This is a genomic window from Arthrobacter sp. LjRoot78, from assembly GCF_964254335.1.
Taxonomy (GTDB): Bacteria; Actinomycetota; Actinomycetes; order Actinomycetales; family Micrococcaceae; genus Arthrobacter.
Genome location: NZ_CAXUTG020000001.1, coordinates 111351 through 165838 on the forward strand (window position 1 = coordinate 111351; position 54488 = coordinate 165838).

Genomic DNA, 54488 nt, shown 5'->3' on the forward strand with positions numbered 1-54488 from the left:
CCAGGACCCGGAGGTCAGGTGTGAGGGGGCGAAGACGTCAAAGGCGAAAAGGCTGAGAGGTTCGTTTTTCATGGCAGCGGTACTTCCTTGGACTCGTGCCGAATACGGCGACAAATTTCAGTTTGACGTTCATTAAATGAACACTGCGTTCAATTTAGAATGTAACTCAGCTCACTGTCAAGGGTTCATTTTTCGTTCTTCACGTTGCGGATCGCCTATTGACATGGAATGTGGCGCATGCCATATTTTTGACCATGGCGTTCGAAAAGTGAACGAACCAGGACATGGCTCCCAACGCCCTCCACACCGCCGCGCTGATATCGCCGGCGCTCTTATCCGTTCGAATTGGCACGATCTACAAGGAAGTCCATCGTGAATACACCTGTTACACCTGCCGCGAGGCCGCTCGTGCAGTCATCGGCTCCCCAGGATCCGCAAAAGAAGAAGTTCCTCATGAAGCTCAGCGGCGTGATCGCCGGCGGCATGTTCATCGACGGCTTCATCCTGGGCGGCATCGGACTGGTCATGCCGGCCCTGACGGCAGACCTGGGCCTGTCCGCTACCTGGCAGGGCCTGATTGGCGCCTCGGCACTCATTGGCATCTTCTTCGGCGGCCCGATCGGCGGCTACCTGGCGGACAAGATCGGCCGCAAGCCGATGTTCATCGTGGACCTCGCCATCTTCCTTCTTGGCTCGGCCGCACAGTTCTTCGTGGCGGACGCGTGGCAGCTGTTCATCATCCGATTGGTCATGGGCATGGCGATTGGTGCCGACTACGCCATCGGCTGGCCGTTGCTGGTGGAGTTCTCACCCGCCAGGCTGCGGGGCAAGCTGATGGCCTTCCAGGAGGTCGCCTGGTACGTCGGCTACCTGCTGTCCTACGCCGTCGGTTACTACATGTCCACCTCGATCGACGCGGACTGGCGGATCATCCTGGGCATGAGCACCGTTCCGTCGCTGATCGTGTTCCTGCTCCGGCTGGGGTCGCCCGAATCGCCGCGCTGGCTCATCAGTAAGGGACGGCGTGAGGAGGCATTTGCCATCGCCCACCAGTGCATGGAGGACGCCGACATCAAGGACCTGGAGCACGAGAAATCTGAGAAGCCCAACTTCGCCAAGCTGTTCTCGCCGCAGTACCGCAATTCCACGATCTTTGTCTGCATGTACTGGGTCTGCAACGTCACCCCGTACTTCGCCATCGCCACCTTCGCACCCATCGTCCTGGAAAGCCTCGGCGTCGAAGACGGCCTGGCCGGAGCACTGTTGCTCAACGGCGTGGTGGTCGCAGGCTCACTGGCGTCCATGTACCTGATCGAACGCGTGGGCCGACGCAAGCTGTCCATCCCGCCCATGTGGATCGCCGCCGTCGCGCTTGTGGTCATCGGCTTGTTCTCGCACCTGTCTCCGATGGTCATCCTGATCAGCTTCATGGTGTTCTCCTTCTTCAATGCCGTCTCCACCGCCCTGACCGGCGTCTATCCCGGCGAGGTGTTCCCCACCGAAATCCGCGGCGCCGGGGTCGGCTTCGCCACCGCGTTCTCGCGGATTGGTGCGGCTGCGGGAACCTTCATCCTGCCCATGTCTGTGAACGGCCTCGGAGTCGGGACCACCATGCTGATCGCCGCCGGCATCTGTGTGCTCGGTGCCGTGATCTCCCAGTACCTGGCACCTGAGACCAAGGGCCTGAGCCTGAGCGACACGTCCGCGCCGCTGGGCAAAGCAGTGCTCCAGCGATAATTCCACTTTCATACGGCGGGACGCCTGGCCGGGCTGACTCCGGCCAGGCGTCCCTTTGTAACGCCAAGAATCATCGACTGTAACGCCAAGAATCATCGACACGCCTCCGGAAGGAACATCATGAAGATCCACGGTGAAAGCGCCCACTCCACCGGACTCCCCACTCCCCGCCTGACCCTTGACGACGGCGGCATCCACCCCGGTGCGTGGGTGAGCTTCCGGGATCCGGCGGTGGTGGACACCCTAGCGGCCGAAGGATTCGACTGGATCTGCATCGACGGACAGCACGGCGCACCCGAAATGTCAGAGCTGCAGCCCCTGATCGAAGCCGCCCACTTATTCGGTGTCCCTTCGATCGTCCGCGTTCCCGGCCACGAAGCGGGCACCCTCGCCAGGGTGCTCGACGCGGGTGCGGGCGGAATCATCTTTCCCACCGTGGAGGACGCTGCGACCGCAGCCACCCTGGTTGCGGCCACCCGCTTTGCTCCCCGCGGCAGGCGCAGCTACGGGCCAACCCGCCGCAGCCCCCGGTACCCCAAGCCGGTCCCCGGGAACCTGCAGGACGACGCACTGTGCATCCTCATGATCGAAACGGCCGCAGGCCTGGCCAGCCTTGACGCCATCCTTGCCACCGGGCCGGACGCCATTTTCGTCGGCCCCTACGACCTATCCCTCAGCCTAGGGGTGACGCTGGAGGAACTCACCGGCGAAGGCCCGGACGGGATCCTCGCGGACATCGCCCGCCGCTGCACGGCAGCCGGCGTGATCCCCGGCATCTACACCGGCGAACCGGTCCTGTCCGAAAAGATGACCGCCCGCGGCTTTCGCTTCATGCCAGTGGCATCGGACACCGGCCTGTTGGCCGTCGCGGCACGAGCCGCCGTTGCGGCATCCACTGGCCTGACCGCCTGCGTAGCCGTGCACTAACCCTGCGGTCTTTCGGAGGAAATTCAATGCCCTATGCCATGCACATTCCGAGGGCGGGCGGCCCGGACGTCTTCGAGCGGGTCACCGTCACCAAGCCCGAGCCCGGGCCGGGCCAGCTGCTCATGCGCGTCGCCGCCGTCGGGGTGAACTTCATCGAGACCTACCAGCGCGCGGGCATCTACGCCGTCGACTATCCCTTCGTTCCCGGCGTCGAGGCCGCCGGAATCATCGAGGAAATCGGCGACGGCGTCACGGACTTTGTGGCGGGCGGTCGTATCACCACCACGGAGGGCGCCGGCAGCTACGCCGAGTACATGGTGGTTGACGCCGACAAGGCGCTTCCGGTCCCGGACGGCATTTCGGATGAAGTGGCCGCAGCGTTGCCCGCCCAGGGAATCACTGCACATTACCTGGTCAATTCCAGCTACAACGTCCAGCCCGGCGACACCGTCCTGACCTACGCCGGAGCCGGGGGAGTCGGGCTGCTGCTGACCCAAATGCTCAAGCACCGCGGCGCCACCGTCATTACCACCACCTCAACGTCCGAAAAAGCGGAACTGGCCCGGAAAGCCGGAGCCGACCACGTCCTCACGTACCCGGAGGTTCCCGAGCGGGTGCGCGAACTGACTGGCGGAAGGGGCGTCGACGTCGTCTATGACGGCGTAGGCAAGGACGCCTTTGACGGATCCGTGGCCTCCCTGCGCATCCGCGGCACGCTGGTGCTCTTCGGCGGGGCGTCCGGCCAGGTGCCGCCGCTCGACCTGCAGCGGCTCAATGCCCACGGATCCTTGACGGTCACCCGGCCCAAGATCGACGACTTCCTGCTCGACGCCGAGGAGCGCCGCTGGCGCGCCCGGGAGTTGTTTGACCTGGTGGTCCGGGGCAGCGTCAAGGTCGACATTGGTGCGCGTTTCCACCTGGAGCAGGCCGGAGAGGCCCACGCTGCGCTGGAGTCGCGGGCAACGACGGGCAAAGTCATCCTGGTGCCGTAGCAGGCGGGAGGGAGCGCTGCGGCGTTGAACCACTCTTGAACGCCCCGTTCGCTCCTTGGCGAGGCATAGGATGGGAAGACATCCAATCGGGGCACCGTGCCCCGGGCAGACGTGAATGGAACCGGGGTTTGAAGTGGCAGCGGAAACAGGCGTGGACGTAGAGGCGGCAACAGACGGTGAGGAAACGGCGCCGGCCGAGGCTGTAGACCTCACCAACAAATCCGTCATCAAGGCCACGGTCCTGCTCAGTGAGCTGGGCCGGCACAGGGGCGGCATCACTGTCACCGAGCTTGCCCAGGCTGTCGGCATGACGCGTCCGACGGCCTTCCGACTGCTGTTGAGCCTGGAACAAACGGGATTCGTGGACCGGGTAGACAACCGGTACACACTTGGCTGGGAAATGGCCCGGCTGGGCCGGCTCGCTGACCCGTACACCGGTGCAGTGGCCAGGGTCCAGCCCATTCTGGAGGAATACGCTGCCAGGCTCAACGAGACCGTGAGCCTGGCCATGGTGCGGGACGCCTTGAACTACGACGTGATCGCGGAAGCTTCGGGTTCCAGGTACCTGAATGTCACGATGTACGTTGGCGAAACCTATCCCGTGCACGCCAGCGCCACCGGAAAGCTCATGCTTGCGGAAATGAGCGACGACGACGTGGCTCAGGCATTGCCAAAGAAGCTGGAAAGGTTCACGCCGGCCACCATCACCAAGCGCGAGGCGCTCATCCAGGAACTGCACAAGATCCGGGACCAAGGCTATTCGGTGATGGACAACGAACTCGAAGAAGGCCTCTTTGTAGTGGCACTACCGGTGCGGGATGTGGCAGGTGCGCTGGTTGGCATCGTCTCCGTCAACGGGCCCGAGCAGCGGCTGAAATCGGAAGGCCTGCCGGACACCATCGACCAGCTGCGCGCGGCAAGCAGGGACATCGCGAAGGCGCTCCTCGGCATCGAACCCGTTTAGGCTTCAGCCATCGCGAGGAGATGCTCCACGGAGGGATATTTCCAGCGCACGTACTGAACAGGCACTCCCATGCGCTCGGCCACCAGGGTGTGCGTTACTTCCTGTGGCACCCCGCTGCTGCTCAACTCCCTGACGCACTGCGTGAGTGCAGCGGTCCTGCGCGCATCGCGGGCCTTGAGCAGCTCGGCGGGTTCCCTGCGGCGCTTCTGCTTCTGCTTGTGGTTCCAGTGAGGCATGGTCATCCTGCAAAATCCGGGAAGAGCGCCTGCTCGTAGTGCGGCGGCAGGACGTAGAGTGCAAGCGGCCGGGCGGTCGCTGGCACGCACGGCAGGGGCGGCAGGTGTCGGAGGCGTGTGTTGGCGGGCTTCTCACGTCTTTTCATGGCCATCATCTCCATTGATGGAGGTCCGAGGACGGACTCACCGGTTAATAGTTTGAACGTTATATTTTGAACGTGGCGTTCACTGGATGAACACTTTCCATTGTGGCCCTCCTCACGTTCTTTGGCAAGGAGGCGCCGCAATTCATTTGCCACCCGAGTCGAACGGACTACCAGGATGTACGCCAACCCCAGAATTTCGACGCGCCGCACGCGCTCCCCGCAACCTGCGGCCGCCGTCCCGGACTGGTCAAAGTTGTCCCGCGGGGGCACGGTGCGGGTCTTCCGCGGGGACGGCAGCACTGCGGCCGGCCTCATTGACATGCTTGCGCTGGATCGCACCGTCCTGTGGGCCATCCAGGATGGAGGGCGGGGCCGGGTCATAATCTGCAGGGCCGACCGGCCCCGGGTGGTTGTGGTGACGCCGGCCGAAAAGTCCCGCTAGGGAAACCCATTGCGTCCCCCGGTGAGGTGTGCCACACTATTTTTACGTTCATTATTCGAACGTTGCGTTCAAGTTTAGCCACCAAATATGATCTGGCTCCGGGACACCGTGGTTCCGGGCCACCAGCAGGAAGGAAAGCGATCATGTCCATCTCAATCGGCCACCGCGCCATTTTCACCGCTTTCGGCCACAGCAGCTCCGCACTGCACGCCCATGCACCGTCCAAGCAGGCGCCGTCGCCGGCCCCGACCGCCGAAGCTCCTGTCCCTTTTGAGGGCGGAGAGCTGAAGTGCTCGCCGTGGGAGGGCCTGTACCTTGAGCAAGCACAGCCGACGGCGACGGGGAACGAATCAGCCATGGGCCGCCAGCTGGACGCATTCCTTGCCAGCCTGATGTACGGCGAGTAAGCCATGTCCGGAACGATTTACGCGCAGGCGGCGGGTGACGCCCCGGCAGCATCGGCCGTGGCTTCTGCGGCGGCCGAGGAATGCGACACGAACAGCTGTTTCTTCTGCACCGGGCCGGAAACGGACTGATTCGACTAGTCAGTGGCCGGCGTCGTAGCGGCCGGCGTCAGGCAGGGTCTGGCGGTCGCGCCGGCGGGCAGCAACGGCACCGACGCCCTGCCCCGCCAAGGCGACGGCCAGAGCCAGCAGCACTGTTGGAAGTGCTCCGCCGTCCGGTCCCAGGGTCGCCGCCAGGATCTGCCGGCTCATCAACAGCATCTCCGCCAGGTCGCCGGCCAGCACGCGAGTCCCCAGCACGTAATTAACCGAGATGAACACGGCGGGAACCAGCCATAGCAGGGCAATGTTCACGAGCCACACCACCGCCCGGCCCGCGGAACGGAGGCCGCACCACGCCAGGGCGCAGCCGACCACGATGGCGGGAATCCAGCGAGCCGCTGACGGCACCGCAACCGGCACGCCGGTATGCCCCATGAAACCGACCATCCACTCCACCGCCCACGAAGGGAACGGCACCGCCACAAGCCCCACCCCCAATGCGGCCAGCGCCCGCGACCTGGAGAATAACAAGGAAAGCGCGACGGCGGCCGCGGCGAGGGAGGCGATCGCACCTGCCAGCAACCCGGCGAAGTAGAGGCCGGCCATGGTCCCGCCCGCCAGGCCGCCGTCGAGCACCGTGAACGACTGAACGGTCGCCGTGAACTGGACTGCCAGCAGTCCTGCCGCGGCGCACCACGCCGCCAGCCGCCGTCGGGCGGGGGACCAAAGGCGCAGCGCGAGTCCTGCCGCGGCACCGCCCACGGTGAGGAGGGAAACGATGGTGGTGAGTTCGTACTGACTTAACGGCAGCAACGAGACCGGCATCTGATCCGGGGGCACCTCTGAGCCCCAGAGGTTCTGCAAAGGCAGCCTCGCGCCGCTTACGAGCCACGGGCCAAGGCCGAGCAATCCTGCCAGGATTCCGATCAGCAACCCCCGGGCCGCATCCCTTCCGGGGCTCCGGCTCGGCTGGTCAGGGACTGCCTGGTTCGTTGCCTGGTCCGGAAGGCTCACTAGGACTCCTGTCGTTGAGCAGTCGGGAGGGCAGAGCCAGCGCCGGCGTCAGCCTGGTTGGCGCCTCTCCAGTGCAGTGCGGCGGTACCAGTCGCTGGCCAGCTTTGTATGCTTGCTGCTGTTGGCACAGTTCCGGTTGCTGCAGTGCGACGGGGTTTCGTCCTGTGAGCCTCTTGGGCCCTGCTGAGGGTGCCGGACCAGCACCACGGCTGATCCGCAGGCGGCGCATACGAGGAAGGATCGCATGCTAGGCACCGAATCCTGGCCCGGCCGGTGCTGCGTTTCGGCTCAAGATGACACTGCCGCCGGCTTTGAGCTTGCCTTGATGGCCTCTGACTTTCATTCATCCCCCTGAACTAGTCTGCGTTTCAGGGTACCGCGCTTGAGCCGGATTGAGCTGCCCCGGCCCTACTCCCCGTGGACTTCGGCCTGCTTCTCCTCGGAGCGGTCCAGGTATGCCAGCAGCAGGTCGGCGGCTTTCTCGAGCTCGCCGGCCTCCAGCGCCTCGCAGATCTCCTCGTTGTCCTTGAGGTAGCCGCTGTAGAAGTTCGCGTCCATCGTGGCCTTGTGGAAGAACAGCCGCATCTCCGCCAGGACCTGGGACATGATCGTGTTCAGCCTGCGGCTTCCGGCCAGGGCCACGATCGCGCCGTGAAAGTGCTGGTTTGCGGTGCCCAGTCCCTCGTCGTCGTTCGCGGCGGCCGCGAGCTTGCCTTCCTCCACCGCCGCCCGGACGGCCGCCACCGCTTCCGGGCTGCCCCCGCCGCGGATCGCGCTGACTTCGATGGTGCGGCGGACGGTGTAGACGTCGTGGATATCGCCGGCTTCCAGGCTGGCTACAAAAACTCCGCGGTTGGGGTGCCGGACCACCAGCCGTTCGCTTGCAAGCTCGGCGAAAGCTTCGCGCACCGTGTTGCGGGAGACGCCGAGGTCCTCGGCAATCGTGGACTCGGTCAGCCGCGCCCCCGGGAGCAGGACGCCTTCCGCCAACTGCAGGCGCAGTTCATCCGCCACCCGGTCGGCCACGGAGGGCACAGCGACGCGCAGCCGGGCTGCCGCGGTTGCCGATGCTGCGGAGGTTGCGCCTGTGCCGGATACGCCCCGGGTTGCTGCTTCTGAAGTGGCCATACTCCAGAATTTACACGATCGTCACATCGTTGAATCGAAGGATTGTTGAACAATCGATAAATTTGGTGCATCCTAGTAAGAGCAAATCAATGAGACGAGGATCACAATGGTTTATATGGACCTGAACAGTGACGTAGGCGAGTCCTTCGGCCGCTGGACGCTGGGTGACGACACTGCGATGTTTCAGTCCGTGTCCAGCGCCAACGTGGCGTGCGGTTTCCACGCCGGCGATCCCACGGTCATCCGCCGCACCTGCCGCGAAGCCGTGCAGGCCGGCGTCATGATCGGCGCCCACGTGGGCTACCGTGACCTCTCCGGATTCGGCCGCCGCTTCGTGGACATTGATCCCAGTGAACTGGCTGACGATATCGTCTACCAGATCGGCGCACTCCAGGCGCTGGCCGCCACCGAAGGCGGACGCGTCCGCTACGTCAAGCCGCACGGCGGCCTGTACAACGCGATCGTCTCCCACACCGCCCAGGCGCGCGCCGTCGTCGACGCCGTCCGGTCCATCGATCCCGGACTTCCGATCCTCGGCCTTCCCGGCTCGGAGGTGCTGCGGCTTGCAGAGGCCGCCGGACTCCGTGCTGTTTCCGAAGCCTTCGCCGACCGCGCCTACAATCCCGACGGCACGCTCGTCTCCCGCTCGCTCCCCGGAGCCGTCCTGCATGACCCGGCCCAGGTGGCCGAACACGTCCTGCGGATGGCCGCCGACTCCGCCATCCGCACCGTGGACGGCTCCATCCTGAAAATCAATGCAGACAGCATTTGCGTCCATGGCGATTCCCCCGGGGCAGTAGCCATGGCTATTGCAGTGAAAGCTGCGCTTTCCGACGCCGGCATCACCATCAAGGCTTTCGCCTAAACCGCTTTCGCCCTAACGGCGTCCGCCTCACCCTGCCAGACCCCCGGCAGCACCCCCAACCAGCATGCAGGCAGCTCCCGCCGCACACCTGAAGGAAAATCATGACCACACATCACACGGCCGCCCGCACCGGCCGAAAGATCCCGCCCGGCGCGCTGAAGGCCTACGTCGCCAGCCTGACCGGCACCTCGCTGGAGTACTACGACTTCGCCATCTACTCGGTGGCCTCCGCCCTGGTCTTCCCCAAGATCTTCTTCCCGGGCAATGACGAGTTCGTGGGCCTCCTGCTCTCCTTCTCCGCCTTTGCGGTGGGCTACCTGGCACGGCCCATCGGCGGCGTGATCTTCGGCCGCCTGGGCGACAAGATCGGCCGCAAGCAAGTCCTTGTGGTCACCCTCATGCTCATCGGCGTCGCCACCGTGCTTATCGGCCTGCTTCCCGATTACTCCGTGATCGGCGTGGCAGCCCCCACCATCCTGGTGCTCCTGCGCCTGGCCCAGGGCATCGGCGTCGGCGGCGAATGGGGCGGTGCCGTCCTGCTCTCCAGCGAATTCGGTGACGCCAACAAGCGCGGCTTCTGGTCCTCCGCAGCCCAGATCGGCCCGCCCGCCGGCAACCTGATGGCCAACGGCGTCCTGGCGCTCCTTGCCGCAACGCTCAGCACAGAAGCCTTCCTCTCCTGGGGCTGGCGCGTGGCCTTCCTTGCCTCCGCACTGCTGGTGGTCTTCGGCCTGATTATCCGCCTCAAGCTTGAAGAAACCCCCGTGTTCAAGGCCATTGCGGCCCACGGTGAACAGCCCAAGGCCCCCATCACTGAGGTGTTCCGCAAGGAACCCCGGGCCCTCGTGGCCGCTGCCCTCTCCCGCGTCTGCCCCGACGTCCTCTACGCGCTCTTCACGGTTTTCGTGGCCGTCTACGCCACCAAGGAACTCGGCATGACCACGGGCAATGTCCTCACGGCAATCCTGGTCGGCTCGGCCTTCCAGCTGTTCCTCATCCCGCTGGCCGGCGCCCTCACCGACCGGTTCAACCGCCGGATGGTCTACGGGATCGCCGCCGTTGGAACGGCACTGTACATTCCGCTCTTCTTCCTCATGATCGACGGTAAGTCCGTGCTCATGCTGACCGTCGGCGTGGTGATCGGCCTGGCGTTCCACGCCTTCATGTACGGCCCCCAGGCCGCGTACATCACCGAGCAGTTCCCGGCCCGCCTGCGCTATGCCGGCAGCTCGTTGGCCTACACCCTGGCCGGCGTCATCGGCGGCGCCGTGGCACCGCTGATCTTCACCGCCCTCTACGCGGCGTCCGGTGACTGGTACCTGATCGCGGCCTACCTGCTGGTGGCCGCCGCAGTCACGGTTGTGGGCCTGGCCCTCGGCCGGAACCCGCAGACCGCTGAAGAAGAGCGCCTCCTGGCGGACGCAGCTTCCCTCGCCTGAGCGGCACGGAAACTCCAGCACAGAAACCTGTTCAGTACAGAACTTTTAAGGCATTGGAAACGATGGAAGCGGTAGCAATGGAAACCCTGAGCGTGCACAAGGTCCTCTCGGTGCGGCCCGTGGGAACGCGGGCGGTGCTCGCGGAGCTCTCCGGAACGCAGGACGTCCTGGCCCTGCAGACCCTGCTCCTGGAATCCCCGCTGCCGGGCCAGGTGGACGTGCTGGCGGCCGCGCAGACCGTGATGGTCCGCGCGGATTCGCCGGCCGCCGCCCGCCGCATGGGCTCGTTCCTGCTGGACCTGGACCTGACGGCTCCGGTCAAACAGGACGGCGGCCTGGTGTTCATCGATACCGTGTACGACGGCGAGGATCTCGCCGAAGTGGGGCGGCTCACCGGCCTCGGAACGGACGGCGTCATCGAAGCCCATTCCGGCCAGGTGTGGACGGTGGCCTTTGCCGGGTTCGCGCCGGGCTTCGGCTACATGGTGGGGGAGAACCAGGTGCTGGAAGTTCCGCGCCGCAGCTCGCCGCGCACCGCGGTGCCCGCCGGTTCGGTGGCTTTGGCGGGCAACTATTCGGCGGTGTATCCGCGCAGGTCCCCGGGCGGCTGGCAGCTGATCGGCCGCACCGGGGCCCGCATGTGGGACCTCAGCCGGTCCGAGCCCGCACTGGCCAGCCCGGGACACCGCGTCCAGTTCCGCGCCGTCCGCGATGTGGTGACCATGGCACCGGAACATGCGGCCTCCGAGGCGGTAACCGCCACGGAGGTATCGGCCCGGGAGGCTGCTTCCGGCCTGCGGATCGTGTCACCCGGGCTGCAAAGCCTCATCCAGGACCTCGGCCGGCACGGCCACTCCGCGCTGGGAGTCTCCGCCGCCGGAGCCCTGGACCGGGCCTCGCTGCGCCGGGCCAACCGGCTGGTGGGCAACAACTCCTCGGCCGCAGCCATCGAGAGCGTAGCCGGCGGACTCAAAGTCCAGGCCGTCGGCGACCAGGTCCTGGCCGTCGCCGGGGCGCCGTCGGAACTGACCATCGCGTCGCCGTCGGACGCTGAATCCGGCTCCGACGCTGACAGCGACGGGACCGGGCGCCAGCGCACGGTTCCCATGGCCACACCGTTTGCGCTGCTCGACGGCGAAACCCTGACCCTCGGCGCGCCGGAGGCCGGCTTCCGCAGCTACCTGGCAGTCCGCGGCGGGGTGGACGCCGCGCCCGTTCTGGGCAGCCGTTCCACCGACACCATGTCCGGCATAGGACCGGCCCCGCTTGCCGCCGGACAGTTGCTGGCATCCGGCGACGTCACCGAATCCGGCGTCGTGGGTGATCCCGAACTCCAGCCGGACTTCCCCGGCGAGGGCGTCACGGTGCTGGACATCGTCCTGGGCCCGCGGGCCGACTGGTTCGATGAATCCGCCCTGGATTCCCTGTGCGGGCAGGACTGGGTGGTCAAGCCGCAGTCCAACCGCGTGGGAATGCGGCTGGACGGCACGCCGCTGGAGCGCGGCCGGCAGGGCGAACTGCCCAGCGAAGGCACCGTAGCGGGCGCCATCCAGGTGCCGCCCGAAGGCCTCCCCGTGCTCTTCCTGGCCGACCATCCCATCACGGGCGGCTACCCCGTGATCGGCGTGGTGGTGGACCACCAGCTGGACCTGGCCGCGCAGGTGCCCATAGGCGGCAGCATCCGCTTCCGCCGTGTTCCCGAGCAGACTCCTTCGCCGGAACAGAAAACTTCTGAACAGACTTCGACCGAACAGACGTCCCAAGAAAAAGTGAGTAACTGATGCGCAAGGTCCTGATCGCCAACCGTGGTGAAATCGCCGTCCGGATTGCCCGTGCCTGCGACGACGCCCAGCTGGAATCCGTCGCCGTCTACGCGGACATCGACGCCGATGCCATGCACGTCGGCGCCGCAAGCGAAGCGTTCAGCCTGGACGGAAACTCCCCGGCGGACACCTACCTGAACATCCCCAAGCTGCTCGAGGTGGCTGCCAGATCAGGCGCTGACGCAGTCCACCCCGGCTACGGCTTCCTGTCCGAGAACGCGGATTTTGCCCAGGCCGTCCTGGATGCCGGACTGGCGTGGATCGGCCCCACACCGGAGGCCATCCGGCAGCTTGGCAACAAGATCACCGCCCGCGAGATCGCTGTCCGTGCCGGTGCGCCGCTGGTGGCCGGCAGTGACGGACCCGTGGACACCGCCGCGGAGGCCCGGGCCTTCGCCGAACAGCACGGCCTGCCCATCGCCATCAAGGCGGCCTTCGGCGGCGGCGGCCGCGGGCTGAAAGTGGTCCGCAACATGGACGAGATCGAGGAATCCTTCGACTCCGCTGTCCGCGAAGCCGTGGCAGCCTTCGGCCGCGGCGAATGCTTCGTGGAGCGCTACCTGGACCGTCCGCGCCACGTCGAAGCGCAGGTCCTGGCTGACACGCACGGCAACGTGGTGGTCGTCGGAACCCGCGACTGCTCACTGCAGCGCCGGCACCAGAAGCTGGTGGAGGAAGCACCAGCCCCGTTCCTCAGCGACGAGCAGACCCAACAGATTTACGACGCCGCCAAGGCAGTCTGCCGGGAAGCCGGCTATTCCGGCGCCGGCACCGTGGAATTCCTGGTCGCTGCCGACGGCACCGTCGCGTTCCTGGAAGTGAACACGCGGCTGCAGGTGGAGCACCCCATCACCGAGGAAACCACCGGAATCGACCTGGTCCAGGAACAGTTCCGGATTGCCGCCGGGGAAGCCCTGCGCATCGCCGCCGATCCTGAACCCCGCGGCCACTCCTTCGAGTTCCGGCTCAACGCCGAGGACGTGGGGCGCGGCTTCCTGCCCTCACCCGGGACCATCGCCGAATTCCACGGCCCCACCGGCCCCGGCATCCGGCTGGACACCGGCGTCCGCTCCGGGTCCTTCGTGGCGCCGCAATTCGACTCACTGCTCGCCAAGCTGATCGTCACCGGCGCGGACCGCCAGCAGGCACTGCGGCGCGCCCGCCGCGCACTCGCCGAGATTGAAATCACCGGCGTGGCCACCGTTCTGCCGTTCCACCGCGCTGTACTGGAATCGCCGGACTTCACCTCCGAGACCGGCCTGGGCATCCACACCCGTTGGATCGAAACCGACTTCGCGGACCGGATCCCTGCCGATCCCGGCTACAGCACCACCGCGCCCGACGGCGCACGCCGTACTGTCACCGTCGTGGTGGACGGCCGACGCCTGGCGGTCGGACTGCCGGCGGACCTGCTGGACGGCTGGGCACGTTCCGGCGGAGCTCTGCCCGCCGGCGTGTCGGTTGATTCAGCGTCCGACGGCGGTGCTGCCGCCTCCGGAACGGCCGATCCGGGGGAGCTGCGTGCCGACATGGCCGGAACTGTCGTCAAGTGGCTCGTGGAGCCGGGCGCTGAAGTGTCGGCGGGGGACGCCGTCGTCGTTCTTGAAGCGATGAAGATGGAAACGCAGGTGACGGCGCACCGCGACGGAACGGTGACGGGCATCCGCGCCGAAGCCGGCGGCGTGGTGACTGCCGGGGCGGTGCTGGCGTTGATCGGTTAGGCGCCGCGGAGGGGCCCAGAACGGTGGTGCGGCCGGGGTTTCCGGAGGACAATGCAAGGCATTAGTTAGCCCTAGGATCCTCCAGAAAACGGAGCCACGCTGTGGATGAAACCGGCACCAATGAGAAAGTAGTCAACCGGCTGATCGACTGTATCAACGACCGCCGGATCGAGGTCATGGACGAGCTGTTCCACGACGATGCTGTGATGCACTGGCCGCAATCCGGAGAAATTGTGCGCGGTGCAGAGAACCGCCGGGGAATCTACAACGCCTTCCCGCAACTGCCCACCATCACGCTGCGCCGGCTGCTCAGCGGCGGGAACCTGGTAACTGCCGAAGCCCTGCTGGACTACGACGGACCGCAGTACGAAACGGTGTTCATCTTCGAATTCCGCGACGGCCGCATTGCCAAGGAAACGGCCTACTGGAGCGAATCGTTCGAACCACCCGATTGGCGTGCCCAGTGGGTTGAAAAGGCCTAGCTGGGCTGGCGACGTAGGCACCTGTTGTCAGAAGCGCTGGACGTGGACGCCAGCCGCCGCCAGGGCCGCAAGGAACCGTTCCTGGCGGTCCGCTGACCCAAGGCTCAGCAGATATCCCCGTCCGACGTCGAGCTGGACTCCCGGCCCTGTGTCCTGGATGATTCCCAGCCCGAAGGGCCCGAACCGCAGCCCGAATCCGTAGCGCAGGCCATGGATTGCTGCCGGAGCGGCCCGTTGGATTGCCGCAACCGGAATCCTGCGGCGGTAGAACGGGAACCACTGCAACCGCACTTCGTTTTCGAGGACTTGGATCCTGGAGAAGCCGAACGCCAGGAAGGTGACGAGCATCAGGGCGCATGCAATGGCGGTCCATGCCACCGGTTCCGACTGCAGCGCGCCGGTGAGGAAGATTGCCAGCAGGATTCCTACCAACAGTAGGACGCTGCCGCCGATGATGGCACGGGGCAGGCGGCCGTAGAACATCCGGCCGGAATCGAATAACATACCGGCGTCCTTGGGGGTGGGAGTCACGTTTCCCGGGGACTGTCGTCGACCGGGGCGCGGTAACTGGCGAACAAAGTCGCTAGCGGGCTGAGGATTCCCTCGCAGGCTCGTCCAACGTCATGAGCTTCAGGCGGGTCGATTGCAGGACCGTGCCCAGTAGTGACCGGGCCGAAAGGAGGAGGCCGCTTACCTCAGGGCAGGAGAGTTCGTAGAACAGCCGGCCGTCCTGGCGCGAGGGCTTGATCAGTTGCTGGCGGCGGAGCACACCCAGGTGCTGGGAGAGGTTCGATGGCTCAAGGCCTATGTCGTCGCGCAGCCGGCTGACCGCCACGGGGCCTTCTGCAAGCATTTCCAGGACCTGGATCCGCGCAGGGTGGCCCATGGACTTGAAAAGTTCGGCCTTCACATCGCTCAGGACCAGACCTACGGGCAGATCATCCTTCATCGGGGCCTCCCTTCCTACATCCACAATTCGGCGCCAACCATAACGCTTGTTCAACGAATACAGCCTATGACAGACAGAAAGGTCTGTCTCACACCCACGCAATATTGGCGTGGTCTGCATGTATATCGTAGCCCCGGCCGCAAAGGGATGATCGGTGGATTTAGTACGCGGACAGCCCTTGCGCGGACGGCTTGAGTAGTTCAGACTTTCATGAATTCATCAATTCGTCCGGCCGTCACCGCGGTCGGTTATACATGGATGGATTCAGGCTGCTTCCGCTGACAACGGCGTCTTCGGGAGTGGTCCGATCCCGAGTTTCCAGGAGGGCTCAATGGCAGGCATGTTTGAATTATTTTCCGATGCGGATGCTTCCTTTAGATTTCGGCTGACAGCTCCTGATGGAACAGTCATGGCGCTCTCGAAGCCCTTCCCGGACAAGCGGGCCGCCGTGGCCGGAATCGCAGCTGTTCGCGAGTACGCAGGAATGGGCTTTGTCACCGAAGTCCCGGCCCCGAAACCCCAGCATTCCCGCGGACCGTCCGCAGCTCTTGCCTTTAGGAGCCGGGCAGCGAGCCGGAGACGGCAGATTCTGGCCCGGTGGCAGCAATCCCTCAAGCCGGAGGCCGTCGTCGCAGATTTTCCTGCGTGGTAAGTGCCATGGCCGCACGGAAAGTCCCGCAGGTGCACTCCGACGCCTTGGCGGCGGCGGATTGCATCGCCGGGACGTTCAGGTATGACGCGGCAACCGGCAGGCTCGACTGGTCCGAGGAGCTATACCTCATCCACGGCTACGGCCGCGGTGAGATTGTGCCCACTCTGGAACTTTTCCACTCGCACAAGCACCCGGACGACCGGAACCGCAGCCGGGAGATCTTCACGCAGGCCCGCAACGCGGGCGGCAAATTCTTCAGTTTCGACCGGCTGATCGACGCCCGCCTGCGGGAGCACAGGATCCTGACAACAGGGGAGGGCGTCCTCGACCAGGACGCCAGGCTGAGCCACATTGCCGGGTTCGTCGTCGACCTCACCCTGACGCTGCGGCGTGAGACGGAACAGTTCGCCCGGGCCGCCGTCTCGGCGGCCAATGCGAGCCGCAGCACCATCGAGCAGGCCAAGGGGATCCTGATGGGTGCCCTGCACCTCAGCGCGGAGGATGCCTTCAACCTGCTCGTCAGCCACAGCCAGCACAGCAATATCAAGCTCGCCAGGACTGCAGCTGACCTTGTGGACCTGGCCAACAACGCCAAGGACCCCGCACTCCTGGACAGTTTCATCCAGGCCCTTCACCGCGGACCTTTCCGCCGCCGGCCGGAAACGCTTGGCATCCGCGGACATCATGGGAGGCGCCAGCAGCGCTCCATGTAAAATTCCTTCTAAGATGACTGCCGAAGATGCCAACCGTTCCTCGTTGTTGCCCGCCCGGGCACTGGCGGGCCGCGATGACCCAGTGGACCGCATTCTTGCCACCGCTTATGAGCTGTTCTCCCGCCGCGGGATCCGCGATGTGGGGACCAATGAGCTCATCAGCCGTTCCGGCGTTGCCAAGGCCACGTTCTACCGGCATTTCCCGTCAAAAGACGCCCTGGTCCTGGCGTTCCTGGCGCTCCGTGACCAGGTGTGGACCGTGGACCTCATCGTCTCCGAAGCCCGGCGCCGCGGCAGCACCCCCGAGGAGCGGCTGCTCGCTGTTTTCGATGTCTTCGGCGACTGGTTCCACCGCGACGACTTCGAGGCGTGCACGTTCATCAACGTCCTGCTGGAGATGGGACCCGAGCATCCGCTGGGAAAAGCGAGCATCGGCTACCTCAGCCGGATCCGCGGCCACATCGAGGCCCTGGCCGAGGAAGCCGGGCTGAGCCGGACCGAGGAATTTGCGCGGTCCTGGCACATCCTGATGAAGGGCTCCATCATTTCAGCGACCGAGGGGGACTTCCTGGCGTCGAAGCGGGCCCAGCAGATGGCCGGCTGGCTGATCGAACACCACCGCAATTGACGCTTAGGCGTCCTGGGCGGCCGTGGCGGGGAGTGCTGCCGGCGGAACGGCAGTATCGTCGCGCAGCGGCCGGCGGGCCAGCCAGGCGGCCACGATCGCGCCCGAGATGTTGTGCCAGAGCGAGAACACCGCGGACGGCAGCGCGGCCAGCGGGCTGAAGTGTGCCGTTGCCAGCGTGGCGGCCAGTCCGGAGTTCTGCATCCCCACTTCAAAAGCCAGCGCGCGGCGGGCCTTGTCGTCCAAGCGGCCCAGCTTGCCGGCGAGGTATCCGAGTCCCAGGCCGAAACCGTTGTGCAGCACAACGGCAAGGAACACGATGCCGCCTGCGGCAACGATCTTGCTGGCGCTGCCGGCCACCACAATCGCCACAATCAGTGAAATCACGACGGCGGACGCCCACGGGAGTGCCGGCAGCACCTTCGCGACGAGCTTCTTGAGGAACAGCCGGGCCAGGAGTCCGGCAATGACGGGCAGGAGGACGGTCTTGACGATGTCCAGGACCATGGCGCCGGCGTCGATCTGCAGGAAGGACCCCGCCAGGAACAGGACCAGCAGGGGAGTGACGATCGGAGCGATCAGTGTGGAGACGGACGCGACGGCTACGGAGAGTGCCACATCGCCCTTGGCCAGGAAGGCCATCACGTTGGAGGCCGTTCCGGACGGTGCGCAGCCCACCAGGATGAGGCCCACGGCCAGTTCGGGCGGCAGGTTGAGTGCCACGGCAATCAGCCAGCCGGCACCCGGCATGATCACGTAGTGGGCTACGATGCCCAGCACTACGGCCCAGGGGCGCTTGACCACCGAGGCAAAGTCGGGCGGGGTGAGCGTCAGGCCCATGCAGAACATAATGATGCCCAGCAGGTACGGGACGCTGGGGCCCATGGGCTTGAAGGCGCCGGGCGCCAGGAATCCGGCAATGCCTGCGGCGACTACCAGCAGCGGGAAGACCGTGACGGCGATACGGGCGATTTTCGCCTCGGCGGCCAGCGCCGGATTCAGCGGGGCGGCGTCGGCTTCGCTGCCGGCGGTGGTGTTTTCGTGGGTTTTTGTTGCCTCAAGCATCCAATAATGCTCACATCCGAACGCCTATTCCAGCCACTTCATGAACAGACGTCTGACATTTGTGTCGGATTCTGGGCTCGTTCGGGCTGACCGGCCACGCGCCGGGCGGCCTGTTGCGGCTGCTACTGCGACGGCGGGGTGCTGTAATCGGCGATATGCGCCGTGGCTGCGTGCTCGCGGATCTCAGTGACACCGGAAGCGGCCGCCGCGCTGTCCCGGTAGATTCCCGAGACCGCCAGAATGTTGCCTGCCCCGTTGACGAGCCGGATGCGGACGCCGCCCTGTTCCGCGGCGACGAGTTCGAATTTTCCTGCCATGCTGGACCTCCCCCAAGGTGGTGCGCCTGCACGGTAGCCGCAGGCTGCTCCCCTCCAACTGTAGATGACAATTCTTGTCATATGAATTAGACAACGATATGTGTCGGCGGGACGGAGGGTCGGCCGCGTTGGGCGGCATGCCCGCCGAAACGCGGCTAGTCCGCGGCGTTCAGCTTCCCCGTGAGCCGTTCGCGCATCTGGGTGCTGGCGGAGTTGAGGCCGATCAGCTCCACTTCCCTGCCGTGCCGGCGGTACTTCTCGGTGACGGCGTCCAGCACCGCGATGGTGGAGGCATCCCACAGGTGGGAGGCATGGAAATCGATGATGACGCGGTCCACCGTGGGTGCGGCATCGCGGGCATATTCGAACTGCGTGTAGAGATCGTTGGAGGAGGCGAAGAAGAGCTCCCCGTCCACCGTGTACGTGGCAACGGTGTCACCGTTGAGCTCGATCTCCGTCCGCTCCACCGTGGCGAAGTGGGCCACGCGCCTGGCGAACATGGCCATGGCCGCCAGTACACCGACTCCCACCCCGATGGCCAGGTTGTGAGTGGCCACGACGGTGCCCACGGTGATGAGCATGACTGCTGTTTCTGACTTGGGCATCCGCTTGAGCGTCTTCGGGGCAATGGAGTGCCAGTCGAACGTGATGGCGGAGACGAAGATCATCACGGCCACCAGAGCGGCCATGGGGATCAGGCCCACGATGCCACCCAGCGTCACCACCAGGACCAGCAGGAACACGCCGGCCAGGAACGTAGACACCCGGCTCCGGGCGCCGGAGCCCTTGACGTTGATCATGGTCTGGCCGATCACGGCGCAGCCGCCCATGCCGCCCAGGAAACCGGTGACGATGTTTGCCACGCCCTGGCCCCAGGACTCGCGGGTCTTGTTGGAACGGGTGTCAGTGATGTCGTCAACAAGCTTGGCCGTCATCAGCGATTCCAGCAGGCCCACCAGTGCCATGGACAGCGCGAAGGGCGCAAGGATCTGGAAGGTTTCCAGCGTCAGCGGCACATTGGGAATGAAGAGGGCCGGCAGGCTTTCGGGAAGCTGGCCCTTGTCCCGGACGGCCGGGACGTCGATGTTGGCCAGCACGGCAAACAGCGTGAGGGCCACGATGGCCACGAGCGGGGAGGGCACGGCCGTGGTCAGCCGCGGGAGCGCCACAACAATCACCAGTCCGACGGCCACCAGCGGATAGACCAGCCACGGAACGTTGATCAGCTCGGGCAGCTGTGCCATGAACACAAGGATGGCCAGTGCGTTCACGAACCCCACCATCACGGAACGCGGAATGAAGCGCATGAGCTTGGTGACTCCCAGGAGCGCCAGGAGAATCTGGAAGACGCCCGCCAGGATCACCCCTGCGATCAGGTAGTCCAGGCCGTGGCTCCGCATCAGCGGGGCGATCACCAGCGCAACCGCGCCGGTGGCGGCGGAGATCATGGCGGGCCTGCCGCCCACGAAAGCAATGGTGACAGCCATGGTGAAGGACGCGAACAGCCCGATCCGGGGATCCACCCCGGCGATGACGGAGAAGGCAATGGCCTCGGGGATGAGGGCCAGAGCCACCACCAGTCCGGCGAGGGCTTCGGTCTTGAGGCGGCGCGGGGATCGGAGCGTGGCCCGGACGGACTGGAGTTGTTCGGGCTTCATGTGTTCCTAGGGCTTGGTCTGGCGATAGCGCTCGATCTGCTTCAGCCTCCGCAGGAGGCTGTCGCGCCGGGGGTGCGGAACGACGTCGGGCGCCTCCGCGGTGAGGTCAATGTGTTTGGTGCCGTACTGCCACAGCAGCAGGTCATCCAGCAGCCGGTCCGGGCCGGGGGAGTATCTGTGGTCCAAGGCCTTGCGGACCTCGGTGATCCGGTTCGCGCTGAGCAGCTCTGCCAGCTGCATGGTCTGGTTGAGGCCGTGCGCCGCCATGAGTTCGGCTGCCCAGCCCCAGTCATCATCCACTTTACGGTCAACGTGCGGAAGCAGCGTCCGCCAGACGTCGCGGATCCGGTTCGGAGTGAGCTGGGCGGCACCTTCACCGTCCGTGTCCCAGTAGCTGCGGACTTCTTCGTACCGTTCGTGCAGGTCCGCGAAGGCGCCTTCCACTGTTTCCAGCATGGCCGCGGTGGCGGTGAACTGGCGGTCGAAATGCGGAGTCCAGGCCCGGGGATCCTCGGCCTTGAAGCGGATGTCATGCTCGATCTCGCTCCAGGCGTGCGCAAAAACAGTGCGGATCTGGCATTCAAAGAAGTAGCTGCCGTTGGGCTGGATATCCGGGTTGAATACCTGCTGGTACTCCTTCACCGCCTCGTTCTGGATGGTCCGCAGGATCAGGTGGCGGCTGGAGTAGCCGTAGGTGCCGGATTCGATGGAGCCGATGTCCTTTTCGCGGTCGCCGCGGCAGTCAAAGAGCTGGCGCTGGCGCTTGATCAGGTTGGCCACCACCGCATTCTCTGCAGGCAGCTTGGTGATGACGCGGACGCCCACCATGTCATTGAGCGTGCGGAACGGATCAGGGAACTTCAGCAGTGGTGCACCGCCGGGTTCCAGCGGCTCCTCCGTGCGGGAAATCTTCTCCTTGAAGGACTCCACTGTCTTGGTGCGGCCGGTGACAAACAGCGGCGTTACCTCGGTGTCCTTGAGCATGCTCCGGAGCGTCAGCAGGACTTCCCGCGTGACCAGCTTCAGGGCAGGGCGCACCCGTGCATAGAGCTCCACGTTTTCCTGCACGGACTCGCGCAGGCCTGCGTCCAGGCGGTCCCAGTTGGTAGCCATGTTTCCAGCTTACGGGCGGCCTGCGACACCCAAGGGGGTGACACCCCCGGGCAGTGCGGTCCGTGGGCCCGCGGTGCACGCAGCGAACGGTCCAAGGCGCCGCCGTCGAACGCGCTGGCGCAAGCTGTCTGCCTCCCAAGGTAGGCTCGGCACATGGCTGATGTGCGGCGTCGGACCCTGCTTTCCCGCGGGCTTCTTGGCGCCGCCGCAGCAGTGGCACTGGGGGCATTGTCCGCTTCCTGTTCGTCGGGCCCGAAGGAGGACGCAGTGAAGCGGCACAAGTACCAGTACGGCGATGACCCGAGTCAGTGGGGTGAGCTGTTCCTGCCGGACGCGGCTGTAACACGCGGCGTGGTGGTGGTTATCCACGGCGGGTACTGGCGCTCGCAGTACGGCGCCGAGCTCGGCGAGCCGCTGGCCCGGGACCTTGCCATGCACGGAATGCCCGCCTGGAACCTGGAGTACCGGCGTGCCGGCAACGGCGGCGGCTGGCCGAACACCTTCGAAGATGTTCTGGCGGGAATCGACAAACTCAGGGACGTCGCGGCGATCCACGGGCTTGGCCTGGAAAAGGTCGTGGCCCTGGGCCACTCGGCCGGCGGGCACCTGGCGGTCTGGGCTGCCGGCCGGACCCGGCTCGGGCATCTGGGCGCGCCGGACGCCGACCGCCAGCTGAAGCGGAGGAACGACGACGACGGCGCCGTGCAGCTCACCGGCGTGGTCAGCCAGGCCGGCCTCCTGAACCTGGCCGATGCCGAAAAGCTGAACCTCAGCAACGGCGCAGTCAGCAACCTGCTGGGCGGTTCGTCAGCGAAGTATCCGAAGCGCCACAAGTACGTGGACCCCATGAGCGCTATTCCGTTGCGGGTCCCTGTTTACGCCGTCCACGGCAGCGACGACGACGACGTTCCCGCCAGCCAGTCCGTGTCCTACGCCGGCGCGGCGAAGGCTGCCGGCGGACCCGTCCAGCTGCTCAACGTCCCCGGAGACCATTTCGCATTGATTGACCCCAAGGCCCCGGCCTACCGGAAGTGCCGGGACCTGGTGCAGGAACTCCTGGGCTGAACATCTGCCCCGCTTCTGTCCGCCCGGCGGCAGGGTCCGTCCCCTAGACTGGAAGAAGGTGCGCCGGGAAGTCTGGTCGGCATAGTTTTGTCGACTCAACGTTTAGGACGCTTCATGAGCCAAACACCTACGCCCGCACCTGACGCCAAACCGCGCTTCACCATCCTTGGCTACGGCAGCTACGCGGAATCGCTGCGCATCGGCGAGATCCTGCGCAAGGAAACAGTGGGCGGTGCACTCCTTGTGGCCGCTGCGGTCATCGCGCTGATATGGGCAAATTCACCAATCTCTGACAGCTACTTCGCATTGCGGGATTTCCGGATCGGGTACGAGCCCTGGCACCTCGAGCTGAGCCTGGGCTCCTGGGCAGCCGACGGTCTGCTGGCCATCTTCTTCTTCCTGGTGGGCCTGGAACTCAAGCGGGAGTTCGTGGCCGGGGACCTGCGCCAGCTCAGCAAATCGATCGTGCCCGTGGCTGCCGCGGCCGGCGGCGTGATTGTCCCGGCCCTGATATATGCCGCCGTGAACATATACAGCCCGGAAACCCTGCGCGGCTGGGCCATCCCCACCGCAACGGACATCGCGTTCGCCGTGGCAGTGCTGGCGATCATCGGATCCCACCTGCCCAGTGCCCTGCGCATCTTCCTGCTCACCCTGGCGGTGGTGGACGACCTCATTGCCATCAGCATCATCGCGTTCTTCTATTCAAGAGACATCCAGGCCGCCCCGCTGCTGCTCGCGCTCATCCCGCTGGCGCTGTACGCCTTCCTTGCCCAGAAGTACCGCCGCTTCTTCGGCGTCCACTTCATGGCAGCCTGGGGCATCCTCCTGCCGCTCGGCGTTGCCACCTGGGCCCTGGTGCACGCCTCCGGCATCCACGCCACGGTGGCGGGTGTGCTGCTGGGGTTCGCCGTGCCGGTGCTCCGGTCCAAGGCCAGCGGGGGTCCGGACGCCGGCCCGGGCCTCGCGGAAATCTTCGAACACCGCTTCCGTCCCATCTCGGCCGGAGTGGCCGTTCCGGTCTTCGCCTTCTTCTCTGCCGGCGTGGCCGTCGGTGGCTGGGAAGGCCTGGGTTCGGCGCTGGCCGACCCCGTGGCCATCGGCATCATCATGGCCCTCGTCCTGGGCAAACCCCTCGGCATCATGGGCACCACGTGGATCCTTACCAAGGCCACCCGGGCGCGGCTGGACGGGTCCTTCAAATGGATCGACGTGTTTGGAGTTTCCCTCCTGGCCGGTATCGGCTTCACCGTGTCCCTGCTGGTCGCGGAACTCAGCTTCGGCCACGGCAGCCTGCACGACGATCACGCGAAGGTTGGCATCCTGGCGGCGTCGCTCCTCGCCGCAATACTGGCAGCCGTGGTGCTGCGGACCAGGAACCGCCAGTACCGTGAGGCGGAAGAACGCGAGAAGGTGGACTCGGATCGGGACGGCATCCCGGACGTCTACGAACACGGAAACCAGGCCTGACGGACCTCGTTGGCCTCTTGCTGCTTCATACCCCTAGGGGTATGGTTTGAGTACGGCCGGAAGCCACGCCAGAGGCAAATGCGGCCGTCGAGGAGGATGCCATGGATGTCATTATCATCGATACGCCGCCGCTGGGAGACCGGAGCTACCTGGTGCACGACGGCACGGTGGGCCTGGTGATCGATCCGCAACGGGACACGGACCGCGTGGAAGCCGCCGCGCGTGAAGCGGGCGTGACCATCACCCACGTCGCTGAAACCCACCTCCACAACGACTACGTCACCGGTGGACTGGAGCTCGCCAGAACCCATGGCGCGACGTACCTGGTCAACGCCGCGGACCCGGTCCAGTTCGAGCGCGAAGCCATCACCGACGGCCAGGCCGTCCGCGTGGGATCCCTGACAGTCAGGGCCGTCGCCACCCCGGGACACACCCATACCCACTTGTCCTTCATCGTGGACGACGGCGACAAGCAGGCGGTGTTCTCCGGCGGCAGCCTGCTGTACGGCTCCGTCGGCCGGACAGACCTGGTCGCGGCGTCCGACACCGTGGGCCTGGCGCACGACCAGTACGCTTCGGTTCGCCGGCTCGTGGCCGAGGCGCGGCCCGATGCCGCACTGTTCCCCACCCACGGCTTCGGATCCTTCTGTTCGTCCGGTCCGGCGAGCAAGGCGGGCTCCTCCACTCTTGGTGAGCAGCTCGCTGCCAACCACGCCCTCATCGATCCGGACGAGGACCACTTCGTCCAGGAACTCATCGCCAACCTCTCCGCGTATCCCTCGTACTACGCGCACATGGGCGCCCTGAACGCCAAGGGACCCGGCCCGGCGGACCTCGCCGTCCCGGAGTCAGTGGACCCCGCAGAGCTCACCCGCCGCCTGGACGGCGGCGAATGGGTGGTTGACCTTCGCCGCCGCGTGGCGTTCGCCAGCAACCATCTCAAGGGCAGCGTCAGCTTTGAATACGGCAGCGGCTCCAACTTCACCACCTACCTGGGCTGGGTCCTGCCCTGGGACGAGAAGCTCACCCTCGTGGGTTCCCGCGAGGACGTGGAAAAGGCCATCCGCGACCTCTCCCGCATCGGCATCGATTCGCCGGATGCCGCCGTCGGAACCGAACCGCAGGCGCTGGCGCCGGATGCCGCCGTCGCCTCCTACCCGCGGCTCGGCTGGGACGGCCTGCTGGCAGGCCGCGCGGATGGGGACACGGTCCTTGACGTGCGGCGGACGGACGAGTTTGCAGCGTCCCATGTGGCCGGTGCTGTCAACGTTCCCGTCCACCAGCTCCTGACCCGCCTGGACGAAGTGCCGGCGGGACGGTTGTGGGTCCACTGCGGAACCGGCTACCGGGCCGGAGTGGCCGCCAGCCTGCTGCAGCGCGCGGGCAGGGACGTGATCTACCTGGATGCCAGGTTCGGCGACGCAGAGGCAGCCGGGGTGGCCCTGGACAACGCCCCGCAGGCGTAATCAGGAGCGCGCGCGTCTCTTCTCTGGCAGAGTATGACCATGCTCACAGTTATTGGCGAAGGCCTGGTCGACGTTGTCCAACGATCCTCGGGAATCGAGGCCCACGTGGGCGGCAGCCCGCTCAACGTGGCAGTGGGATTGGCGCGGCTGGACCACCCCGTGCAGTTCATCGGCAGGTTCGGGCGTGACGCCTACGGCGAGTCCGTGGCCGCCCACCTGAAATCCAGTTCGGTGATGGTCCCGCAGGGCCCGGATGCCCTGCCCACCAGCGTGGCCACCGCGTTGATCGACGACGACGGCGCCGCCACCTACATGTTCGACCTCGCCTGGGAACTTCCCGGCCTCGCGGACCGGCTGCCGTTCATGCTGCAGGGCACCACGTTGGTGCACACCGGCTCCATCGCCACCATGCTGGAGCCGGGGGCCGCCGAGGTGCTCGCCGCCGTCGAGCACGCGCACCCCTCCGCCACCATCAGCTTCGACCCCAACTGCCGCCCCAGCATCATCACCGATGTGGACTATGCCCGCCGGCAGGCGGAAAAGTTCGTCACCCTCGCGGACATCGTGAAGGCATCCGACGAGGACCTCGAATGGCTCTACCCCGGTGTGGACGTCCTGGAGTCGGCCCGGCGGTGGCTGTCCCTGGGCGGTCCCGAGGGGCCCGCCCTGGTGGTGGTGACCCGCGGCGCGGCCGGCCCGTGGGGAATCACCGCCGCCGGCGAAGCGGAGTTCCCCGCACCCAAGGTAGAGGTGGCGGACACGGTGGGCGCAGGCGATTCCTTCATGGCCGCGCTGATTTCCGGGCTGGTGGACCGCGGCCTGGACGGTGCCCAGAACCGCAAGGAGCTGCGTGAGCTACCGGCAGAGTCGCTCCGTGAACTGCTGGCCCATGCGGCGTGGGCAGCCGCCGTCACCGTGTCCCGGCCGGGGGCCAACCCGCCCACGAGGGCCGAACTCAACCACCTCGAGCTCGAAAGTCTGGAACGCGACGCGGAGTCCGCCGTCGAACGGGAAGCCGCGCTCGCCGGCGACGACCGTAGGAATGCCGATTCCGCCAGCAACTGAAAGGCAGCACATGTCCAGCCACCATTCCCCTTCCCTGCACGTCAGCAGCGAGTCCTTCCAGGACGGCCAAACCCTGCCGCCCGCCCAGCGCAGCGGCAAGATGCGCGCCGGGGGCAAGGACGAATCGCCGCAACTGAGCTGGAGCGGTGCGCCGGCGGGGACCAAGGGCTATGCGGTCACGATGTTCGATCCCGATGCCCCGGGCCGCGGCGGCTTCTGGCACTGGGCGGTGCTGGATCTCCCGGCAGGCGTCACGTCGCTTCCCGCCGGGGCCGGTGCCGAGGGCGGCGGGCACCTTCCGGCCGGTGCACTGCAGTTGAAGAACGACGGCGGTTTCCACGGCTACCTGGGCGCCGCGCCACCGCCCGGCCACGGCCCGCATCGGTACATCGTCACGGTCTACGCCCTCGATGTGGAGCACCTCGGTGTGGACTCCGGGGTCAGCCCGGGCAAGCTGGAATCCAGGCTGGCGCCGCACGTGCTGGGCCGCGGGACGCTCACGGGCATCTTCGAACGCTGAGCTTGGTCCACCCCGCCCCGCGAGATTGCCGCGCCGAGATCGCCGGAAGCCTGCGAGATCGCCGGAAACTTACGGCGATCTGGCAGCATTCCGGCGAATTCGCGCTCCAGGATCCGGGGCGGACGGCCCTGAGCCCGCCCCGGAGGGGGCCCGCCGCCGGGCCAACGTAGACTGGCTGTATGCGGCTGGTAGCAAGTGATATTGACGGAACGATCCTCGGGCATGACGGAAAGATCAGTGACCGGACCGTCCGCGCCTTCCACGCCTGCCGCGATGCCGGCGTCGAACTGGTGTTCGTGACCGGACGCCCGCCCCGCTGGCTGCACCCCCTGGAAGACCAGCTGGGGCACGCCGGAACCGTGATCTGCTCGAACGGTGCCGTGGTGTGGGACCTTGAGGAAGGCCGCCTGGTCTCCGCGCGGGCGCTCGCCCTGGAAGCGGTCTTCGAGGCGCGCCGCATCATCAAGCAGCTCCGGCCGTCCGCGCTGTTCGCCGCGGAAACGCTCACTGGCTTCCACCTGGAGCCGGGCTTCATCGAAAACGACTCCAGCGAACTCCTGACCGAATTCACCCCCGCTCCGCTGGCCAGCACACTCACCGCCGACGACGCCGTGGTGAAGTTCCTGGCCATCGTCCGCGAAGGCACGGCGGACGACTTCCTTGCCGAAGTGTCGCCCGCAGTCGCCCACCTCGCCTCCGCCACCCACTCGGCACCCACCGTGGCCATGCTGGAACTTGCCCTCCCGGGTGTCAACAAGGCGGTGACCCTCGCGGAATACGCCGCCACCCTGGGGATTGACGCAGCGGACGTGGTGGCGTTCGGGGACATGCCCAACGACATCGAGATGCTGCGCTGGGCCGGGGACGGCTACGCGATGGCCAGCGGCCACCCGGAGGCCATCCGTGCCGCGGGGCAGCAGGCGCCGCATTTCGACGACGACGGCGTGGCCCAGATCCTCGAAGCCAAACTGGCCGAATTTGGCGTGAAGCGCGTCTAGGCAGGCGCCTGGAATGACTGAGCCCAAGCCTTTCTTCACCGCCGGAAGCGCGTCCGCACGGATCGCGATGGCGCACCGCGGGTTCTCGCCGGACGGGCTGGAAAATTCGATGGCGGCGTTCCGCGCCGCCGTCGAACTCGGCTACCGGTACCTGGAAATGGACGTCCACACCACTGCCGACGGCGTGCTGCTGGTGTTCCATGACCCCGCACTCGACCGTGTCACGGACGGACAGGGACGCATTTCCAGGCTCCCTGCCGGGACGGTGGCCCAGGCGAGGATCGGGGGCCTGGAACCCATCCCGCTGTTCGAGGAAATGGTGCGGGCCTTCCCCGGCGTCCGGCTGAACCTGGACGTCAAGGACTGGAACTCCGTCACCGGGCTTGCGGCCGCGATTGAGAAGTACGGCGTTCACGACCAGGTACTGATTACGAGTTTCTCGGACCGCCGTCGCCGGGCGGTCCTTCGGCGGTTAAGCCGGCCGGTCGCGGCGTCGGCCGGCGTCGTGTCCAACGCGATCTTCACAATGCTGGGGCCGGTGCTTCCGGCGCCGGTCATCCGACGGGTGGTGCGGGGCATCCACGCGCTGCAGGTTCCGGTCAGCTATGGTGCCGTCCGGGTGGTGACACCGGCGTTTGTCCGCCGCGCCCACCGGCACGGCCTCCAGGTCCATGTGTGGACCATCAACGATCCCGCGGAGATGCACCGGCTCCTGGACCTTGGTGTTGACGGCATCGTGACGGACCGGGCCGATCTCCTCAAGACAGTGCTCCAGGACCGGGGGCAGTGGGACTAGCTGCCGTGGTGCGAAGCCCGCTGCGCTTCCAGCACCGCCGCGAATTCGTCCGCCGGAACCGGCCGGCCGAAGTAATACCCTTGGGCGCTCACGCACCCGATGCTGGCCAGGTGCCGGGCCTGTTCCGCCGTCTCCACCCCTTCCCAGACTGCTTCGAGGCCGCACGCCCGGATCAGCTGGAGAATGGCGGCGATCAGGTCCGGCTGGGCCGGGTCCGTTCCGAGGTCCTTCAGCAGCGAGCGGTCCACTTTGACCTTGTCCACCGGAAGCTTGCGCAGGTAGCTGATGGAGGAATAGCCCGTACCGAAGTCATCGATTTCCAGCCCTACCCCCAGCTTCCGCAGGCTGTTCAGGGAGTACCGGTCCAGCTCGTTGCCGCTGACAATCGCGCCCTCGGTCAGCTCCAGCACGAGCAGCTCCGGGCTGATTCCGGCCCCGCTGAGGGCATCCCGGACCTCTTCGATGAACTCGAGGCGCTGAAGGTCGGTCGGTGAGATGTTGATCCGCATGGAGAAGTCGTCCCCGGCGCGGCCCTCGGCCCGCCAGCCCTGTAGTTGCCTGACGGCAGTGCGGAGCACCCAGCCGCCCAGCTCGGAAATGAGTCCGGCATCTTCAGCGAGGGGAATGAACTCGTCCGGCATCACCATGCCGCGGGAAGGATGCTGCCAGCGGACCAAGGCTTCCGCACCCTCGATCCGCCCGGACGCCAGCGCGACCACAGGCTGGTAGAAAAGCACCAGCTCTGACTCGGAAATGGCCGTCCGAAGGTCATCGATAAGCTGGCTCCGCAATTGGCGCGCGTGCAGCATGGCCGGTTCGAATACTTTGAGCCTGTTGCGCCCGCCGGCCTTGGAAGCGTACATAGCCACGTCGGCTTCCATGAGTAGCTGTTCGGCGCTTTGTCCGGCTCCGCCGATGCACAGCCCCATGCTGGCCCCGCACTGGACGGAGTCGTTCTCGAGCTCCACCTGGCTGTCCAGGGCAGCGAGGATGCGGTTGCCCACGCTCGCGGCGCGGGCGAGGGTGGTGGCGGGCATCAGGACGGCGAATTCGTCACCGCCCAGGCGGGCCACCGTGTCAGTGTCCCGGACTGATCCCTTGATCCGCTCCCCGACGGCGGTCAGTACCTGATCCCCGGCAGCGTGGCCGAGGGAGTCGTTGATGCCTTTGAAGGCGTCCAGGTCCAGCAACAGGACGGCGGGCGGAAGGTCGCCCCGCTCAGCCTCCGCCAGGGTGTCGTTGAGGGCACTGACCAGGGCCGCACGGTTCGCCAGGCCGGTCAGCGAGTCCGTCAGCGCCATCTTCTGCATTTCCAGGTGCGCTTCGTTGAGCAGCCGGGTGCGCAGTTCCACCCGCTGCTCCAGCTCCTGGTACATGATCTGCAGGTCTTCGGCCAGGAGGTTGGTGCCCATGATGACGGCATCCAGCTCATCTCTGGCGGGGGATACTTCGATCCGGGAGTGAAGCTCCCCTGCGGCAAGGCGGACGATTCCGTCCAGCAGCTTGCCCAGGCGCGGGTCGCCCTCAGTGAACATGGGCATTTTCCTTCAACCACTTGAGGGCCTCGGGCTCGGACGTGAAGTAACTGGCAGGCCCGGACTTGAAGTCGCCGCCAAGGATGAAATGCGCCAGGATCCGGTCCACCGGAGTCCGTCCGAGCAGCGCCCAGGCGGCCACTGTGCTCACATTGCTGAACACCGCCCTCGCCGCCCTGCTCACGGACGCAACGCCTGTCACATCCAGGAGTACGGCCAGCGGAGAGCCGGAGTGCGGGCGTTGAAGGCCGGCAGCCAGCACGCGCGCTGAATGCTCATCCAGGTGTTCGTCCCGGGGAAGCACGATCCTGACAATTTGCTCTTGCATCAATCCAAGCGGCTTAGACATTAATCCCCCGAACATGTGAGAGGAGCCGTTTGGCCTCCCTTGCGCCACTCAGCCTTCCACGAGGCTCTGAGACTAAAAATACACTGTCCTTCGCCGTCCGGGGTGCGTTAGCTTACACCTGCTGCAAACGCGCGAACCTGGGCGCTCCGTTCGGAGGCGGCCGCATCGTCAAAGAGTTCGGCTGCATCAGCCAAGCGTTGGAGTGCTTCCTCGTGGTCACCGTTGGCAAGGAGCGATTTGCCCAGCAGGAAAGAGGCCTCTCCCGCTGTTTGGGTGGCCAGGATTCCTGCTTCGGTGCACAGCGGCCGGAGCATGTTGATTGCCGTTGCCATATCGCCGGTCAGGAAATGCCAGTGCGCGCGCACAAACGACATTTCCAGGAGGTCGCGGTCACTTCCGCCGACCACTTCGGTGGCGAGCTCGGCCCGCTCGATGCAGCGAAGGGTTGCGGGGTCGGTGAGCTCGGCCTCGAGGCGCATCACCGCCGACGCGCGGTTGAACCTGGCCCAGAGGTCCACGTCCTTCGACGGTGACAGGCTCTCTGCGGCCATGTCGTGGTAGCGGCCGCCGTCCTTCACCCGGCCGGTGAGGAACGCGACGTTTCCTATCACCCAGTAGGCCTTTCCGGCAGTGTCCTCGTCCACGAGGTCCGTCAGCAGGCCCTCCAGCAGGAGGCACTGGTCCCACGCCTCATCGAGCCGGCGACTTTCTGCGAGGGCGGCGATGAGCGCACGCTGGGCCTGGATGTGGAGGTAGACGTACTCGGGGTTGCCGGCAACGAGATCGGCGGCGGAGGTGGCTGCGGCGACGGCGTCGGGTAGCCGCCCCAGCCCCTGTTGCGACAGCGCCAGCAGGACGAAGGCCCGTGCTCCCAGGGCCGGTTCCGCAGTGGAGAGCGGGTGGCGGGCCAGGTACGTGATCAATTCCATGCACTCGTGGATCTGACCCAGGTCCTTGAGGCATTCAGCCTGGAAGAGCGTCATGTTCCACCAGGCGGTCTGGTCCCCCTCCAGCAGAGCGAGCTCCGCTGCTCTGCGTGCCTCGTCCCGCGCCCTTGAGTACTCGCGGCTTTTCCAGCTTTCGCGGGCCTGCAGCTCCGCAACCACATGCGGTAACAATTTCCGGGGAATCGGCATTTTCCAATTATCCCCCGGAAAGGTTCTACATCGACCACCCGAGTCATAATTTTGCTGGTGTTACCAGAGTTAAATATTGATCTTGTGACCGTATACTGACGCTCGTAATGAGTTTTTGCGCCCAATTGATTGAAAGGACCCGCGGATGAAGAAAATAGCCGCTACATTCTTGCTCACCGGCGTCCTGGCTGTCGCAGGTTTCGCTGCGCCCGCCACGGCCGCTCCCAAGTCGGATACCACCGTCAGCACGTCAAGCAAGGCGCCCACCACGCAGGCACACATCGGCTGGTGGCCAGACTAAGCTCCATGCGCCAAGGCTGCCCCCGGATCTCAAATCCGGGGGCAGTTCCGTTTAAGGCCCGGAAGCGGGCAGTTTCACGGTGATCGTGGTGCCCTCGCCCAGCTGCGAACTGACCGCCACGTCCCCCCGATGCGCCTTGACGATGTCGTACGCAATGGCGAGCCCCAGGCCGCTGCCGGGGACGGCGGCTGACGTCGCGTTTGATGCACGGAAGAAGCGGGTGAAAAGATGCGGGATTTCTTCCTCCGGGATTCCAACCCCTGTATCACGCACGTGGACATTAATGCCGGACTCTCCGTCCGTCATTGCTTCGAGGCGGCAGCTAACAACAATCCCGCCTCCGCGAGGCGTGAATTTGATGGCATTTGAAACAAGGTTCGTAAACACCTGCTCCAGCTGAACTTCATCGGCGATTATCTCTGAATCGCCGTCGCAGAGCTCCAGCGAGATGGAAACGTCGCCCAACTCAGCCAGCGGGCGCAGCGCCACTGTCACGATTTGGAGGGTGTGTCCCAGCTGGACGGGCCCCAGATGGAGGTTGGCGCCGTCGTAATCCTGACGAGAAACAGTGAGCATATCCTCGATCAGGCGCCGCAGCCGCTCTGAGTTCCTGACAATGATGTCCAGCATCCTCTCCACTTCCGCGGGCACCGGCCCTCCCACGCCGTCCTGGATCATGTCCAGGTAAGCGGAGATGGACGTCAGCGGAGTACGGAGCTCGTGGTTGACGGTGGCAAGGAAATCGGTCTTCGCCTGGTCAAGCTGCCGCAGCTGCTTGACCACACGCTGCTGGGCGCTCATCAAATGGCTCTGGATGAGCCCGTACGCGACGTTTCCGGCCACGTGCTGGATCAGTGAAATTTCGGTTCGCGTCCAGACCCGCGGTTCGTCCAGCTGCGCAATCCAGATGACGCCGAGCGATGACTTGCCCTCACCCACAGGGACGAAGGCGGAGGCCCAGGGGCCCATATGCTCAGACCATGCCGCCAGCTCCTGGTCCTCGGGGGACCATTCGTACAACCGGTGGTCCTCCACGGTGAGCACTTCCGCCTCTGACCACAGCCGGTCCGCAACGCGGTGCGCGGACGATTCCTGGATTCCCAGTCCGTCCGCCACCGGAGCAAGGCCAGGCCGGTGCCATTGGGCAGCTATCCGCGGGACGCGGTCGTCGTCGAAAGTAGTGAACAGGACGCGGTCGGCCCCGAACGTCTCCCCGAATCCTGTCACCAGATAATCTGAAATCAGGAGGGGATCATGGGTGGCGCGAACGGCAGAGGACACCCCGCGGAGCTTTTCGCGCAGCCGTTCAGCGCTTTGCCGCGCATCGGAGCGCTGCGCAGCGCGGCTGACCAAGACGTCCGCCCGGTGGGCAAGTTCGGCCGGGGCGGGGGGTTTCGCGATGTAGTCCGCCATGGGGAGCGACCGCACGCTCTCCGCCGCAGACTCGTCGTCCAGATCGATCAGGAGAAGGAGCGGTGCATCCACCGGAGGGCCGGCAAGCGAGTGATCCGCGACGACGATGCTGGGATGGTGCCGGTCCAGCAGCCCGGCCAGGCTTTCGTGGCTGGAGGCCGTGGAGACCTCGAACCCTGCGGCCGCTAAAACGGCCGCTGTAGCGGACAAGCGCCCGCTGTCCGGATCGGCCACGATAGCCGTGCGTGGTACAAGTGATTTCTGCGCCGCCTGGATTACCACGCTGCCCCCTTCGGTCCCCGGTTGACTACATTGTAGGGTGACTTAGGTCGCACGCATTCCTTGCGGGCTTACCCTGGCGGGAGGAAGGGTGGATATGTCCGGAAATCGCGAGATGGGCACGGAAGCGGGACTGACGCTGGGAGCCGACGGAGTGCTCCGGCTGACGTGGCCGCGCGGCGCCGTGATCACAGCCGAGGACGCGGAGCGCGCCATGCTCAGGGTGAACCAGTTGTGTGGCGACGAACGGCATCCCATGCTGGTGGACATGGCCACCACCGCCGATGTGAGCCGGGGCGCACGCGCCGTTTTTGGCCGCCCGTGCCAGGCCTCCCGGATCGCCTTGCTGGGGGCCTCGCCGGTTGACCGCGTCCTGGCCAATTTCTTTTTGGGAATCAATGCCGTGCCGTGTCCCACGAAGTTCTTCACCTCCGAGCGGGACGCCATCACGTGGCTGTCTGTGACCTGATTTCCGTGCCTGACTAGCCGGGCATCAACGGTGGTGCCCTTATATTTGGACCATGCTCGCCGCCCTAAAAAAATACCTGATGATCCCCAGGCTTGTGCGGTTGTCCGCCGGCGCACCGCGGGACCACCATGTTGCCTGGGACCGGTTCTGGTCCTCCGTGAAAAGCACAGGGGCCACCGGCGACGTGCTGTGGGACTCCGGCAGCGACCACGAGATGCAGGGTTACGTGGACAGGCTGCACCTGCACCTGGACCCCGGGCTGCCGGTGGTGGACATCGGCTGCGGCAACGGCAGCTTCACCCGGCAACTGGCCGCTCATTTCCCGCACGCCATGGGTGTTGATGTCTCCGCCCATGCAGTACGGCGGGCGGTCAGCGAGTCGTCCGGGCTGGCGAACGTTTCGTACGTCGTCCGTGACATGACAGCTCCCGACGCCGGCGGCGGACTCGGGGAAGAGCTTCGGCTGCTTGGCGGGGGAGGCCGCGCTGGCGCAGGGGCGAATGTCTTTATCCGGGGCGTATTGCACGTCCTGGGAGAACGTGATCGGCAGGCCCTTGCCGAAAACGTTCGTGCCATCACGGGAATGAACGGTCGCGTTTTCCTGGCCGAAACCGACTTCCAGGGAAACGCCGTCGAGTACGTGTCGCACCTCGGGGCAACGCTCCGGTCCATCCCGTCGCCTCTCGAAGGAGCCATCCGCGGGCTGCCCATGCCGGGACGCTTCGGTCCGAAGGAGCGGAGCCTGGCCTTCCCCGCGGGCCGCTGGGAGCTGATCGAGGACGGTCCCACGGCGATCGAGACGATGCCCTTGTCCGACCCGACGCGGGCTGACCTCATCCCCGGCTACTTTGCGGTGCTGCGGGCAAGGAATTAGGAGCCTTTCCCTGAATCCGCGCCGCGGGGAGCTATCCTCGACGGATGAAGGGGACCGAAGCAACAGTCGTCGAGGCCGGAGGGCTCCGTGGACGGATGTACGCCTCGCGTGCCACGCCCAGCGGCCTGCCGGACGCCGCCGCGGAGGCCCCCACCATCGTCCTCATTCACGGGATCGGCGTCTCCCACCGGTACCTTGCACGGCTGCACCACGTCCTGGCCAGGGCCGCGGACACGATTTCGATCGACCTTCCCGGCTTTGGATCCGCACCCCGCCCGGACCGCCTGCTCACCGTTGCGGACCACGGGGCGTTTATCCACGAGGTGCTGGATCAGGCGGGAGTGGGGCCGCGCATCCTCGTGGGCCATTCCATGGGGGCACAGTTCGTTCTGGAAGCGGCCCTTCAACGCCCCGGCCAGGTGCCGCATGTTGTGCTGATGGGACCCGTGGTGGACGTCCGGCGCCGCACAGTGCTTCGCCAGATGCTTGCGCTGGCCAGGGATGCGATCCGCTATGAAACATTGGGGTCCAATGCCGTGGTCTTCAGCGACTACCTGCGCTGCGGCCCGGGCTGGTACCTCAAGCAACTGCGGGTCATGATGAACTACAGGACCGAGGACCGGATTCGCGGGCTGGGGGCGCCCGTACTGGTCCTCCGCGGGGCCTCGGACCCCATCGCGACAGGGGAGTGGTGCCGGATCCTTGCCCGCCGCGCTCCGGCCGGCAGGCTGGTGGAGGTGCCCGGCTGCGGACATGTGGTCCAGTACACCGGCACGGCCCAGGTCGCTGACGCCATCAGTGGTTTCGCCGGGCTCCCGGATTCCGGCGCCGCGGAACAGACCCGGAACCGCCGCTAGGCCCGTCCCGGCCGCCCATCGGGGTCAGTGCTCCAATAGTCCCGGTTCATTACACGCAGGCAAGCGCTTTCCTGCGGATGCTGGCAGGATAGACCCATGCGCATTCTCATCGCTCCGGACAAGTTCAAAGGGTCACTGACTGCCGCGGAGGCTGCCAGTGCCATCGCCGAGGGGGCGCTGCGCGTCTATCCGGACGCGGTCGCCACGCAGTTTCCCGTTGCCGACGGCGGAGAAGGCACCCTTGAAGCCGCCGTTGCCGCCGGCTACGAGGAACGGCTGAACGCCGTCGTCGGTCCCATCCTGGCGCCCATTGGTGCGGCCTGGGCTCTCCGCAAGGATGCTTTCGGCGGTGCCACCGCCGTGATTGAAACGGCCCAGGCCTCGGGGCTGGCGCACATGGAGCCGACGCCGGCCAACGCGCTGCGCGCGCACAGCTACGGCTGCGGCCAGCTGATCGCTGCCGCGCTGGACGCCGGGGCTACCGAAATCGTACTGGGCGTGGGAGGCTCTGCCATGACCGACGGCGGCAGCGGCGCCCTGCGCGCACTGGGCCTGAAGCCGCTGGACGCCAGCGGAAACGTGGTTCCGCTGGGCGGCGGTTCCCTTGGGGACGTTGTCGGTGTTGACGTTTCCGGCCTGGACCCGCGGCTGGCTGCCGTGAAGTTCCGGATCGCCGTGGACGTTCAGAACCCGCTGTTCGGAAGCGACGGAGCGGCTCACGTCTTCGGTCCGCAGAAGGGTGCCGACGCGGACGCCGTGGAGCTGCTGGATGCGGGGCTCCGCAACTGGGCGTCGGTTCTGCGGCAGTCCACCGGGCGCGACGTCAACGTTCCCGGAGCGGGCGCGGCTGGCGGGTTCCCGGCGTCGTTCCTGGCTTTCAGCAATGCCGCTCTCGAAGGCGGCTTTGCCTTGGTGGCGGGCCTCACGGGCCTGGCGGTCCAGCTGGCCGAAGCGGACCTGGTGATCACCGGCGAGGGATCCATGGATTCGCAGTCGCTGGAGGGCAAGGCGCCCATTGCGCTGGCCGATGCAGCGCGCGAGCGGGGCATCCCGGTGATTGTGGTGGCCGGCCGAATCCTGGTCACGCCGGAGGACCTGGCGAGGCACGGCGTGGTGGCCGCTGCGCAGCTGCTTGACGTCGCGTCCAGCCCGGAAGACGCCGTCGCCAATGCCGCCAAGTACCTCACGTGGGCCACCAGCCAGGTCCTTGAGGGGGCCTGACTCGGGCCGCTAAGCCCCGGTCTCGTAATGCGGTTCGGCCACGGGTTTGGACTCGGGTGAGCCTCGTTCGCGCAGGTAGACGGACGCGCCAACCAGCACGGCGACCGCCAGGAATTCGCTCTGCCAGTTCTGGAACGACTCGAACCAGAACCGGCTGGTGCCGAGGTAGCCGAGCAGCGTCACGCCCGGCTGCCCGTGGCTTTGTTGTTCCTGGCTGTACTCCTCGCTGCCGCCTATCGCATGGAGGGTGAAAGATGCGAGGAACAGAAACAGGAACATGATGGAGAGGGAGTGCTCATAGAGCTTGAGGACCCAGCCGCCGCGCCGTACGGGCCACGGCGTGGCGGCCTTCATGGCTGCCGCACGCGGATCCTGGTCCTGCGGCGCTACCTTTCCCATCGGCTTCGATTCCGAGGAGCCTTTTTGGAAAAGGAAAACCGTCAGGATGACATACATGCCCATCTGCAGGAACTCCGATTCCCAGTTCTCGAAGGTGGCTTCGAGGAACGCCCCGGTGGCGAGGTAGCCCGCAATGCCTACGGCCGGTTGGCCGTGGGCGAGCTGGTCTTCGCTGTAGTCGCTGGCTCCGCTGATCACCATTCCGCCGAAAAACACCGCGAACAGCCCGATGTTGGCCAGCATCAGCCCGTGTTCCTTAACCCATTTCTTCATGGTGCCTTCCGATTTTGACTGGCGAACTTCGCTGGGAATGACGTTGCCCTATCCACGCCTGGCCCGTTTGTTGAGCTGGATCGGGACGATGACCAGCAGGACCAGCAGGACTGCCAGCAGCAATCCGCCTGCCGTGAGGCCCGCGTTGCGTCCGGCGGTTACGTCGAAAACCAGGGCTGAGGTTCCCACACTCAGGAGTGCCACCCCTCCGAGGGCAACCTTCGTGATGCTGTCCGCGCTCGAAACGAGGGTGGATTTCAGCCGTTGCCGGAACAACCTGCGGTGGACGCTGACAGGCAGGAGGATCAGCGCGGTGGTCAGGGCAGCGAGCACCACGTTGGTCAGGTAGAGGCCCACCTGGAAGGCGTCGAGGTCCTCGAACCGGGACTGGAAGGGAAGCGTGAGCAGGAAACCGGCAAGGATCTGGACTCCGGTTTGGAGCACGCGCAGTTCCTGGATGAGCTCCATCCAGTTGCGGTCCATCTGCTGCTCGACCGTTTCGTTTCTACCGTTGCCCGCCGTCACCTCCGGGTCAGACAATTGCCCACCTCCGGTCGCCGCGAGCGGCCGCGAATGGCCGCAACTATGTCTCAACCTAGGCTTGAAGATGCCCATTATCAAGCACTACTAAGTTTGCTGACTAATTTTGCCAAAACCGTGGACTTGCCTTGTGCGCTGGGATAGTTTCGAAGAGCCGGTCACGCACCGGAGGCAGTACAAACTCAGACGTTAGCGAGGTGGACATTGACCGACGAAAAGCAGGACCACCAGCCGCAGGACCCCAGGGCGGGCTACCATGACGGGCCGTTCCCCGAGCAAGTCCAGAAGCAGCCGGGGCTCACGGCGCCCATGGAGCCGCAGCCGGACCACGGCGAGGAAAGCTACGAGGGAAGCAACGCGCTCCCGGGCAAGGCAGCGCTCATCACCGGGGGAGACTCCGGCATCGGAAGGGCAGTGGCCATTGCCTTCGCCCGCGAGGGGGCCGACGTCGCCATCTCGTACCTTCCCGAAGAGGAAGCCGACGCCCAGGATACCGCCGCGTGGATCCGGAAGGCCGGTCAACGGGCCCTGTTGCTGCCGGGTGACGGCCGCAGTGAAGAGTTCAGCACCAGGATCGTGGCGGACACGCTCGCGGAGTTCGGGCGCTTGGACGTGGTGGTGTTGAACGCCGCCTACCAAAAGAACCGCGACAGCTTTGAGGCGCTGCCCACCGAGGAATTCGACCGCGTGTTCAAGACGAACCTGTATTCCCTGCTCTGGACGGCAAGGGCCGCGGTGCCCCATCTCAAGGCAGGCGCCTCCATCATCACCACTGCCTCCATCCAGGCCTTCAATCCTTCACCGGAACTCATCGACTACGCCATGACGAAGGGCGCCCAAGTGGCGTTCACCAAGGCGCTGGCCCAGGAGCTCGGGCCCAAGGGCATCCGGGTCAATGCCGTGGCTCCGGGCCCCATCTGGACGCCGCTCATTCCAGCCACGGAATGGCCCGAAAAGCTGCCGACGTTCGGTCAGGACACTCCTCTCGGGCGCGCGGGACAGCCGGCAGAACTCGCGGCCGCCTACGTCCTGCTCGCCTCGGACTCCGGCTCCTACATTTCCGGGGCCGTGCTTCCGGTGACAGGCGGCAAGGGGCTCTGAGCCCCGCCCGGACTTGCATCCAGGTCCGCGTATCCAGCTAACCAACCAGCCCTACCACCCAGGAGGAATGACATGACGCAGGAGAACCAAGGAACACCCATTGAGGAAGAGGGCGGGTACGGTACGCCCACGGTCGAGCAGGAAATGGGTGGCGCTGACACGAAGAAGTTCGCCCAGCCACGTGAGGAAGAGGCGTTCGACGCGGCGGGCCTGAGCCAGGACAGCCCGGACGGCGAAACCTACCCTGCCGGGGCGCCTGACCTTAGCCAGTTCGGCGAAGAAGACCAGGACAGCGCAGGCGAACCCGGAGCGGGTCGTTTCGGAGGAACGGAGGATCAGTTGCACGCAGAGAGCGAAAGTACGGACCCCGGCTTTGAGCCGGCCGAAAGCGATGCCGCGGTACCGTCCGCGGAGGCGGAAATGGACGAATCCAACACGGAGGATCCGGACGCCGGACGGCCCTTCTCGTCAGAACCGAAGCAGGACGCTGCCGGGATCCCCGATGGCAGTGGCACGGACCTGCCGGACAGTAAGGCCCCCAAGGACCGCGAGGACGATACGTTCGACGCCGGATAAACCCGGCGCCGGTTAACAGCCCGTGCGGGCGGCTGCCGAGGCGGCCGCCCGTCAGTGCCGCCTAAGGCCGCTTTTTCGGAGTCCGCTTGGCGGCGGCGTTGATCGCGGCCTTGACTGCAGGGGGCAGGCCGGCCTGTTCGGTCTCCGGTTCAGCGACGCTGCCGCGGGCCTTCGCGATCGCTTTCATGCCGTGGTAGATCACCAGTGCGGCGGCGGAGCCCAAGGCGATGCCGGTGAACGTCAGTTCGCCGATGGTCCAGGTGTAGTCGGCGATGCCGATGATCAGTGCCACGGCCGCGGTGGTCAAATTGACCGGGTTGGAGAAGTTGACCTTGTTCTGGACCCAGATCTTGACGCCCAGGATGCCGATCATGCCGTAAAGCATGGTGGCAGCGCCGCCCAGCACGCCCGCGGGAACCGTGGCAATCAGTTCGCCGAACTTGGGGGAGAAGCTGAGAATGATCGCGAAGGTGCCAGCCACCCAGTAGGCTGCCGTCGAGTAGACCTTCGTGGCCGCCATCACGCCGATGTTTTCGGCATACGTGGTGGTTCCGGAGCCGCCGCCGAAGCCGGCCAGTACGGTGGCGGCGCCGTCGGCCATCAGGGCGCGGCCGGAGACCCCGTCGAGGTTCTGGCCCGTCATGGCGGACACGGATTTCACGTGGCCGATGTTCTCGGCAACCAGCACCAGCACCACGGGAACGAAGAGGCCCACCACGCCCAGGTGGAATTCGGGGGTCTGGAAGTGCGGCAGCCCCACCCACGCGGCGGCGTCCATCTTGCTGTAGTTCACTTCGCCGCGGAGCATGGCCACAAAGTATCCCACCACTACGCCCACCAGGATGCTGAGGCGGCCGAGGATGCCCTTGAATAGCACGCTCACCAGGATGATGGTGGCCAGGGTAATCACCGCGGTGACGGGGGCGGCGTCGAAGTTGTGCTTCGCGGCCGGGGCGAGGTTCAGTCCGATCAGGGCTACGATGGCGCCCGTGACGATCGGCGGCATGAGCCGGTTGATCCAGCCGGCCCCGAATTTCTGGACCACGGCGCCGATGACGGCCAGGCCCGCGCCGGCGAGCACCACCCCGCCCAGGGCCCCGGGAATTCCGAACTGCTGCTGGGAGGCCATGATCGGGGCAATGAACGCAAAGCTCGAACCGAGGTAGCTGGGCACCCTGCCCTGGGTGATCACCAGGAAGAGCAGGGTTCCGATGCCGGAGAAGAACAGTGTGGTGGCCGGCGGCATGCCCGTGATGATGGGCACCAGGAAAGTCGCACCGAACATGGCCACGACGTGCTGCATTCCCACCCCGATGGTCAGCGGCCAGGTCAGCCGTTCGCCGGGGGCCACCACCTCGCCCGGGCGGACCGACTTACCGTTGCCGTGGAGCTTCCATTTGGTACCAAGCATGCTCATGGCCGGGAGCCTTTCAAAGGAGTATGTGTCGGGAGCGGGGAAGGAATCTTCCGGAGCAACATTACCGCGCAGGCCCCGCAATTCGCCCCGCAATTCGCACGGCCGTGCGTCCGGCCGCTGTGGAGCCCTGCCGCTCGGCAGCCCGCCACTGTGGGGAAGGTCACGCGGGGTCACGGGAAGAGGAACGATTCGCTTGAAGTTGCAACTATAGATAGCAGAACCGCCGGCCGCCTCCGGGTGAGCAGGCCCAGCGAAAGGTATGCAGATGACAATTGCCCATGAAGAAGCAGTGATCGACGCAGCCGCAGTGGACGCGATTTTCGCCGAAGCCCGTACGGCCAACGCATTCACCGGAGAGGTCACGGATGAGCAGGCCCGCGCCATCTACGAGCTGACCAAGTTCGGCCCGACGGCGTTCAATTCCCAGCCGCTGCGCGTGACCTACGTCCGCTCCGACGAGGCCCGCGCACAGCTCGTGGACACCCTGGCCAACGGCAACAAGGCCAAGACGGCGTCCGCGCCGCTCGTCGCCATCCTCAGCTACGACACCGACTGGGCCGGACAGTGGGACAACTTCCTCCCCGGCTACAACGCCCCCAAAGCGATGTACGACGCCTCCCCGGATCTCGCCGCCAGCACGGGCAACAACAACGCCCACCTGCAGGCCGGTTACTTCATCCTGGCGGTCCGCTCGCTCGGTTTGGCTGCCGGCCCCATGACCGGTGCCGATTTCTCCGCCATTGATGCGGCGTTCTTCCCGGCCGGGGACCAGAAGAGCTTCCTGGTGGTCAACATCGGCCAGCCCGGGCCCGACGCCTGGGGCGAAGCCAAGCCGAAGTTCGCCTACGAGGATGTAGTCCGCACCGTCTAGGTCCGTACCGTCCCCGGGTGCAGCACGCCGGACACGAAGACGCGCCGTGACACGCAGAGAGGCCCCCGGCACGATGGGGGACACGCCGGAGGCACTCTAGACACATTTTTGCAGTTGAATGCACGGCATGTGTCCTGGGCCACTTCCCATTTTAGTCGAAATCGCCACGCTGGCTACTGTGCCCGTCCGCGCTCGGACGGGCACAGCCGGCCCTGCGCAGTGGCACACTGGCCCTATGCGGAACCTGATTCTGGTGGCCTTCACCGAGCCCGTCACTGACGGGCTCGTTTTTCCCCGCGACGACTGGCCCCTGCACATCACCCTGGTCAAGTTCGACGTCGACCCGATGTTGGGCGAGGACCTCACCGAACGGATCGCCGCACTTATCGACCAGCCCGTACGGGCGGCCCTTGGCGCGCGGCTGACCATCGGTGCGGACGCCGGCTTCGGCCGGCGGGAGTCCATCCCGGTGAGCCTCGTGGAGCCCAGCCAATCACTCCAGGAACTTCACGAGTCACTGGTTGGGGTCGTGGCGGGGCTGCCCGGCCGGGTGCCCACGCCGGACCACACCCTGGCGAACTATCGTCCGCACGTGTCACACCACGGTGACAAGCGCACCCGCCCGGGAGACGCCGTCGTGCTGGACCGCGTGGCCCTGGTGGACATGGCGCCGGACGGAAACCATTCCGTCCGGCGCATCCTCCACCTGTGGGAACTTACGAAATAACCCCGTCAACCAAGGCCTTGGCTTCGGCCTGGACCTGCTTGAGGTGGTCGGCGCCCTTGAACGACTCGGCGTAGATCTTGTAGACGTCCTCAGTGCCGGACGGGCGGGCGGCGAACCAGGCGTTCTCGGTGACCACCTTCAGGCCGCCGATCGAGGCGCCGTTGCCGGGAGCCTCAGTAAGCTTGGCCGTGATCGTTTCGCCGGCGAGCTCGGTGGCGGTGACGTCCGACGGCGACAGCTTGCCGAGGGCGGCCTTCTGCTCGCGCGTGGCGGCGGCATCGATCCGGGCATAGACGGGATCGCCAAACTGGTCGGTGAGGCCCTTGTACAGCTGCGACGGCGACTTGCCCGTGACGGCGGTGATTTCCGAAGCCAGCAGCGCCAGCAGGATGCCGTCCTTGTCGGTGGTCCACACGCTGCCGTCCATCTTGTTGAACGAAGCGCCAGCGGATTCCTCGCCGCCGAACGCGCCCTCGCCGGACAGCAGCCCGGGCACGAACCATTTGAAGCCCACGGGCACCTCGACGAGCTTCCTGCCCAGGCTTTCGGCCACGCGATCGATGATGGACGAGGAAACCAGGGTCTTGCCGATTACCGACTCCGGGTTCCAGCCGGTGCGGTGCCGGTAGAGGTAGTCGATGGCCACGGCGAGGTAGTGGTTCGGGTTCATCAGCCCGCCGTCCGGCGTAACGATGCCGTGGCGGTCGGCGTCGGCGTCATTGCCGGTGGCGACGTCAAAGTTTGCGCCGCTGGACATGCGGTTGATCAGCGAGGCCATGGCCGACGGGGAGGAGCAGTCCATCCGGATCTTCTCGTCCCAGTCCAGGGTCATGAAGGCCCACTGCGGGTCGACGGTGGGGTTCACCACGGTGAGGTTCAGGTGGTGGCGCTCGCCGATCTCGCCCCAGTAGTCCACCGAGGCGCCGCCCATGGGGTCGGCGCCGATCCGGACGCCGGAATCGCGGATGGCGTTCAGGTCCAGCACGGACGGGAGGTCGTCCACGTAGCTGCTGAGGAAGTCGAACTTGCCGGTCGTCTCGGCGGCCAGTGCATCGGCCACCGGGATGCGCTTGACGCCGCGGAGTCCGTTTTCAAGGAGTTCGTTGGCGCGGTTGGCGATCCAGCCGGTGGCGTCCGTGTCCGCGGGGCCGCCGTGCGGCGGGTTGTACTTGAACCCGCCGTCACCGGGTGGGTTGTGGCTGGGGGTGACCACGATGCCGTCAGCCTGCGGTGCGCCGGCGGGGGCGTTCCGGTTGTGCGTGAGGATGGCGTGGCTCAGCGCCGGAGTGGGGGTGTAGCCGTGGCGGGCGTCGATCAGGACGTTCACGCCGTTGGCTGCCAGCACCTCCAGAGCCGAGTTCTGCGCCGGTTCGCTGAGGCCATGGGTGTCTTTTGCCATATACAGCGGGCCGGTAATGCCCTGCCCGGCACGGTATTCCACGATCGCCTGGGTGATGGCCACAATATGGCCTTCGTTAAAGGATGCCTTCAGGCTGGATCCCCGGTGCCCGGACGTGCCGAACGCAACGCGCTGGCCCGGGTCGCTTAGATCGGGAGAAACATCGTAGTACGCATCCAGGAGCGCAGTGAGGTCAACAAGGTCTTGGGGTTGGGCAACTGTGCCCGCGCGGCTAGCCATGGCACCAGCATGCCAGACGACGGCGGGACGCAACACGGTTTGTCCGGAATCCGGCCCCTGTGACGCCGAATTTCATCCGGCATTTACCAAATTCATTCCCTTTGTATTTATTGAAGGGCAGTAATTGGCTGCGGAAAAGCGAGTAGTGGCGCCAAAAGTACCTATATACCGGCTGTCCCGCGGCTGCTAATTTCTAAACAAATTACGACGGCGGGCTCTCCGCCGCCGTCAGCGTTGCGGTGAATCCTGGATGGATTGATCCAGGTCGGGATGATCCAGGGTGCGGCGAATCAAAGGGAGGACAGCCAATGGCGGCAGGCGACGAAGCATCGGAACAGGCCCGGCTGGCTGCCGAGCGGATTGCGCGGCTGAAGCGCCAGCTGGAGCATGCCGAACACGCTGCGGAATCGTGGGGTTCCGGTGCGGACGGAGAGCGCCGCACCGCCACCCGGCTCGGCCAGCTGACCCCGCACGGCTGGTTCCTGCTGCACGACGTGCACTGGCCCGGACGGCCGCTGGCCAACCTCGACCACGTTCTGGTGGGGCCGGGCGGAATAGTTGTGGTGGATGCCAAGAACTGGTCAGGCGCCGTTGAGGTCAGGGCAGGCGTCCTGAGGCAGAACGGCTACTCCCGGAACCCCGCCGTGGACGGCTCCCTGGGGCAGGCTGCCGCCGTGGCTGCCCTGCTCGACGCGCCGCACCGGCACCTGGTCCGCTCGATCATCTGCCTGACCGGCCAGCCCGACCTTGTAGAGGTGACAGGTTCCGGGGTCGAGGTGCTGGGCATCAACCGCGTGGTTGCGCGGGTGGCGGCCCTCCCGGCAGTGCTGGATTCGCAAACGGTGGTTGGAATTTACTCCCAACTGGGACAGCAACTGACGCAGCCTCAGTCGCCCGCAGCATCGGACGTCCGCGGGAGCGCGGGCCGTCATCCCCCGGTTCGCCAGTATCAGGGCGCCTATCCGGCGCCGGTTCCGGCCCGCACCGGATACCGGGCCGTCGCGGGTCCCCCGCACATGGGAAGCCGGTCCGTGGGAAGCCAGCCCCACAGAGGCTGGCTGGTAGCCGGTTTATGGAGCCTGCTGGTCCTGGGGATCGTGGCGTTCGCACTTTCTGCGCCGCTCTGGAACCTGTAGGTCCTGCCCGCTGGCGTATCACGGGTATATCACGGCCGCGCACCTCCGGGCCGTGCGTTGGTAGGCTGGTTCTAGCCTTTCAAAAGGGGAATTCCCATGTCGAACCAGCCTGCCCCCGGCGACGAGGGGATGCCACAGGGCTACCCCCCGCCGTCATACATTCCACCGCAAGGGTCACAGCCGGCCGGAACCTACGGCGCCGTCTACGGGCAGCCGTCCTACTACGGCATGCCACCCGAGCCCAAGGGCCTGAGTATCGCCAGCCTGTGCTGCGGCATCGCCGTCTTCCTTGGCCTGGGTCTCATCATCCTGCCGCAGATTGCGGCCGTGGTGCTGGGCCACCTGGCCCTGCTCCGGGAACCCGCCGGGCGGGGACTCGCCATCGCCGGACTGGTCCTTGGCTACCTCGGCCTGGCGTTGACCGCGATTGTGCTCACCTTCGCCGTGGCGGCGATCTTCGCTGCGGCCAGCGCGGGGTACGGCTACTAAACCGGGCCGGGCGCAACACGGGAGTGCCCCGGTGAAGATGCGGTCACCGGGGCACTCCCTTGTTGGATCTGTGTCTTGTCAGCCGCTGTTAGGAGTGTGACTTCCTGCCAGCGTCCAGCCCGTGCTCACCTGTACGTGATGGAGGTGCCGGACGTGGGCGACCAGGTGATGCGTCCGCCCTGGTAGTCCTGGGCCACTGCCCCGCCACCTATGGCGAACTCATTTGTGGTCGGGTACCCAAGCCGTCCGTTTTCCCAGCCCTGCGAGGCGTAGGCCACGCGGATGGCGCCCGCGTTGGGGTGGGCTCCGGTAGCAGCCGACCAGTAGATGACGCCGCCCTGGAAGTTCTGGTAGACGCCTCCATTCTTCAGGCCGGTGATCTCATTGCTGGTCGGGTATCCGAGGAAGCCGTTCTCCCAGTTGAAGAACGCCCAGGTGGCCCTGACGGCGCCCTTGGTGATGCGGGCCCCGGTTGCCGGTGACCAGTGGATGACGCCGCCCTGGAAGTTCTGGTAGACGCCTCCGTTCTTGAGTCCGCCGATTTCATTGCTGGTGGGGTAGCCCAGTCCGCCGTTTTCCCAGCCCTGCGCTGCCCATGCGGCGTCGATGGCGCCCTTGGTGATGCGGGCCCCGGTTGCCGGTGACCAGTGAATGACGCCGCCCTGGAAGTTCTGGTAGACGCCCCCGTCCTTGAGTCCGCCGATTTCATTGCTGGTGGGGTAGCCCAGTCCGCCGTTTTCCCAGCCCTGCGCTGCCCATGCGGCGTCGATGGCGCCCTTGGTGATGCGGGCCCCGGTTACCGATGACCAGTGGATGACGCCGGCCTGGTAGTTCTGGTAGCACCCGCCGGCAGCCAGCCCGCAAACTACGGTGCCCGTTGCCGTGCCGAGGCTTGAGGCAGTAGCTGCCGCCAGAATAGCGGCCGTTGCCTCAGCAGGGGCGGCCGACGCTGTGTCTGTCAGTTCGAAGTCATCGGTCAGCAGGGTACCTATGCTTATCAGGTTCATGCCCATACTGATGGCCGAGGCGCCGGCTGGTACGGGAGGCGTCGTATAGGTGACTTGGGTCCAATTCGCAGCGGCGTTGTACAGGGGGCTCGCTGCCAGATTCCAGTAGCTCCAGGTACCCAAGCCTGTTCGGTAATACAGCTCGAACTGGGTGGGAGCTGTGGATTTGTACCACGCCTTTATCTGGTAAATGTGGCCCGGAACGGCGCTCGGGGCGCACTCGCCCAGGTCGAGTGAGGGAAGGAGCTTCCCGTCGCCGTTCGTGTACGCGGACATCACCATCTGTCCGGCTGCTGTTCCTGTGTGGCCTGGCGTTGCGACGCTGAAAGCGCGCGTATTGGTCCCCCAGCCGCCGGCGGCCCAGCACTGCGGGAGCCCGCCCGCCACAAGGGGCGCTGTTTCCAGGCCAGGGTTCTTGATCAGATTGCCCGTGGTCTGGGGAGCCGGAGCGGCCGGGCCGTTGACCAAAGCCTTGACCGTCCCGCCAATGACCTGATCAACCGTCTTGACAGTGGCGCGTCCGGCGGCCTGCTCGCCTGCGAGCCAGGTTACGAATTCTTGGAAGAGAGGAGTGGAAACGGTCAGCGGATCCGCGGTATTGGTCGTCGGGTCGATCCCGTCGCCGATGTGGTGGAACGTCAGCTGAACCCATCCGCCCGCCGGTTGTGCCTTCGTGACCAGGTTCTTCAGGTCCAAGATGGTCCATGTGTTGTCGATCTGATCAGGGGCCTTTGTCAGCATCGGCTCAAGGGGCGGGATTGCCTCCGCAAAACCGAAGCCCACCGATTCCGGAACTTTGCTTTCCAAATCACCAAGGCCCCGGGCGCTGTTGTAACCACAGTCCCGGACAACCTGCAGGACGGCGTCGGATGTTGATGCAAACGGATACGCGAAGCTGGTGATTCGGAATCCCTTGTTGGCTAGATTGACTCGGTCGTTGCAGATCTGGCGCTTAGCCTCATCGGCCCCCATCTGCACAAGGTCGGGGTGGGTCACGGTGTGCCCCCCGATCTCATGGCCGGCCGTTTGGAGCGCGAGGGCCTGGGCCGTGGTCATGTAGCCGGTCGCATCCAGATAGCCAGACGGCGTAAAGAACGTCCCCTTCAAACCTGCCTGATTGAGAATCTGCGCGGCTGCGACCTGGTCCCCGTCCGCATCGTCAAATGTCAGCGTTATGACCGGAGGGTCTGCCGCCTGGGCGGGCGCCGCAAATACTGCACCGCCTAGGAGGCTGGCAGCGACTGCCACAACGCTTCCGGCGGCAGTCCAGCGGGCGTGTGTCTTGGCCACGGAGGTATCCTCAGGGCCGGGATTTGTCCGGCGCCGAAGATGAGGCCGGTGCTGCAAAAGTTTCATGTCTGCATCCCATAGCTAGGTCTAGAGGCGACTAGCTATGCACAGGCTTTCCCCCCGCATCGCCGTTCCAAGGAACCCTCAGTCGCCCTGGTACTTTTCTGCATCTCGGCAGCTCAATGCTGAGAGCCGTGGGCACTATCCAGCCCACTTCGGATACTATTCGTTACCTTCCCAAGGGGGCTTGAGTGATCACTACTGGACTGCAGAAGGCAAAATGCGAGTAGGGTGACTGAACCTACTCAGGACTACTTGAATCCGCGGGGTTACGGCTACTAAACCGGGCCGGGCAACTTGCACCACGCCTTCGGCGACGTCGCCCGCGGGCATGAGTTCGACGTCGGACGCCCCACCGGGTGCCTCGACGGCGGCGGGGCGCAGGCGCCGGACTCAGCCGGCCCCTACGACACCACCGGACGCTGGATGCTCAGCGGGTCAGCGTACGCCGCCCATGAGCTTTTTGATGGCCGGCGAGGCCGCCGCAAGGCCGACGGCCAGCACCATGGCCGTGCCGCCGATGCCGATGAAGTACGGCAGTTCGTCGGCCGGGTTGTACAGCCCGGACAGGATGCCGGACAGGGTGGTGCCCAGCGAGACCGACAGGAAGAACAACGCCACCATCTGGGTGTGGAAGGCCTGGGGCGCCAGCTTGGTGGTCACCGACAGGCCGATTGGGGAGAGGAAGAGCTCCGCCAGGGTGAACAGGAACAGGATGCCCACCAGGGCCAGGAGGGGCGTTTTCCCGTCGCCGGCCAGCGGGATGAAGGCCAGGAAGGCCAGGCCCATCACGAACAAACCGATGGAGAATTTCACGGCCGAGCCGGGCTGCTTCTGGCCGAGGCGCGTCCACAGTGCCGCCATGACGCCGGCGAAAATGATGATGAACACCGGGTTGATGGACTGCACCCAGGCGGCCGGCATTTCCCAGCCGAACAGGTTCCGGTCCAGCTTCTCTTCCGAGTACACGGCAATGAACGTGAACTGCTGCTGGAAGAGAGCCCAGAACGCCGCTGAAGCGATGTACAGCGGGATGAAGGCCACCACCCGCTTGCGTTCGGTGCCGTTGACCTTGTTGCTGCTGAAGATCAGGGCGAAGTAGAGCACGGAGGCCCCGATTGCCGCGTAGGCCATGGACATGGCCAGGTTTTCGGCATTGACGGTGCCGGTGGCCAGAAGGACCGCCACCACCAGGGCGATGCCCACGAAGATCAGGCCGTACCTGGTGCGCCGGGCAGCCGGCAGCGGATTGGGCACGTGATGGGCTTCGTCGGGAAGCCTCCGGCGTCCCATGGCGTAGATGCCCAGGCCAAGGGCCATGCCGACGGCCGCGGCGCCGAAGCCCCAGTGGAACCCCTGGCTTTCCTGCAGCCAGCCGGTCACCAGCGGGCCGATCAGCGCGCCGGCGTTGATACCCATGTAGAAGATGGAGAAGCCGGCGTCGCGGCGTTCGTCCTTCTCCTCGTACAGGGTGCCCACCAGCGCGGTGGCGTTGGCTTTCAAGCCGCCGGAGCCGACGCCCACCAGCACCAGGCCGGCGATGAGGCCGGGAATTCCGGGCACGAGCGCCAGGGCGATGTGGCCGGCCATGATCAGGACGGCCGAGCCGAACAGGACCCGTTCCGAACCGAAGAGCCGGTCGGCCAGCCAGGCGCCCAGAATGGTAGAGAGATAGACTCCGCCGCCGTAGGCTCCGACCAGGCTGGAAGCCAGGCCCTGCTCAATTTCAAGGCCGCCCTGCGCAGCCGTGAAGTACATGTAGTAGAGGAGGATGCCCTGCATGCCGTAGAAGGAGAAGCGCTCCCACATCTCTACGGAGAAGAGGCTGGCCAGCATCTTTGGGTGGCCAAAAAATGACGTATCGCCCGGCGTTGTAGCGGGACGATCAGATAAATGAGTAGTGCTCATTTACTTAAGGGTGACACCGGAGGGCGGGATTGTCACATTCGCGGCGCGAGGAAGCAAGGCGGACACGCTGGGTGGACGCCCCGTCTAAAATCCGATCTGGGCGGCCACCTGCAGCAGCAGTTCCTCGGATCCCGTGGGCCCCACCAGCTGGATACCCATGGGCAGACCGGCACCGGCTGAGCCGCCGGTCCAGTGCACGGGAATGCTGATGGCGGGCAGTCCGCACACATTCACCATGCTGGACCACGGCGCGTATTCGCATTGCTTCCGGTAGTCGCCGTCGGCGTCGCCGGCCCATTCCGAGGCTGGCCAGTAACCGTCGCCGTGGGACGCCCCCGTGAACCAGCCCACGGGCCGGGGTGTCTGGGCCAGTGCCGGCATCAGCATGAGGTCCCACCGGGAGTACTGGGACACGGTGTCCCTCTCAAACTGCCGCAGGAAGCCCAGCGCCTCATTAAGTTTTGACGCACTCCGCTGCTGTGCGCGCCGGCGGAATGTGCGGGTGAGCGGGGTCAGCAAGGCTTCGCGCTGCGGTGCAATCCGGGCGCTCCCGACACCGGCCGTCCACGCCGTGGTGAACGCGTCCGGGTAGCGGTTGTCGTACCCGACGGCGGCTTCGGCCGTGGAATGGCCCGCTGCTTCGAGCAGGCGGACGCCCTCGTTGAGGGCATCCATTGCTTCCGAGTCCGGCGTAAACGGAAAAATGGCCTGCCATGGGCTATCCAGGCTCACGCCGATCCGCAGCCGCCCCGGCGCCCGCGTCAGGGACTCGAGGTACCGGCCGGCGCCGACTGCCACCATGGCGTCCAGCATCAGGGCGGCATCCCCGGCTGAACGGGCCAGCGGCCCGGCCACCACCAGCCGAGCCGGATCGCCGGTGCTTTCACCGGCCGGGACGAGTCCGCGCCCCGGTTTCAGGCCCACCAGTCCGCAGGCGGCCGCCGGGATCCGGACGGAACCGCCGCCGTCGGACCCCGGAGCGAACGGCACAAGACCGGCGGCGACCGCGGCGGCGCTGCCGCCCGAGGATCCGCCCGAGCTGCGGCTCAGCGCATGCGGATTGCGCGACGGCGGCGCGATCAGGTTTTCGCTGTAGGCCGTCAGGCCGAACTCCGGAACCTGGGTCTTGCCCAGCGAGATGGCGCCGGCGCCCTTCAACGTCGCCGCGAGTGCGCCGTCCGCGGGGGCTGGCTTGTGCTCCAGGGCCGCGCTGCCGTGGGTGGTCACCACGCCCGCCACATCTGTGAGGTCCTTGAAGGCCACCGGCATGCCATGCAGCAGCGGAAGTTGCCCGGGCGACTCTGCGTAGAGGGCGTCGGCACGGGCGGCGTCGGCCAGTGCCTGTTCCCCGGTCACCGTGATGAAGGCGCCGAGGCCGGGATTCCGCGCCGCTATCCGGACCAGGAAATGCTCCGTCACCTCCCGGGCGGAGAGCGCGCCCGAGCGCAGCGCGTCGCGGAGCCCCACCGCGGAGAGCTCGTGGATCTCAGCCAAGGAAACGGGCCTCCAGCCGCTCTTCAGCGGTGGCTGTCCCGCCGTCGGCCTGGCGGGTGACGCGGTACGCCGCCTTGCCTTGCACTTCGGTGACCACGTCCACAAGGTCCGTGCCGAAGTAAACCAGCCCCGCGCCGTCGTCCGTGCAGTGGGTTTCGCCGAGTGTGCCGTCGGCCACCAGCCGGTGCACCAGCGGGCGGCGCTGGTCCTCGGAGTCGTAGTGGACACCGTTGGCGTAGGGCAGGAAGCCGAGCGCGTTGGTCACCGGGCGCAGCTGCGGTCCGAACGAATCCGTGGTGCCGCCCTGGTACCAGCAGATGGACCCGGCCGAGACGCCGGCGAGGACCACGCCGCCTTCCCACACGCGCCGCAGGATCCCGTCGAGGCCGTGCGCCCGCCACACGGCCAGCAGGTTCACCACCGACCCGCCGTTGACCCACACCACGTCCTGCTCCATGAGGTGCGCTTCCGGATCGTCGATGCTGGGCATGGTGAACAGGTTGAGGTGGCTGAAATCGAAGCCGGCGATCTTCGCGGCCTGGTCCAGCTCCGCATTGAACCAGCGCTGGTCGCCGGCGGCAGTGCCGATATGCGTCACGCGGGGGGCGCGCCCCGTGACGCCGGAAAGTTCGACGGCGTGGTGCAGCAGGGCGTCAAACTCCAGCCGTGAACGCCGGCCGGCTTTATATCCGCCGGACGTTGCCAGGATGGTTGGCTGTTGGGCTGTCATCGACGATTCCCTCCTTTGCGGTCACCTTGAAGCGTAACGTGCTCCGGATTCGGGGTGCCTGCCTCCGGCGGCGGCTACGCTGGAGGCAGACCTTCATTTTCCGGAGAGGATTTCCATGAGCGACTTCGAAACCGTGACCGTGACCGACGTTCCCGCCGACGCCAAGATCCTTGATGTGCGGGAGGACTACGAGTGGTCGGCCGGGCACGCCGAAGGTGCCCTGCACATACCGCTGGACCAGCTGCCGGGCCGGCTCGGAGAACTGGATCCGGACGAGGACCTGTACGTTATTTGCCGCACAGGCGGCCGCTCGTTGCGGGCTGCCAAATGGCTCGTGGGGCAGGGCTACACCGCCATCAACGTGGCCGGCGGAATGGACCAATGGCTTGAATCGGGCCTGCCGCTCGTTTCGGACAACGGCCTCAAGCCGGTCATCCTCTAGCGCTTCTGCCAGTACCTGCGGCACCGCAGCAGCCGCCAGGCCGCCCGCCGGGCGGCGCTTAGATTATCGAGAAGGACAGTCCATGCCCGCGTCGCCCGTCACCTACACGTTCCTCGGCCCGGAGGGGACGTTCACTGAGGCGGCACTGATGCAGGTGCCGGGCGCCGTCGAGGCCGTCCGCATTCCCTCCTCCAATGTGAACACTGCGCTGGACAAGGTCCGTGACGGATCAGCCGATGCCGCCATGGTGCCCATCGAAAATTCCGTGGAGGGCGGCGTCACGGCAACCCTGGATGCCATCGCGTCCGGCCAGGAGCTGAGGATCGTCCGCGAGGCTTTGGTGCCCATCAGCTTTGTCCTGGTGGCCCGCCCCGGCGTGGAAATCCGGGATATCCGCCGGATATCCACCCACGGACACGCCTGGGCCCAGTGCAGGCTCTGGGTTGAAGCGAACATGCCGAATGTGGAATACATTCCAGCATCCTCAACGGCCGCGGGGGCAATGGGGCTGCTGGACGAGGACGGGGTCCACTACGACGCTGCCATCTGCGCCCCGATCGTGGCCACCGAGCAGCCCGGGTTGCATGTGCTCGCGGAGAACATCGGCGACAACCCCGGCGCCGTGACGCGCTTTGTCCTGGTCAGCCGGCCCGGGGCACTTCCCCACCGCACCGGCGCTGACAAGACGACGGTGGTAGTACCGCTGCCGGAGGACCGGCCGGGTGCCCTGATGGAGATCCTGGACCAATTCGCCACCCGCGGGGTGAACCTTAGCCGCATCGAGTCGCGCCCCACCGGCCAGTACCTTGGTCACTATTTCTTCAGCATCGACGCCGACGGCCATGTGGAGGACGCCCGCGTTGCCGACGCCCTGGCCGGTTTGCACCGGATCAGCCCGGCCACACGATTCCTCGGCTCCTACCCGCGGGCCGATGCGCAGAGCCCGGACGTGGCACCGCACACCTCCGACCAAGCATTCCAGGCCGCACATGAATGGGTGGCAGGGATACTCCGAGGGGCATCGGTCGCTCCCGTCCATGCCCCGCAAGGTTCGCCCACAG

55 protein-coding genes (2 of these 55 cut by a window edge) are annotated in these 54488 nt (G+C 65.9%); 33 read left to right on the forward strand and 22 right to left on the reverse strand.

Features of this window, described 5'->3' with window-relative positions; genetic code table 11:
- Window positions 1–72, reverse strand: partial view of an LLM class flavin-dependent oxidoreductase gene (locus tag ACSQ1X_RS00590; RefSeq protein ID WP_436056262.1) — the 5' portion only. The gene continues 1326 nt to the left of window position 1, outside the view; only the first 72 of its 1398 coding nucleotides appear in the window; the start codon lies at window positions 70–72; its stop codon lies off the left edge, out of view.
- A 300-nt stretch (window positions 73–372) separates the two neighbouring features.
- On the opposite strand from ACSQ1X_RS00590, the gene ACSQ1X_RS00595 reads away from it, so the two are divergent.
- From ACSQ1X_RS00595 to ACSQ1X_RS00610, 4 genes are all read left to right on the forward strand, one after another.
- Window positions 373–1737 (forward strand): MFS transporter, encoded by a 1365-nt coding sequence (locus ACSQ1X_RS00595; protein ID WP_347893927.1) that lies wholly within the window; start codon window positions 373–375, stop codon window positions 1735–1737.
- 120 nt (window positions 1738–1857) lie between these two features.
- Window positions 1858–2664 carry an HpcH/HpaI aldolase family protein gene (locus ACSQ1X_RS00600; protein ID WP_436056263.1) on the forward strand — a complete coding sequence of 269 codons (807 nt, stop codon included), beginning with the start codon at window positions 1858–1860 and terminating at the stop codon, window positions 2662–2664.
- Window positions 2665–2690: 26 nt separating this feature from the next.
- The gene (locus tag ACSQ1X_RS00605; RefSeq protein WP_436056264.1) at window positions 2691–3656 is read left to right on the forward strand and encodes a quinone oxidoreductase family protein; all 966 of its coding nucleotides are present in this window, start codon (window positions 2691–2693) and stop codon (window positions 3654–3656) included.
- A gap of 133 nt (window positions 3657–3789) precedes the next feature.
- Entirely contained in the window at window positions 3790–4620 is an 831-nt protein-coding gene (locus ACSQ1X_RS00610) for an IclR family transcriptional regulator (protein ID WP_436056265.1), read from the forward strand.
- Here ACSQ1X_RS00610 and ACSQ1X_RS00615 read toward each other — a convergent pair.
- Window positions 4617–4856 (reverse strand): hypothetical protein, encoded by a 240-nt coding sequence (locus ACSQ1X_RS00615; RefSeq protein ID WP_436056266.1) that lies wholly within the window; start codon window positions 4854–4856, stop codon window positions 4617–4619. The genes ACSQ1X_RS00610 and ACSQ1X_RS00615 overlap by 4 nt on opposite strands.
- A gap of 731 nt (window positions 4857–5587) precedes the next feature.
- Between ACSQ1X_RS00615 and ACSQ1X_RS00620 the strand changes: the two genes are divergently transcribed.
- Window positions 5588–5851 (forward strand): hypothetical protein, encoded by a 264-nt coding sequence (locus tag ACSQ1X_RS00620; RefSeq protein WP_436056267.1) that lies wholly within the window; start codon window positions 5588–5590, stop codon window positions 5849–5851.
- Window positions 5852–5989: 138 nt separating this feature from the next.
- Here ACSQ1X_RS00620 and ACSQ1X_RS00625 read toward each other — a convergent pair whose 3' ends face one another.
- Both ACSQ1X_RS00625 and ACSQ1X_RS00630 read right to left on the reverse strand, forming a co-directional pair.
- Window positions 5990–6964 (reverse strand): hypothetical protein, encoded by a 975-nt coding sequence (locus tag ACSQ1X_RS00625; RefSeq protein WP_436056268.1) that lies wholly within the window; start codon window positions 6962–6964, stop codon window positions 5990–5992.
- A gap of 408 nt (window positions 6965–7372) precedes the next feature.
- Window positions 7373–8092, reverse strand: coding sequence for a GntR family transcriptional regulator (locus ACSQ1X_RS00630; protein ID WP_436056269.1), 720 nt, complete (start codon window positions 8090–8092; stop codon window positions 7373–7375).
- Window positions 8093–8198: 106 nt separating this feature from the next.
- Here ACSQ1X_RS00630 and ACSQ1X_RS00635 point away from each other — a divergent pair, with 106 nt between their 5' ends.
- The 5 genes from ACSQ1X_RS00635 (at window position 8199) to ACSQ1X_RS00655 (ending at window position 14422) form a co-directional block, all read left to right on the forward strand.
- Window positions 8199–8957, forward strand: a complete 759-nt coding sequence (locus tag ACSQ1X_RS00635) for a LamB/YcsF family protein (RefSeq protein WP_082506811.1) — start codon at window positions 8199–8201, stop codon at window positions 8955–8957.
- A 101-nt stretch (window positions 8958–9058) separates the two neighbouring features.
- Window positions 9059–10396: an MFS transporter gene (locus ACSQ1X_RS00640; protein WP_436056270.1), complete on the forward strand. Its 1338-nt coding sequence runs from the start codon at window positions 9059–9061 to the stop codon at window positions 10394–10396.
- 62 nt (window positions 10397–10458) lie between these two features.
- Window positions 10459–12177, forward strand: coding sequence for a 5-oxoprolinase/urea amidolyase family protein (locus tag ACSQ1X_RS00645; RefSeq protein WP_436056271.1), 1719 nt, complete (start codon window positions 10459–10461; stop codon window positions 12175–12177).
- Window positions 12177–13940 (forward strand): acetyl/propionyl/methylcrotonyl-CoA carboxylase subunit alpha, encoded by a 1764-nt coding sequence (locus ACSQ1X_RS00650; protein WP_436056272.1) that lies wholly within the window; start codon window positions 12177–12179, stop codon window positions 13938–13940. The genes ACSQ1X_RS00645 and ACSQ1X_RS00650 overlap by 1 nt, the downstream gene beginning before the upstream one ends.
- Before the next feature lie 101 nt (window positions 13941–14041).
- On the forward strand, window positions 14042–14422 hold the full coding sequence (locus tag ACSQ1X_RS00655) for a nuclear transport factor 2 family protein (RefSeq protein ID WP_055802096.1): 381 nt from the start codon (window positions 14042–14044) through the stop codon (window positions 14420–14422).
- Between the two features lie 27 nt (window positions 14423–14449).
- On the opposite strand, the gene ACSQ1X_RS00660 is transcribed toward ACSQ1X_RS00655, so the two are convergent.
- Entirely contained in the window at window positions 14450–14926 is a 477-nt protein-coding gene (locus ACSQ1X_RS00660) for a hypothetical protein (RefSeq protein WP_436056273.1), read from the reverse strand.
- A 79-nt stretch (window positions 14927–15005) separates the two neighbouring features.
- Complete coding sequence (locus ACSQ1X_RS00665) at window positions 15006–15371, reverse strand: ArsR/SmtB family transcription factor (protein WP_436056274.1); 366 nt, start codon at window positions 15369–15371, stop codon at window positions 15006–15008.
- Window positions 15372–15711: 340 nt separating this feature from the next.
- On the opposite strand from ACSQ1X_RS00665, the gene ACSQ1X_RS00670 reads away from it, so the two are divergent.
- Genes ACSQ1X_RS00670 through ACSQ1X_RS00680 form a run of 3 tightly spaced genes read left to right on the forward strand, consistent with a single transcriptional unit; the run spans window position 15712 to window position 17364 of the window.
- Entirely contained in the window at window positions 15712–16023 is a 312-nt protein-coding gene (locus ACSQ1X_RS00670; RefSeq protein ID WP_436059230.1) for a YegP family protein, read from the forward strand.
- A 5-nt stretch (window positions 16024–16028) separates the two neighbouring features.
- Window positions 16029–16736 carry a PAS and ANTAR domain-containing protein gene (locus tag ACSQ1X_RS00675; protein WP_436056275.1) on the forward strand — a complete coding sequence of 236 codons (708 nt, stop codon included), beginning with the start codon at window positions 16029–16031 and terminating at the stop codon, window positions 16734–16736.
- A 13-nt stretch (window positions 16737–16749) separates the two neighbouring features.
- A complete protein-coding gene (locus tag ACSQ1X_RS00680; RefSeq protein ID WP_055802081.1) occupies window positions 16750–17364 on the forward strand; it encodes a TetR/AcrR family transcriptional regulator in 615 nt (204 codons plus the stop codon).
- 3 nt (window positions 17365–17367) lie between these two features.
- Here the strand turns inward: ACSQ1X_RS00680 and ACSQ1X_RS00685 are convergent, their stop codons facing one another.
- The 4 genes from ACSQ1X_RS00685 to ACSQ1X_RS00700 all read right to left on the reverse strand — a co-directional run bounded on the left by ACSQ1X_RS00685 (window position 17368) and on the right by ACSQ1X_RS00700 (window position 21514).
- Window positions 17368–18426 carry a bile acid:sodium symporter family protein gene (locus tag ACSQ1X_RS00685; protein WP_436056276.1) on the reverse strand — a complete coding sequence of 353 codons (1059 nt, stop codon included), beginning with the start codon at window positions 18424–18426 and terminating at the stop codon, window positions 17368–17370.
- A 122-nt stretch (window positions 18427–18548) separates the two neighbouring features.
- A complete protein-coding gene (locus tag ACSQ1X_RS00690) occupies window positions 18549–18743 on the reverse strand; it encodes a YegP family protein (protein ID WP_055802076.1) in 195 nt (64 codons plus the stop codon).
- Between the two features lie 155 nt (window positions 18744–18898).
- A complete protein-coding gene (locus ACSQ1X_RS00695) occupies window positions 18899–20401 on the reverse strand; it encodes a SulP family inorganic anion transporter (protein ID WP_436056277.1) in 1503 nt (500 codons plus the stop codon).
- 6 nt (window positions 20402–20407) lie between these two features.
- Window positions 20408–21514 (reverse strand): GTP pyrophosphokinase, encoded by a 1107-nt coding sequence (locus ACSQ1X_RS00700; RefSeq protein WP_436056278.1) that lies wholly within the window; start codon window positions 21512–21514, stop codon window positions 20408–20410.
- Window positions 21515–21781: 267 nt separating this feature from the next.
- On the opposite strand from ACSQ1X_RS00700, the gene ACSQ1X_RS00705 reads away from it, so the two are divergent.
- From ACSQ1X_RS00705 to ACSQ1X_RS00735, 7 genes are all read left to right on the forward strand, one after another.
- A complete protein-coding gene (locus ACSQ1X_RS00705) occupies window positions 21782–22579 on the forward strand; it encodes an alpha/beta hydrolase (protein WP_436059231.1) in 798 nt (265 codons plus the stop codon).
- Between the two features lie 114 nt (window positions 22580–22693).
- Window positions 22694–24049, forward strand: a complete 1356-nt coding sequence (gene nhaA, locus ACSQ1X_RS00710) for a Na+/H+ antiporter NhaA (RefSeq protein ID WP_436056279.1) — start codon at window positions 22694–22696, stop codon at window positions 24047–24049.
- Between the two features lie 101 nt (window positions 24050–24150).
- Entirely contained in the window at window positions 24151–25515 is a 1365-nt protein-coding gene (locus ACSQ1X_RS00715) for an MBL fold metallo-hydrolase (RefSeq protein ID WP_436056280.1), read from the forward strand.
- Window positions 25516–25554: 39 nt separating this feature from the next.
- Entirely contained in the window at window positions 25555–26580 is a 1026-nt protein-coding gene (locus ACSQ1X_RS00720; RefSeq protein ID WP_436056281.1) for a carbohydrate kinase family protein, read from the forward strand.
- Window positions 26581–26590: 10 nt separating this feature from the next.
- Window positions 26591–27100 carry a YbhB/YbcL family Raf kinase inhibitor-like protein gene (locus ACSQ1X_RS00725; RefSeq protein WP_436056282.1) on the forward strand — a complete coding sequence of 170 codons (510 nt, stop codon included), beginning with the start codon at window positions 26591–26593 and terminating at the stop codon, window positions 27098–27100.
- A gap of 179 nt (window positions 27101–27279) precedes the next feature.
- Entirely contained in the window at window positions 27280–28098 is an 819-nt protein-coding gene (locus ACSQ1X_RS00730) for an HAD family hydrolase (RefSeq protein ID WP_436056283.1), read from the forward strand.
- 13 nt (window positions 28099–28111) lie between these two features.
- A complete protein-coding gene (locus ACSQ1X_RS00735) occupies window positions 28112–28894 on the forward strand; it encodes a glycerophosphodiester phosphodiesterase (protein WP_436056284.1) in 783 nt (260 codons plus the stop codon).
- On the opposite strand, the gene ACSQ1X_RS00740 is transcribed toward ACSQ1X_RS00735, so the two are convergent.
- The 3 genes from ACSQ1X_RS00740 to ACSQ1X_RS00750 form a co-directional block, all read right to left on the reverse strand.
- On the reverse strand, window positions 28891–30429 hold the full coding sequence (locus ACSQ1X_RS00740) for a putative bifunctional diguanylate cyclase/phosphodiesterase (protein ID WP_436056285.1): 1539 nt from the start codon (window positions 30427–30429) through the stop codon (window positions 28891–28893). The two genes, ACSQ1X_RS00735 and ACSQ1X_RS00740, sit on opposite strands and share 4 nt — an antisense overlap.
- A complete protein-coding gene (locus ACSQ1X_RS00745) occupies window positions 30419–30757 on the reverse strand; it encodes a DUF7793 family protein (protein WP_436056286.1) in 339 nt (112 codons plus the stop codon). Before ACSQ1X_RS00745 ends, ACSQ1X_RS00740 begins: the two co-directional genes overlap by 11 nt.
- A 128-nt stretch (window positions 30758–30885) precedes the next feature.
- The gene (locus tag ACSQ1X_RS00750) at window positions 30886–31914 is read right to left on the reverse strand and encodes a hypothetical protein (RefSeq protein ID WP_436056287.1); all 1029 of its coding nucleotides are present in this window, start codon (window positions 31912–31914) and stop codon (window positions 30886–30888) included.
- A 145-nt stretch (window positions 31915–32059) separates the two neighbouring features.
- Here ACSQ1X_RS00750 and ACSQ1X_RS00755 point away from each other — a divergent pair, with 145 nt between their 5' ends.
- Window positions 32060–32215 (forward strand): hypothetical protein, encoded by a 156-nt coding sequence (locus ACSQ1X_RS00755; protein ID WP_156037087.1) that lies wholly within the window; start codon window positions 32060–32062, stop codon window positions 32213–32215.
- Window positions 32216–32266: 51 nt separating this feature from the next.
- Here the strand turns inward: ACSQ1X_RS00755 and ACSQ1X_RS00760 are convergent, their stop codons facing one another.
- On the reverse strand, window positions 32267–33910 hold the full coding sequence (locus ACSQ1X_RS00760) for an ATP-binding protein (RefSeq protein WP_436056288.1): 1644 nt from the start codon (window positions 33908–33910) through the stop codon (window positions 32267–32269).
- A gap of 94 nt (window positions 33911–34004) precedes the next feature.
- Between ACSQ1X_RS00760 and ACSQ1X_RS00765 the strand changes: the two genes are divergently transcribed.
- From ACSQ1X_RS00765 to ACSQ1X_RS00780, 4 genes are all read left to right on the forward strand, one after another.
- Window positions 34005–34376 carry a DUF7793 family protein gene (locus ACSQ1X_RS00765; protein WP_436056289.1) on the forward strand — a complete coding sequence of 124 codons (372 nt, stop codon included), beginning with the start codon at window positions 34005–34007 and terminating at the stop codon, window positions 34374–34376.
- A 52-nt stretch (window positions 34377–34428) separates the two neighbouring features.
- The gene (locus ACSQ1X_RS00770; RefSeq protein WP_436056290.1) at window positions 34429–35250 is read left to right on the forward strand and encodes a class I SAM-dependent methyltransferase; all 822 of its coding nucleotides are present in this window, start codon (window positions 34429–34431) and stop codon (window positions 35248–35250) included.
- A 44-nt stretch (window positions 35251–35294) separates the two neighbouring features.
- Window positions 35295–36107, forward strand: a complete 813-nt coding sequence (locus tag ACSQ1X_RS00775) for an alpha/beta fold hydrolase (protein WP_436056291.1) — start codon at window positions 35295–35297, stop codon at window positions 36105–36107.
- A gap of 96 nt (window positions 36108–36203) precedes the next feature.
- Window positions 36204–37328, forward strand: coding sequence for a glycerate kinase (locus ACSQ1X_RS00780; protein ID WP_436056292.1), 1125 nt, complete (start codon window positions 36204–36206; stop codon window positions 37326–37328).
- Between the two features lie 9 nt (window positions 37329–37337).
- Here ACSQ1X_RS00780 and ACSQ1X_RS00785 read toward each other — a convergent pair whose 3' ends face one another.
- Window positions 37338–38000 carry a DUF6766 family protein gene (locus ACSQ1X_RS00785; protein ID WP_436056293.1) on the reverse strand — a complete coding sequence of 221 codons (663 nt, stop codon included), beginning with the start codon at window positions 37998–38000 and terminating at the stop codon, window positions 37338–37340.
- Between the two features lie 48 nt (window positions 38001–38048).
- The gene (locus ACSQ1X_RS00790; RefSeq protein WP_436056294.1) at window positions 38049–38540 is read right to left on the reverse strand and encodes a DUF6328 family protein; all 492 of its coding nucleotides are present in this window, start codon (window positions 38538–38540) and stop codon (window positions 38049–38051) included.
- Window positions 38541–38744: 204 nt separating this feature from the next.
- Here ACSQ1X_RS00790 and ACSQ1X_RS00795 point away from each other — a divergent pair, with 204 nt between their 5' ends.
- The gene (locus ACSQ1X_RS00795; RefSeq protein ID WP_436056295.1) at window positions 38745–39641 is read left to right on the forward strand and encodes an SDR family oxidoreductase; all 897 of its coding nucleotides are present in this window, start codon (window positions 38745–38747) and stop codon (window positions 39639–39641) included.
- Between the two features lie 72 nt (window positions 39642–39713).
- A complete protein-coding gene (locus ACSQ1X_RS00800; RefSeq protein ID WP_436056296.1) occupies window positions 39714–40217 on the forward strand; it encodes a hypothetical protein in 504 nt (167 codons plus the stop codon).
- A 61-nt stretch (window positions 40218–40278) separates the two neighbouring features.
- Here the strand turns inward: ACSQ1X_RS00800 and ACSQ1X_RS00805 are convergent, their stop codons facing one another.
- A complete protein-coding gene (locus ACSQ1X_RS00805; protein ID WP_055802020.1) occupies window positions 40279–41634 on the reverse strand; it encodes a uracil-xanthine permease family protein in 1356 nt (451 codons plus the stop codon).
- Window positions 41635–41899: 265 nt separating this feature from the next.
- Between ACSQ1X_RS00805 and ACSQ1X_RS00810 the strand changes: the two genes are divergently transcribed.
- Complete coding sequence (locus tag ACSQ1X_RS00810; RefSeq protein ID WP_055802017.1) at window positions 41900–42505, forward strand: malonic semialdehyde reductase; 606 nt, start codon at window positions 41900–41902, stop codon at window positions 42503–42505.
- A gap of 235 nt (window positions 42506–42740) precedes the next feature.
- The gene (locus tag ACSQ1X_RS00815; RefSeq protein ID WP_436056297.1) at window positions 42741–43232 is read left to right on the forward strand and encodes a 2'-5' RNA ligase family protein; all 492 of its coding nucleotides are present in this window, start codon (window positions 42741–42743) and stop codon (window positions 43230–43232) included.
- On the opposite strand, the gene pgm is transcribed toward ACSQ1X_RS00815, so the two are convergent.
- Window positions 43222–44871, reverse strand: coding sequence for a phosphoglucomutase (alpha-D-glucose-1,6-bisphosphate-dependent) (gene pgm, locus ACSQ1X_RS00820; protein WP_055802011.1), 1650 nt, complete (start codon window positions 44869–44871; stop codon window positions 43222–43224). The two genes, ACSQ1X_RS00815 and pgm, sit on opposite strands and share 11 nt — an antisense overlap.
- Before the next feature lie 308 nt (window positions 44872–45179).
- Between pgm and ACSQ1X_RS00825 the strand changes: the two genes are divergently transcribed.
- Together ACSQ1X_RS00825 and ACSQ1X_RS00830 are read left to right on the forward strand one after the other, a co-directional pair.
- A complete protein-coding gene (locus ACSQ1X_RS00825) occupies window positions 45180–46007 on the forward strand; it encodes a nuclease-related domain-containing protein (RefSeq protein WP_436056298.1) in 828 nt (275 codons plus the stop codon).
- 96 nt (window positions 46008–46103) lie between these two features.
- Window positions 46104–46496 carry a DUF4190 domain-containing protein gene (locus ACSQ1X_RS00830; RefSeq protein WP_436056299.1) on the forward strand — a complete coding sequence of 131 codons (393 nt, stop codon included), beginning with the start codon at window positions 46104–46106 and terminating at the stop codon, window positions 46494–46496.
- Between the two features lie 125 nt (window positions 46497–46621).
- On the opposite strand, the gene ACSQ1X_RS00835 is transcribed toward ACSQ1X_RS00830, so the two are convergent.
- The 4 genes from ACSQ1X_RS00835 to ACSQ1X_RS00850 form a co-directional block, all read right to left on the reverse strand.
- On the reverse strand, window positions 46622–48793 hold the full coding sequence (locus tag ACSQ1X_RS00835) for a polysaccharide deacetylase family protein (RefSeq protein WP_436056300.1): 2172 nt from the start codon (window positions 48791–48793) through the stop codon (window positions 46622–46624).
- A 498-nt stretch (window positions 48794–49291) separates the two neighbouring features.
- Window positions 49292–50761, reverse strand: coding sequence for a peptide MFS transporter (locus tag ACSQ1X_RS00840; RefSeq protein ID WP_436056301.1), 1470 nt, complete (start codon window positions 50759–50761; stop codon window positions 49292–49294).
- A gap of 84 nt (window positions 50762–50845) precedes the next feature.
- Window positions 50846–52255, reverse strand: coding sequence for an amidase (locus ACSQ1X_RS00845; RefSeq protein WP_436056302.1), 1410 nt, complete (start codon window positions 52253–52255; stop codon window positions 50846–50848).
- On the reverse strand, window positions 52248–52985 hold the full coding sequence (locus ACSQ1X_RS00850; RefSeq protein ID WP_055801999.1) for a peptidase E: 738 nt from the start codon (window positions 52983–52985) through the stop codon (window positions 52248–52250). Before ACSQ1X_RS00850 ends, ACSQ1X_RS00845 begins: the two co-directional genes overlap by 8 nt.
- A 115-nt stretch (window positions 52986–53100) precedes the next feature.
- Between ACSQ1X_RS00850 and ACSQ1X_RS00855 the strand changes: the two genes are divergently transcribed.
- Together ACSQ1X_RS00855 and pheA are read left to right on the forward strand one after the other, a co-directional pair.
- Window positions 53101–53427, forward strand: a complete 327-nt coding sequence (locus ACSQ1X_RS00855; RefSeq protein WP_055801996.1) for a rhodanese-like domain-containing protein — start codon at window positions 53101–53103, stop codon at window positions 53425–53427.
- 82 nt (window positions 53428–53509) lie between these two features.
- Window positions 53510–54488, forward strand: the 5' portion of a protein-coding gene (pheA, locus tag ACSQ1X_RS00860) for a prephenate dehydratase (protein ID WP_055801992.1). It continues 5 nt past the right edge of the window; the window shows 979 of its 984 coding nt (coding positions 1–979); the start codon lies at window positions 53510–53512; its stop codon lies off the right edge, out of view.

Excerpts from the sequence above, each read along its gene's own strand:
- ACSQ1X_RS00800 (WP_436056296.1), top strand. The coding sequence starts at position 39,714 with ATGACGCAGGAGAACCAAGGAACACCCATTGAGGAAGAGGGCGGGTAC.
- ACSQ1X_RS00670 (WP_436059230.1), top strand. The coding sequence starts at position 15,712 with ATGTTTGAATTATTTTCCGATGCGGATGCTTCCTTTAGATTTCGGCTG.
- ACSQ1X_RS00840 (WP_436056301.1), bottom strand. The coding sequence starts at position 50,761 with ATGAGCACTACTCATTTATCTGATCGTCCCGCTACAACGCCGGGCGAT.
- ACSQ1X_RS00755 (WP_156037087.1), top strand. The coding sequence starts at position 32,060 with ATGAAGAAAATAGCCGCTACATTCTTGCTCACCGGCGTCCTGGCTGTC.
- nhaA (WP_436056279.1), top strand. The coding sequence starts at position 22,694 with ATGAGCCAAACACCTACGCCCGCACCTGACGCCAAACCGCGCTTCACC.
- ACSQ1X_RS00780 (WP_436056292.1), top strand. The coding sequence starts at position 36,204 with ATGCGCATTCTCATCGCTCCGGACAAGTTCAAAGGGTCACTGACTGCC.
- ACSQ1X_RS00665 (WP_436056274.1), bottom strand. The coding sequence starts at position 15,371 with ATGAAGGATGATCTGCCCGTAGGTCTGGTCCTGAGCGATGTGAAGGCC.
- ACSQ1X_RS00635 (WP_082506811.1), top strand. The coding sequence starts at position 8,199 with ATGGTTTATATGGACCTGAACAGTGACGTAGGCGAGTCCTTCGGCCGC.
- ACSQ1X_RS00725 (WP_436056282.1), top strand. The coding sequence starts at position 26,591 with ATGTCCAGCCACCATTCCCCTTCCCTGCACGTCAGCAGCGAGTCCTTC.
- ACSQ1X_RS00700 (WP_436056278.1), bottom strand. The coding sequence starts at position 21,514 with ATGGCTACCAACTGGGACCGCCTGGACGCAGGCCTGCGCGAGTCCGTG.
- ACSQ1X_RS00680 (WP_055802081.1), top strand. The coding sequence starts at position 16,750 with ATGACTGCCGAAGATGCCAACCGTTCCTCGTTGTTGCCCGCCCGGGCA.
- ACSQ1X_RS00630 (WP_436056269.1), bottom strand. The coding sequence starts at position 8,092 with ATGGCCACTTCAGAAGCAGCAACCCGGGGCGTATCCGGCACAGGCGCA.
- ACSQ1X_RS00720 (WP_436056281.1), top strand. The coding sequence starts at position 25,555 with ATGCTCACAGTTATTGGCGAAGGCCTGGTCGACGTTGTCCAACGATCC.
- ACSQ1X_RS00690 (WP_055802076.1), bottom strand. The coding sequence starts at position 18,743 with ATGGCAGGAAAATTCGAACTCGTCGCCGCGGAACAGGGCGGCGTCCGC.
- ACSQ1X_RS00675 (WP_436056275.1), top strand. The coding sequence starts at position 16,029 with ATGGCCGCACGGAAAGTCCCGCAGGTGCACTCCGACGCCTTGGCGGCG.
- ACSQ1X_RS00805 (WP_055802020.1), bottom strand. The coding sequence starts at position 41,634 with ATGAGCATGCTTGGTACCAAATGGAAGCTCCACGGCAACGGTAAGTCG.
- ACSQ1X_RS00660 (WP_436056273.1), bottom strand. The coding sequence starts at position 14,926 with ATGTTATTCGATTCCGGCCGGATGTTCTACGGCCGCCTGCCCCGTGCC.
- ACSQ1X_RS00600 (WP_436056263.1), top strand. The coding sequence starts at position 1,858 with ATGAAGATCCACGGTGAAAGCGCCCACTCCACCGGACTCCCCACTCCC.
- ACSQ1X_RS00815 (WP_436056297.1), top strand. The coding sequence starts at position 42,741 with ATGCGGAACCTGATTCTGGTGGCCTTCACCGAGCCCGTCACTGACGGG.
- ACSQ1X_RS00735 (WP_436056284.1), top strand. The coding sequence starts at position 28,112 with ATGACTGAGCCCAAGCCTTTCTTCACCGCCGGAAGCGCGTCCGCACGG.
- ACSQ1X_RS00830 (WP_436056299.1), top strand. The coding sequence starts at position 46,104 with ATGTCGAACCAGCCTGCCCCCGGCGACGAGGGGATGCCACAGGGCTAC.
- pgm (WP_055802011.1), bottom strand. The coding sequence starts at position 44,871 with ATGGCTAGCCGCGCGGGCACAGTTGCCCAACCCCAAGACCTTGTTGAC.
- ACSQ1X_RS00620 (WP_436056267.1), top strand. The coding sequence starts at position 5,588 with ATGTCCATCTCAATCGGCCACCGCGCCATTTTCACCGCTTTCGGCCAC.
- ACSQ1X_RS00615 (WP_436056266.1), bottom strand. The coding sequence starts at position 4,856 with ATGCCTCACTGGAACCACAAGCAGAAGCAGAAGCGCCGCAGGGAACCC.
- ACSQ1X_RS00640 (WP_436056270.1), top strand. The coding sequence starts at position 9,059 with ATGACCACACATCACACGGCCGCCCGCACCGGCCGAAAGATCCCGCCC.
- ACSQ1X_RS00685 (WP_436056276.1), bottom strand. The coding sequence starts at position 18,426 with ATGCTTGAGGCAACAAAAACCCACGAAAACACCACCGCCGGCAGCGAA.
- ACSQ1X_RS00785 (WP_436056293.1), bottom strand. The coding sequence starts at position 38,000 with ATGAAGAAATGGGTTAAGGAACACGGGCTGATGCTGGCCAACATCGGG.
- ACSQ1X_RS00695 (WP_436056277.1), bottom strand. The coding sequence starts at position 20,401 with ATGAAGCCCGAACAACTCCAGTCCGTCCGGGCCACGCTCCGATCCCCG.
- ACSQ1X_RS00825 (WP_436056298.1), top strand. The coding sequence starts at position 45,180 with ATGGCGGCAGGCGACGAAGCATCGGAACAGGCCCGGCTGGCTGCCGAG.
- ACSQ1X_RS00775 (WP_436056291.1), top strand. The coding sequence starts at position 35,295 with ATGAAGGGGACCGAAGCAACAGTCGTCGAGGCCGGAGGGCTCCGTGGA.
- ACSQ1X_RS00650 (WP_436056272.1), top strand. The coding sequence starts at position 12,177 with ATGCGCAAGGTCCTGATCGCCAACCGTGGTGAAATCGCCGTCCGGATT.
- ACSQ1X_RS00765 (WP_436056289.1), top strand. The coding sequence starts at position 34,005 with ATGTCCGGAAATCGCGAGATGGGCACGGAAGCGGGACTGACGCTGGGA.
- ACSQ1X_RS00855 (WP_055801996.1), top strand. The coding sequence starts at position 53,101 with ATGAGCGACTTCGAAACCGTGACCGTGACCGACGTTCCCGCCGACGCC.
- ACSQ1X_RS00740 (WP_436056285.1), bottom strand. The coding sequence starts at position 30,429 with ATGTTCACTGAGGGCGACCCGCGCCTGGGCAAGCTGCTGGACGGAATC.
- ACSQ1X_RS00770 (WP_436056290.1), top strand. The coding sequence starts at position 34,429 with ATGCTCGCCGCCCTAAAAAAATACCTGATGATCCCCAGGCTTGTGCGG.
- ACSQ1X_RS00645 (WP_436056271.1), top strand. The coding sequence starts at position 10,459 with ATGGAAGCGGTAGCAATGGAAACCCTGAGCGTGCACAAGGTCCTCTCG.
- ACSQ1X_RS00715 (WP_436056280.1), top strand. The coding sequence starts at position 24,151 with ATGGATGTCATTATCATCGATACGCCGCCGCTGGGAGACCGGAGCTAC.
- ACSQ1X_RS00745 (WP_436056286.1), bottom strand. The coding sequence starts at position 30,757 with ATGCAAGAGCAAATTGTCAGGATCGTGCTTCCCCGGGACGAACACCTG.
- ACSQ1X_RS00730 (WP_436056283.1), top strand. The coding sequence starts at position 27,280 with ATGCGGCTGGTAGCAAGTGATATTGACGGAACGATCCTCGGGCATGAC.
- ACSQ1X_RS00605 (WP_436056264.1), top strand. The coding sequence starts at position 2,691 with ATGCCCTATGCCATGCACATTCCGAGGGCGGGCGGCCCGGACGTCTTC.
- ACSQ1X_RS00750 (WP_436056287.1), bottom strand. The coding sequence starts at position 31,914 with ATGCCGATTCCCCGGAAATTGTTACCGCATGTGGTTGCGGAGCTGCAG.
- ACSQ1X_RS00850 (WP_055801999.1), bottom strand. The coding sequence starts at position 52,985 with ATGACAGCCCAACAGCCAACCATCCTGGCAACGTCCGGCGGATATAAA.
- ACSQ1X_RS00810 (WP_055802017.1), top strand. The coding sequence starts at position 41,900 with ATGACAATTGCCCATGAAGAAGCAGTGATCGACGCAGCCGCAGTGGAC.